Here is a 57,154-nt window from a genome sequence, read left to right as displayed (position 1 = left end):
TCGTGGGAGCGGGCTTGCCCGCGATCAGGCGTGGGTTGCGACGAGGCGCCGCATCGCGGGCAAGCCCGCTCCCACACAGCGGATGCAGTCCGCGCGTCATCTGGGACTTCTTGGCGATCACGTGTTTTCGAGATGCCCGGTCAGGCCCCGGACGACTGCCCTGCACCCGCGCGTGCCCGATCCTGCGCCAGGCGTTGCCGCGCACGCCAGCCGCGCCAGCCGGCAAAGCCCAGCGCCAGCACCACCAGTGCGCCCAGCACCCAGCCCTGCACCTCGTGCGCATCCTGCAGCAGGGCCTGCGCCGCGGCGCCGAACATCCAGCCCGCGCCGGCGGCCAGAAAGCCCCACAACGCGGCGCCGATCAGGTTGAACAGCAGAAAGCGCGGCCACGGCATGCTCGACATGCCCACCAGAATCGGCCCGGCCCAGCGCATGCCGTACATGAAGCGCATGCCGATCACCACCAGCATGCCCCAGCGCGCCAGCAGCCGGTTGAAGCGGCGCCGGTAGCGCAGCACCTTCGGCCAGCGCGCCAGCACCTGCTTGCCACGCCAGCGCCCCAGGCTGAACAGCAGGATGTCGCTGAACGCGCCCATGAAGGCTCCCACCGCCATCACGGCCGGCAAATCCAGATGGCCCAGGCGCGCCGCAAAGCCGGCCAGGATGAGCAGGGTTTCCCCCTCCACCAGGCCGCCGAGCACCACTGCCCAGTAGCCGTACTGCGTCACGAATTGCCAGAGACTGTCCATAAACCGCGCGAAATGCCTGCGGGCTGCATTCTGCCGGCTGTCGGCTACGATTCTCATCTCGAGGAGTTACAAACGATGACCGACCTGAGCAAGATCACCTGCATTGAAGACCTGCGCGTGCTGGCCAAGCGCCGCGTGCCGCGCATGTTCTACGACTACGCCGACAGCGGCAGCTGGACCGAGAGCACCTACCGCGCCAACCAGAGCGACTTCCAGAGCATCCTGTTCAAGCAGCGCGTCGCCATCAACATGGAAGGCCGCAGCACCGCCACCACCATGATCGGCGAGCCGGTGACGATGCCCGTGGCGCTGGCACCCACCGGCCTGACCGGCATGCAGCACGCCGACGGCGAGATTGCCGCCGCCCGCGCGGCCCGCCAGTTCGGCGTGCCCTTCACCCTCTCGACCATGAGCATCTGCTCCATCGAGGACGTGGCCGAGCACGCGGGCAAAGGCTTCTGGTTCCAGCTCTACGTGATGCGCGACCGCGACTTCATCGAGCGCCTGATCGACCGCGCCAAGGCCGCCGGCTGCGGCGCGCTGGTCATCACGCTGGATCTGCAGATCCTGGGACAGCGGCACAAGGACATCAAGAACGGCCTCTCCACCCCGCCCAAACCGACCATCGCCAACCTCATCAACCTGGCCACCAAGCCGCGTTGGGTAGCCGGCATGCTGGCCACGCCGCGCCGCAAGTTCGGCAACATCCACGGCCACGTGAAAGGCGTTACCGACATGAGCAACCTCGGCGCCTGGACGGCCGACCAGTTCGACCCGCGCCTGAACTGGGGCGACGTGGAATGGATCAAGCGGCGCTGGGGCGGCAAGATCATCATCAAGGGCATCATGGAGCCGGAGGACGCGCGCCTGGCCGTGGACAGCGGCGCCGATGCGCTCATCGTCAGCAACCACGGCGGCCGCCAGCTCGACGGCGCGCCGTCGGCCATCGCCGCCCTGCCGGCCATCGTCGATGCCGTGGGCAAGCAGATCGAAGTGCACATGGACAGCGGCATCCGCAGCGGCCAGGACGTGCTCAAGGCCTGGGCGCTGGGCGCACGCGGCACCTACATCGGCCGCGCCTTTCTGTGGGGTCTGGGCGCCGCGGGCGAAGCCGGCGTGACCAAGGCGCTGCAGATCATCCACAAGGAACTCGACACCACCATGGCCTTCTGCGGGCATACGCAGATCGGGAATGTGGACAAGGGGATTTTTCGGGCGGGGACGTATCCGGTGGGGTGACGCTGCCCAACCACTCATCACAGCCGATCGCCCTCAGCAACGACTGAGGCTATTTATCAACTTGGGAAGTTACATGAACCGGATTTTTTTTATCGCGCTCTCAGCGATCATCTTGACAGGCTGCTCCAGCTACCCATCGTTCCGGGATAAAAATCGATCGAATATTATTCAAATCGAAAGAGGCATGACTCGCCCACAAGTCATGCAGATTATGGGAACCAATTCTGTCAGCGGAATTGATGGCACCATTACCAACCCTTATAAAGAGAACTTATTCGTGATCACAATGGAATAGAGTACGAGGTTTTCTATTACTACACTGAAAAAGTTGGAAATAAGAGCCGGGAACAAGGAATGACCCCTGTCATCCTGAGAGACGGCAGAGTAGTCGGCATTGGCTGGCGATATCTTGGGTCGCCAGAATCTCATTCCAAAGAAGGTGAAACAACCATATCCATACCAAGAGTCAGCGGAAACCCGAGAAAACAACCAACCATCGTACCGAATGCCTACGGCCCTGGAGTCCACATGAATCAATATGGACAAGCAGTCACCTTAACGCCGGAAAGCGGTGGAGTTCAGGGAGAACATCTCGAAATTAACCCGAATGCCTACGGACCTGGTATTCACATGGACCAATATGGCCGCCCTGTAAGAGAGAAAAGATGGCCCTAATTCCAATATCCACTGGGAAATTGGGGTCAGATTAACATTTCCATGTCCATCGACCGGCATCCACTCGAGGGGAAATTGAGGTCGGATGCACGACTGTCCGGCAATATTCTCAAATAGAGGGAAAATCGGGGTCAGAGAATAATCTTTGAACGGCGGACAGGAGCGTCTTCATCCCCCAGCTTGCCCAAGGGTAAATCGGGGTCAGAGAACAATTTTTGAACGGCGGACAGGAGCATCTTCAACCCCCGGCTTGCCCAAGGGCCTACAAGCCCTGACTAGCCTAGCCATCGCGCCATCCCAGTCGTCTTTTTCTGGGTAGCACCTTGCCACCCTCCCCACCACGGACAAATCATTCATGCTTATTCGCCAACCCGCCCTTGCAGCACTGGCCCTTCTTGCCAGCCTGGCGGTACACGCCCATGTGCCCTTCCTCAAGCCCAGCCAGTTCAACATCGAGAACCCCCGGCTGCAGGTGGAATCGGCGTTCACGGAGTTTCCGTTCCAGGCCGATTTCGCGATGGATTCGCCCAACTTCTCGATCACCCAGCCCGATGGCACCGTCACGCCACTGAAGGCAAGCGCCCGCACCAAGGCCGCCGTGTACCTGGAGCCGGTAATCGGCGCGGCCGGCACCTACCGGGTGAGCACTGGCGTGCGCGTCGGCCCCAGGTACAAAGCGGTGGAGACGGCCGCCGGCAAGCTCTATTTCGCAGGCGACATGCAGCGCGTGAGCGGCGCGCCCACGTCCATGCAGTACTACAGCAGCGCCGATGTGTACCTGGCCAAGGGCGAACCCGCCTACGCGCCTCGCCCGAGCGAGCGCGGGGTCGAGATCATTCCCCTGTCGTCACCCAACCGCCTGGCCGTGGGCGCGCCCTTGCAACTGAAGGTGCTGCAAGACGGCAAGCCCGCCGCGCAGGCCCGCGTCGTGGTGGCGTATGACAACGAGCACTACAAGAAGCACCGCGTCGAGGACTTGTACGACGTGGAGAACGTGCGCACCAGCAGCCTGCGGACGAACGACGGCGGCCAGTTCTCCGTCACGCCGACGCAGGGCGGGCTGATGTACCTCTTCGTGACCCTGCACAGAAAGGTGCAGCCCGATCTGTGGGAGAGCCACAACGCCGGGCTGACGCTGGAGGTTGCGCCACCCGCGCCATGACGCGCTAGACCCAGCGCCGCACCCGCGCCGCGTAGCGGGCGTAGGCTTCGCCGAAGCGCTGGCGCAGCACGCGTTCCTCGGGCTTGATCTGCAGGGTGTCGAGCAGCACCACGAACAGCGGCAGGCCCAGCAGCGCGGCGGCGTTGCCCAGCCAGACGGCCCAGCCGACCAGCACCAGCCCCATGCCCAGGTACATGGGGTTGCGCGTGATGCGATAGATGCCGCCGGTGACCAGGGCGCTGGCCTTGTGGGGCGACAAAGGGTTGACGGTGGTGCGGGCGCGGTGGAACTGCCAGGCGCCGGCCAGCGCGATCAGGCCGCCGGCCAGCGCGATGCCGAGCGCGGCGCCCAGGCCGAAGGGCCAGGCGCCCTGCGGCCACAGCTGCGCGACGGGAAAGGCGCGGGCCAGCGCCCACATGAGCACGCCGATGGCCAGGTCGATGACCGGGGGCGGGATCTTGTGCTCGTACCAGCGGGACATGGCGGGGGATGGGTGCGGGTCAGCTCAGATGCTTCTGCATTGATAGCTGCTGGCGCTTGCTGGACAAGCGCTGGCGGTCTTTTTCATGCTGATTGGCGACCCGTTCCAGACTCCTTCCCCCGCTGGGGGAAGGCCGGGATGGGGGCCTGGCTCGTTCGCCCGACAGGCTGTGGGGTGTGCATACGGGGCTGGCCCCCGCCCCTGCCCTCCCCCAGAGGGGGAGGGAGCGAAATCAAAGTGCCACGCTCCCACAGGACACGGCACGCGCCTACTTGCGCATCAGCACCTTGAGCGCGTTCTGCAGGCGGCGCGCGGTGGCGTCGTCGTGGGCGGTGGCCAGCACCTTGCCGGCGTCCTGCGCCCAGGTTTCGGCGGGGGCGGGGTCGTTGCGGCGCGTGAGCAGTTGCAGTTGCAGCGCACGGCGGGCGTCGAGGTGCTCGGCGGGGGTGGGCACTTCGGCGGCCATTTCCAGGCGCAGCAGGGGCTCGGCGGCGCTGCCTTGCGGGGCGGACTGCAGGGCCTGAGCCCAGGCGCTGCGGGTGCCGCCAGTGACGCCGCGGCCCAGCTCCTGCGCGCTGGGCAACTGATCCGGCTGGCGCTGCTGCCAGGCACTGAGCAGTTGGGTGACGGTTTCGCCGTGCGCCTGCGCGGCCAGTTTCTTGAGCTGGGCCTGCGCGGCTTCGACGGCGTCGCGCTGGGCGCGGAAGGCGGCGTCGCCCAGGCGCGGGCCGCGGTCTTCGCGCGGCGGGCGGCCTTCGAAGCGGCCACCGCCGTCGCGGCGGTCACCGCGATCACCGAAGCGGCCGCCACGGTCGCCACCGGGGCCACCGCGGGCGTCGCGGCCACCGGGGCGGCCATCGCGGCGGTCGCCGAACTTGCCGCCACGGCCGGCGGGCGCGGCCTCGGCACGCCTGGCGCCAGGGCGGTCGTCGCCGCGCATGGCGATGAGGGGCTTGGCGGGCTTGGGCGCGGGGGCCGGTGCGGCGGCTTCGGGTGCGGCGCCCTCGCCTTCGGCCGGCGGCGCATCGGCAGCCGCTTCCGCAGGCGCAGGCGCTTCACTTTCAGAAGCTGCCGGCGCCCCATCGGCGGGCGCTGCAGCCACTTTTTCTTCAGAAGCGGCTGCAGGGGCTGCAGCCAGCTGGCCGCGCGTGGCGGCTTCGAGCTGGGCCATGGCGGCACGAATCTTCTGCGCATCGCCGCTGGCGTTGGCGGCTTCCAGCGCCTTGGCGGCCTCAAGCACGGCGCGGTCGTGCGCGCTCATGGCGGCCTGCTGGCGCTCGCGCTCGGCGCCCTTGCGGTTGAAGGCCTCGTCGATGGGCTTGCGGAAGGCGTCCCACAGGCGCTGCTCGTGCTTGCGGTCCAGCGGCACGGCCTGCGCCTCGGCCTGCCAGCGCTGCTGCAGGGCCTTGACGGCGTCGATGCGCAGTTGCGGCGCGGCGCCCAGCTGCTCGGCCTCGGCGATCAGGGCCTGGCGGCGCGCGGTGCTTTGCTTTTGCGCGGCTTCCAGCGGCTGCGCGGCGGCATGGATGGCGGCCTTCCACTGCGGCTGCAGTTCGGCGAACTGCTTTTCAGACAGGTGGCCGGCGTTGCGCCAGCGGTCGCTGAACTGGTGGATCTGGCGGTTGAAGGCTTTCCAGTCGGCGCCCTCGCCGGCGCTGGCATGGGCTTCGCCCCAGGCCTTGACCTCTTCGATCAGCGCGCTGCGCTGGGCCTTGTGCTCGGCGGCTTCGGCGCGCACCTTGGTGAGCCACTCGTCCACGAACTTGTGGGCGGCGTTGCAGGCGCGGTCGAAGCGCTTCCACAGCGCGTGGTTGGGCGCGCCGCCCTGGTCGGCGGTTTTCCACTCGTCGCGCAGCTTGCGGATGGCGTCCTGCAGCTTGCGGCCGCCCATGGCGGGCACCAGCTCGTAGCCTTCTTCCAGCGCGGCGGTTTCAGTGCCTTTTTGGCCTTCAGCGCCCGCCTGGTCTGCGCTGGCAGCTTCGGTTTCAGGAGCAGCCGGTGCTTCGGCGGCATCGACGGCCGCAGTCTCTGCGGGCTGGGACGGCTCGACCGCGGCCTCGGTACCGGCGGGCGCAGCGTCGGTCGATGGGGCATCGTTCTGGCCCTCAACGCCGGCCGGCTCTGCGCGGGCAGCTTCGGTTTCAGGAGCAACGGGCGCAACTTCAACCGCCTCGGCAGGTTCCGCCGCTTCGGCCTGGCGCGGCGCCGCGGCGCCCTTGATCTTGCGCTTGACCAGCAGCGCCTCGGCCTTGGCGACGAGTTGCTCGCGCAGCTTGTCGGCGCTCCAGCGCTGCCAGCCTTCCAGCTCGCCGGCGCTGACCAGCGCGGCGTGCACGCGCGCCTCCAGCGCGTCGTCGATCAGGCGGCCGTGGGTCTTGAGCGAGGCGCGCAGCGCGTTGGTGGCGCTGTGCATGTTCTTGGTGTGGCCGGCGGTGACGGCCTGCTCCAGCAGCATCACGCCGGCTTCGACGGCCTTCTGCGCGGCGGCGCGCTGCTCGGGGTCGACCTTGGGCTTGGCCGGCTTGTCGGCCGCCGGGGCGGCGGCGGGGGCTTCGCCACGGGCGGCGCGGATCTCGTCGGCCCACACGGGCACGGGCGGCAGCGGCGCGGCAGCGTCGGCGGCGGCGGCCACGGTTTGCGCCAGCGCGGCGCCGAAGGCGTCCCACACGGCCGTGAGCTGGCTTTGCGCGGCTTCGAGCTGCGGCGGGTAGCGCACGTCCACGCTCAGCCACTGCGGGTCGGCCAGCAGCAGGCGGGCCTGGGCGCGCCATTGCTCGACATCGGCCTGCAGGCCCGGCTGCTGCGCCTGCGCGTCCTGCCAGGGCTTGGTGGACAGCAGCTCGATGCGCTGCGCCAGCAGGGCGGCGGCCTCGCGCTGCACCATCACGCGCTGCTGCACGTCTTCCACCTTCTTGATGCGGTCGACCAGCTCGGCGCGCAGGCTGGACAGCGGCTCGCGCGACAGCGGCGCGCCGGCCTTGGCAGCGTCGCGCTGCCAAGCCAGGGCGTCGGCGATGTTCAGACGCGCGGCCTGCAGCAGCGCCAGCGCCTTGCTCTCCCATTCGGCGGCCACGGCCTCCTGGCCCTTGGCGCGGCGCAGTTCGTCGAGCTTTTCGCGCAGCGCCCTGGCGGCGCCCTTGTCCTTGGACGAGAGTTCCTTGAACACCTCCTGCATCTGCTCGGGCGCCGGCTCGGTGGCCAGCCACTCGCGCACGCGCTGGGCGCGCTCGCCCGAGGTGGCGGCCGAGAACACGCCGCCCGTGAGGGCATCGAGCGGGTGCGCCTCAGGCGCCTTGGGGGCGGCGGCCTCGGGCTCGGGCTGCTGGTCTTTGTTGTCGCGGGAGAAAGGGAACATGCTGTGGATTGGAAAACGTCGGTGCAGGCACCATGCCCGCGGGAACTGTGTATTTTCGCCTCTAAATGGGCGCGGGGCTGGCGGCGCGCGCCCTGAGCGGCTTTCGGGTGCGGCGCGCTCAGCGCGTGGCCAGGGTCAGCTCGGCCCGCGGCGACCAGGCCTTGGCCGCGCCCGCCGCATCGCTGGCGGCACTGGCCGGGGCGCTGGCCGCCGTGGCAGCGGTCGTGGCACCGGCGCGCGGCGCACCCAGAAACAGGCGCTCGGCCGGCAGTTGCTTGCTGGCCAGATAGTCCTTCACGGCCGCGCCGCGCTGCACCGCCAGCTGGCGCATGGCGTCTTCGCTGACCTCGATGTGCGACAGCAGCAGCGCCTCCATCTCGGGCACCGGCACGTCCTTGAGCAGGCCGATGGCATTGCGCGGCTTGCCGGGCAGATCGGCACGGCGGTAGAGCTGGCGCAGCAGCACGGGGTATTCGGCATCGGTCACCGCGGCTGCGGCGGATTGAGTGCCAAACTGGCCCGCAGCGCCCGCCCCATCTGCGCCAGAAGCTTCCTTATTGATAGCATTTTCAGCCGGCGACGCGGCGCTGGCCGGCGCGGCGGGCGTGGGTGCACCGGCCCGCTTTTCCGCCGCCACCATGGCCTTCAGGCGTTCGCGCCGGTAGCCTTCGCGCTCCTGCGCCAGGCTGGCGGTGCCCACCACCGTGAGCTTGAGCTGCGGCCGGTCGGTCAGCGCCTTGGCGATCTGGTCGAGTTGCTCGCGCGCCTTGGGCTGCAGTTGCGCGCTGCCGGGGGCGAAGGCCACGTTGGCCATGTCCTCGCCGCCCGCGCCGCCCAGCGCGCGCGCCAGCAGCGTGAACGGTGCGGTGATGGCGCGGCCGATCAGGTTGACCACGGCCTTGAAGATGATCGGGCCGATGGAGAACTGCGGATCGTTCAGCGAGCCGCTGATGGGCAGGTCGAGGTCGATCACGCCCTTGCTGTCGGCCAGCAGCGCGGTGGCCAGCTTCACGGGCAGGCTGGCGGGCGCGCCCTGCACCGGCTCGCCGAAGGTGAGCTGGTTGAGCACCAGCTTGTTGCTGGCCGTGAGGCGGCCATCCGGCTCGACCTTGTAAGCCACGTCCATGCTGAGCTTGCCGCGCTCGATGCCGTGGCCGGCGTACTTGACCGAATAGGGCGACAGCGGCGGCAGCTCCAGGTCGGTCACCTGGCCGTGGATGTCCAGCGCCAGCGGCTTGGCCAGGGGGTTGAGCTTGCCCGTCACCTGCAGTGCGGCGCTGCCCTCGGCGCGGCCGGTGAGGTTCAGGTCGGCCATCTGCGGCGCGCCCGCCGGGGCGACGGAGCTGAAGGCGCTCAAGGCCCCGTTCAGCTCGGTCAGGTCGGCCGAATAGTTGGGGCGGATGAAGCGGTCGGAGAACAGCACGCGGCCGCTGGCCATGCGGATGGGGCCGAAGCGAATGACCGGCGCCATCGGGTCGACCTGCTGCACCGATGGGGCTGCAGCGGCCGCCGGTGGCGCGCCGGCAGCTACTGAATCGGTAGCTTCGCCACTGTTCTCGCCGGCCGCGGGCATGCCGGATGGCGCGGGCCGCACAGCCACGGACGTGGCCGGTGCGGCGATGTCGGCAGCGCCGTCCTTCGACTTCACCACGTCCTGCAGATTGATGCGGCCGTTGGGGTGGATGATGAGGCGCGCGTAGAAATCCGACAGCAGCGTGTCCTTGACCTCCACCTGCGGCGGCTTGCCGGGCTCCAGCTGCACGTCCAGCCCGGCCAGCCTGAGCTGCTTCCAGCTCAGCAGCTCCTCGCCCAGGCCGCCGCCGCGCCCCACGGCGGTCGATGGCGCCAGCGCGGCCTGCGAGGTGCCGGCCTTCGCTGCCGGCGGCGCCTTGGCGGCATCGGCCGGCACCTGCGCATCCGGCGCGGCCGCCGTGCCCGGCCGGCTGTGGGTGCGCAGCTCTTCCACACTGGCATCGCCGCTCACACGCAGGCGCGGCCCCTGCGTGAGGTGCGCGAAGTTCACGTTGCCCTTGAAGCTGGTGTCGGCGCGCAGGATGTCGACGTTCAGCGCATCGCCGAAGTACGGCTCGAAGCTGTGCAGCGGCAGGCGCTGCGCATCGACCGCGCCCTGCGCCGTCAGCGGCGTCAGGCCCACTTGGCCGCGCCACGACAGGCGGCCCGGCTCGGCCCGGCCGCCGCCCGGCCCGCCGGCCAGGCGGGCGCTCAGGTTGACGGGGATGGGCGACTTGCCGTTCAGGTCGACTTGCTTGGCGTCGATCTGCAACTGCGTCAGCTCGGCCTCCACCGTGCCGGGCACGGCGGCATCGCGCCAGCCCACGGTGCCGCCGGCCAGCGCCAGTTCGTTCACCAGCACTTTCCACGGGAAGTCGGTGGCCGGGCCGCCGCGCGGTTTCGGCTTGGCCGGCTCAGCCGGCTGGGCGCCAGCGGGCTGGCGCAGCCAGGCTTGGTACATCAGGGCCTGGTCCGCGCCGCGCTCCACCGTCACGCGCGGCGCCTGCACGCCCAGCTTGCCCACGGTGACGGCGCGCGTGCGCAGATCGACCAGCACCTGGCTCAGGTCGACCTGGGCGATGCTGGCCAGCGGGCCGCTTCGGTCAACGCCCCGCGCGGCGCCGATCGCTTGGCTTGGGCGGGTGCCGCGCTGGCGGCGGGGGTCGGGGCTTCGGCCAGCATCAGCTGGCGCAGCGTCAGCTGCTCGGCGGCGATCTTCAGCTCGGGCGGCAGGTCGCGCGCCTGCGGCGGCGCCCATTGCAGGCCCACGTGGGCGTCCAGCTCGCCCGTCAGGCGCGGCACCAGGTGCGGCGCCAGGTAAGGCGCGGCCAGCCCCAGCGGCAGGTGGGCGATGCGGGCGTTGACCTCGGCACCGCGCTCGGCCGCCGTGCCCTGGAATTCGATGGAGGGCACGGAACCGCGCGCGGCCGAACCGCTGAAAGTGAGCGGCTGCGCGAACGGCAGGCCGATGGTGGTGGCCGCCAGCTCGAATTCGTTCAGGCGCACCGCGGCGGCCGGCACACCGTCGGCGGCCGTGGTGTCGTCGGTGAAGTCCAGCGTGCCGCCGTGTACGGCCAGCTTGTCGATGGCCACCTGCCACGCAGGCGCCGCGGCGGCGGCTGCACCGGCACCGGCACCGCTGGCGCGCGATGCGGGCGGCTGCGACGATTCAGAGTCAAATCGGGCTTCAGCGCTTGCTGCACCTGCGCCGACAGCTCCTGATTCAGGAGCATTGGCGCCGCCCGGCGTGACCAGCAGGTTGAACTGTCCGTCCGCCTGGCGCCGCAGCGCCAGGTGCGGGCCGTTCAGCTCGACCGCCGCCAGGTGCACCTTGCGTTCCAGCGGGCGCACTTCACCCAGCTGCACTTTCAGCGCATCGAAGGCCAGCGCATCGGCGCCCTGCCCGTCCACCGATTTCAGGCCGCTCACCGTCAGCGTGCCGCCCACGCGCAGCGACGGCTGGGGCGTCTGCTCGAAGCCCAGGCGCAGGTCCGCGTCCACCGTGGCGGCCTGCAGCTTGATGGGCAGGCCGGGCGGGATGTAGCCCAGGTAGGGCTGCAGATCGAGCCCGCTCAGGCGGAAGGCGGCGTCGGCGTGGCGCGAGGCGTCGAACGGCAGCGCCTCGGCGCGCGAGTCGAAGGCGCTGCCGTTGGCCACGAAGGCCAGTTGCGGCTGCACCTTGATCTGGCGCTGCGACGGCAGGTTGCTGATGAAAGGCAGCGCCAGGCGCAGGTCGCGCACCTCGTGCTGGGGCCCGACCGCGCGGTCGTCGAAATCGATGCGCCCGCCGCTCAGGTCGATGTTGTAGAGCGCGAAGCGCGCCGGCTCGCCCGGCTCGGCGGGCTGGGGGCGCGCGGCCAGCCGGGCCAGGATGTCGTCGATGTCGTAGCGGCCGTCGCCCAGGTGCGTCAGGCGCACGGCGGGCGCCTCGATCTGGAGGGCGTCGATCACCGGCGCCAGGCGGAAGATGGATTGCAGCTCGGCATCGGCATACACGCGCTTGACGCTGAACTGGTCGGGCGCGCCATCGGCACCGGCCACCGCCACGTCGTTCAGCGTCAGCTCCAGCGTCCAGGGCTTGAAATCGACGGCTCCGATGCGCACCGCGCGCCCAAGCTGCGCGCTGGCGATCTTCTCGCCCTGCCACTTCAGCAGCGGCGGCAGCCCCAGCCAGCCCAGCGCCCAGAGCCCGAGCAGGCCCGCGCCGGCGTACAGACCGCGCCGCACCCAGCGGTTGGCAGGCAGCCGGCGCCTGGGCCGAGGTGGCGGCACGGCGGGGTCGGATTCGGAAATGGCTGGACTGGAAGACTGCGGCTGGCCGGACATGACGGACGGGATTGTCGCTTCTGCCCATCAACGCGGCCGCCGCGGCGGCGACGACAAGGCAACGAATCGCAAGCGACACCCGCTGCTGCAGCCAGAAACGAGAAAGCCCGGCGTTTCGGCCTGCAGCCTGCCCGCCGGGCTTTCAGGCAGCGTGACAAAAGCGTCGTGGTCTGCCTGGGTCCGCATCGGAAAGCTTGCTGTTTCCGGCTGCGGCGAAGGCAAAGGATTGCCTTCAAGGTGGGGCTGATGGGTTTCCATGTCGCTGTATCGACTACAGCGGACCGGCTCCTGTCAGCCAATGCCCGAGTACCTCGGACGCCTTCACTGTAGGCCAGCATGGCACCGTGAACCAGTGATGAATTTCAATCCGCCGTCTCCCATCATTGCCGCGCTCAATCAGCGCGGCAGTGCGGGTCGGTGTCACTGTCAGCGCCCTGCGTCCGCGCTCCGAAGGCGGGAGCAGCAACGCTTTGCAAGCGGTTTCTTATACGGAAAATAGAATCTAACCTCCATTTTTTAGTATTGACCCGGCATTTAGGCAACTCCTAGAATCGCCTGTTCCCGACAAAATTAGTGGGAAACCCTGAGAGAGATTCGTTGCCGACCCCGGCAAACCGCACTGCCACGACAGACAACACAGGAGACAGGCGCCAGCTGTCACAGGCGCCCGCAGCGCGGCGATGAACCCAGGATGCAGGATCACGGTCGCCAGGCCGCAGGCATCGCCCCCCAAGGGCAGATGGACCTGAGATGGCCAGCACCGCCCTTGCGTCCCGACAAGGAGAGCTATGACATTGTCAGCATCTGTGGCCGCCGTGGGGCGCGGCTTCAAGACCTTCGCCGGTGACGTGGCCGAAGGATTTTTCGAGATCACGCACAACGGCCTGGCCCTGGTGGGCATCGTGGTGGTGGTGCTGGCGGCCCTGCTCGGCGCACGGCCTGATCTGCGCCATCAGGGCGAGCAGCAGCTGACCGAATGGCTGACGGCGCGCAAGATCGCCGCCATGGGCATCACCCCCGAACTGGGCGCCATCGAGCGCGCCACCGCCGCCAACCCCCGCGACCTGCCGCGCGAGCAGGCCAACGTGGCCCTGTGGATCAGCAAGAAGTACCGCGTGGCGCCCGAGCCCGTGGCCGCGCTGGTGGCCGAGGCCTACGAGGTCGGCCGCGACACCAAGCTCGACCCGACGCTGATCCTGGCCGTGATGGCCATCGAATCCAGCTTCAACCCGTTCGCGCAGAGCCCGGTGGGCGCGCAGGGGCTGATGCAGGTGATGACGCAGATCCACTCCGACAAGTACCAGCACTTCGGCGGCCTGTACGCGGCCTTCGACCCCAAGAGCAACCTGCGCGTGGGCGTGAAGATCCTGCAGGAATACATCGGCCGCACCGGTTCGGTCGAAGGCGGCCTGAAGTGGTACGTGGGCGCCGCCAACCTGCCGTCGGACGGCGGCTACGCCAGCAAGGTGCTGGCCGAACACGCGCGCCTGTCGCAGGTCGCCAAGGGCAAGGCGATTCCGCTGAACGACAACACCCCCGCCCTGCGCGCGGCCACCACGCCGGAACCCGCCGCGCCCGCCAGCCCGGCGCCGATCAAGGTCGCCGCTCTGTCCTGACGCGGCTTGGCGCGTCCTGCTCCAGGCGCGCCCGCTTTCCATCCCATCCCCCAGCGGCGCCGCATGGGCGTCGGCTAAACTCCCTGCCGTGCGCGACTGGCGATAGGTGCCGTGCTTTCAGAGGCGGTGCTGACGTGGACATGCGGCGGACTGCCGCCCACCACCACGGGGAAGCGCACCGCCCTTGCGCGTGTGGCGCTCGCGGCGTGTTCCGCCGTTCGCCTGGGCAGCCCTTGCACCGCCGAGGGAGGACCTTTTCGAAGGACTGCCGTGTTCAACCGTTCCACGCACACCATCGCCAACACCGACGCCGACGTCTGGGCCGCCATCCAGGCCGAGCACCAGCGCCAGGAAGACCACATCGAGCTGATCGCCAGCGAGAACTACGCCTCGCCCGCCGTGCTGGCCGCCGCCGGCACGCAGCTGACCAACAAGTACGCCGAGGGCTACCCCGCCCGCCGCTATTACGGCGGCTGCGAGCACGTCGACGTGGTCGAGCAGCTGGCCATCGACCGCGTGAAGGAGTTGTTCGGCGCCGAGGCCGCCAACGTGCAGCCGCACTGCGGCGCCAGCGCCAACATCGCGGCCTTCATGGCCTTCCTGAAGCCCGGCGACACCATCATGGGCATGAGCCTGGCCGAAGGCGGCCACCTGACGCACGGCATGCCGCTGAACATGTCGGGCAAGTGGTTCAACGTGGTCAGCTACGGGCTGAACGCGCAGGAAGCCATCGACTACGAGGCGATGGAGCAGAAAGCGCACGAAACCAGGCCCAAGCTCATCATCGCCGGCGCCTCGGCCTATTCACTCGAGATCGACTTCGCCCGCTTTGCCAAGGTGGCCAAGGACGTGGGCGCCATCTTCATGGTCGACATGGCGCACTACGCGGGCCTGATCGCCGGCGGCGTCTACCCCAACCCCGTGCCGCACGCCGACGTGGTGACCAGCACCACGCACAAGAGCCTGCGTGGCCCGCGCGCCGGCTTCATCCTGATGAAGGCCGAGCACGAGAAGGCCATCAACAGCGCTGTGTTCCCCGGCCTGCAGGGCGGCCCGCTGATGCACATCATCGCGGCCAAGGCCATCGCCTTCAAGGAGGCACTGCAGCCTGAGTTCAAGCAGTACGCGCAGCAGGTGAAGCAGAACGCCCAGGTGGTGGCCGAGACGCTGACCGAGCGCGGCCTGCGCATCGTCAGCGGCGGCACGCAAAGCCACGTGATGCTGGTCGACCTGCGGCCCAAGGGCATCACCGGCAAGGATGCCGAGGCTGTGCTGGGCAGCGCGCACATGACGATCAACAAGAACGCCATCCCCAACGACCCCGAGAAGCCCATGGTGACCAGCGGCGTGCGCATCGGCACCCCGGCCATGACCACGCGCGGCTTCAAGGAAGCCGAAGCCCGCGCCACCGCCCACCTGGTGGCCGACGTGCTGGACAACCCGCGTGACGAGGCCAACTTGGCCGCGGTGCGTGAGAAGGTGGCCAAGCTGACCAAGGCCTTCCCTGTCTACGGCTGAGTCGTCTGGCCGCTAGAGCGTGCCGGTGCGGCTGAGGCGCCCTTGGACGGGCGCCCGCCGTAGCAGACTGCCCCGCTCCTGTAATAAGAGCTGCTCGCGCTTATTTGACGGTGCCTGAGACCCGATAAGACCCTGAATCGATGCGCTGCCCTTTCTGCGCCCATACCGAGACCCAGGTGGTCGACACCCGCACGTCGGACGATGGCGACTTCGTGCGCCGGCGGCGCCAGTGCGGGCATTGCGCCAAGCGCTTCACCACCTACGAGCGGCCCGACGTCAGTTTTCCCAGCATCGTCAAGAAGGATGGCCGGCGCGTGCCTTATGCGCGGGCCAAGCTGCAAGGCTCGCTCGATCTGGCGCTGCGCAAGCGCCCCGTGAGCACCGAGCAGATCGACGCCGCCATCGAGCGCATCGAGGAAAAGCTGCTGGGCAGCGCCGCGCGAGAGGTCGCCTCCAGCCGCATCGGCGAACTGGTGATGCGCGAGCTGAAGAAGCTCGACAAGGTGGCCTACGTGCGCTTTGCCAGCGTCTACCGCAGCTTCGAGGACATCGACGAGTTCCGCGCGCTGGTGGATGAAGTGCGGCGCTGATCGCCGCTGGGCAAGACATGGCAGACGGCGGATGGCGTGGGTGGTGGCTGGCGCTGGCCGCGGCGCTGGCGCTGCACCTGGCGGCACTGTGGCTGGTGCAGCCAGCGCGCTACGGCGTGAGCGCCGCCGCACAGCCTATGACCTGGCGCGTGCAGGTGCACACGCGCACTCAGCCTGTCACGCCACCTCCAGCAATACCGGCAGCCCCGCCCGCGACGCCGCAGCCCGCCAAGCGCCCGGTGACGCCCAGACCGACCCGTGCAACCGCACGTGCGCCCGCGCCTGCGCCGGCCGTCGAAGAGATTATCCCCACCCCCCCGCCTCCGGTGGAACCGCCGCCCGTGGCGCACGCTGACCCGGCGCCGCGCGCCGACAGCGCGCGGCTGTGGCTGGACGCCAACCTGGCCGATCGGGCGCCGACGCCGATCGACAACGAATGGCGCCTGGCCGAGATGCCCTGGCCCGACGCGTATCCCACGATCGAGGTGCAGTTGTGGATCGATTCGGACGGCCGCATAGAGCGCTTCGAGCTGCAGGGCGAGGCGGCCAGCGACCCGGTGGTGCAGCAGCTGTTTGCGTCGTTCAGCGAGACGCCCATGCGCCCCGCCTACTTCCGCAGCGTGCCGGTGCCCAGCACCATGCGCATCCAGCTCTGGCAAGGCGACGGGCCGGAGCCCGACTTCGTAGCGCCGCTGGCGCCCGCCTCGCGCTGAGCGGGCGCCGAGAGCGCATCGAGAAGGCCGGCCTCAGCGCGGCAGGTTGGCCATGGCCCACTGCACGACGTGGGCCGGATTCGTCATGGCGCCGGGCTGGCGCGCCACCTCGCGCCCGCCGACGAACAGTGCCAGCGTGGGAATACTGCGGATGTTGTAGCGCGTGCCCAGCGCCTGGGCGGCCTCAGTGTTGACCTTGGCGACGCGCACACGCGGCTCCAGGTCGGCGGCGGCCTTCTCGTAGGCGGGCGCCATCATGCGGCAGGGCCCGCACCAGGGCGCCCAGAAGTCGACCAGCACCGGGATCTGGCTGCGCAGAACGTGCTTGTCGAACGCCGCCTCGTCGTCCAGCGCCACCGGGTGGCCAGTGAACAGCGGCTGCTTGCACTGGCCACAGTCGGGCGCGCTGCCCAGCTGGTCGGCCTTGACGCGGTTGGTGGTGTGGCAGTGCGGGCAGACGACGTGCAGGGGCTCGCTCATCACAAGGCTCCGGATTCAGGCGGCGGGTGCGGCGTCGGGCGCTGCGGTGTCGGGCGCGGGCTTGGCGCGTGCGGCGGCAATGGCGTCGCAGGCGGCCATTTCGGCGCGCATGGCGGCATCCAGCGGCGAGCGGCACAGGCCGGCATCACCGTAGTGCAGGTTCTCGTAAAGCGCGGTGGCGGCCGGGCTTTGCTCCAGCAGGGGCTGCCAGTCGATGTCGGTATTGGCCAGCATGGCCGACAGGCGCGCGGCCACGGTGCGGTACTGGTGGGCGTCGACGGCCTGGCGGCTGGCATCCAGCCGCTCCAGCAACTGCGCCAGGATGGCAGCGGTTCGGGTGGGGGCTTGCAATGTCTTCATGCCTTACCAATTGGGGTCCTGCTGAGTAAATGCAAGACCAGCGGCCAGCATCCGGACGTGCTTCGATTACTACATAATCGATAGCTTATTGCGCTTGATAGGCGGGCGCTAGCGGCAAAAATGGCTTGAAATTTCAGCGCGACCTCAGCGGATCGAGCAGACGCCGCAGACCGGCCTGGTCGATCTCGTGCATCAGCGCCAGCAGGCGCCCCACCTCGCCCTTGGGGAAACCCTTCTGAGCAAACCAGTTCAGATAAGCGCCCGGCAGATCGGCGATCAACTGGCCCTTGTACTTGCCGAAGGGCATGGCCAGCGTGACCAGCCGCTGTAGCTGCTCGGCGTCGTGCGGCGTCGGCGCGCCCACGTCCACCGCTTCAGCCCAGCGCCTTGCCCAGCCGCGCGATGCCTTCGCGGATCCTCGCCTCGTCCGCCGTGGCGAACGACAGGCGCAACGTGCTCACGTCCGGGTTGGCGCAATAGAACGGTGCGCCGGGCACGAAGGCCACGCCCTGCTCGATGGCCTTCTTGGCAAACGCGTTGCCGTCACTGACCTTGCCGCCCGCGCCGGTGAGCCGCGCCCACACGAACAGGCCGCCCTGCGGTTGCACGAACTCGATGGCGTCGCCCAGGTCGCTGCGCAGCGCATCGCCCATGGTCTGGGCGCGCGCGCCATACACCTGCCGCACGCGCGCCAGCGTGGCCGGCATGCGCCCGGCGGCCAGGTACTGCGCGGCCGTGGCCTGCGCGAAGGTGCTGGTGTGCGCGTCGCTGAACTGCTTGCACATCACCGCCGTGGCCAGCAGTTCGGGCGGCGCCACCATCCAGCCCACGCGCAGGCCGGGCGACAGCACCTTGCTCAAGCTGCCGCAGTGCACCAGCCAGTCGCGGCTGCCGGGCACTTCGCTCGACAGCGCCAGCAGGCTGGGCGGCGGCGGCTGGTCGAAATACAGGTCGCCATACGGATCGTCCTCGACGATCAGCGTCTGGTACTTCACCGCCAGCTCCAGCACGCGCTTGCGGCGCTCCAGGCTCAGCATCGCGCCGCTGGGGTTGCCGAAGGTGGGGATCAGATAGACGAACTTCGGCTTGTGCTGCGCGATCAGGCGCTCCAGCTCATCCACTTGCACGCCGTTGCCGTCGATCGGCGCGCTGACCAGATCAGCACCGTACAGGCGGAAGCACTGGATGGTGGCCAGGAAGGTCGGCCCTTCCACGATGGCCTTGCTGCCCGGATCGACCAGGCACTTGCCCAGCAGATCGAGTGCCTGCTGGCTGCCGGTGGTCACGATGAGTTGATCGGCCGCCACGTCCTTCGCACCCTTGGCCTGCGTGAACGCCGCCAGTTGTTCGCGCAGCGGCTGGTAGCCCTCGGTCGCACCGTACTGCAGCGCGGCGCCGGGCTCGTTGGCCAGCGCCTGGTTGGCGGCCTCGCGGATGCCGTCCACGTCGAACATCGCGCTGTCCGGAAAGCCCCCGGCAAAACTGATGATGCCGGGCTTGCCCAGCAGCTTGAACAGCTCGCGGATGGCGGAGGTTTCGACGTTTTGCAGGCGTTGGGCGAGATGGAGAGGCATGGGTGAAGAAGCGATAGCGGTTCGATCTGCAACATTGTGGCGCACATCGCCTGCTCCCCAAGGGGCCGTGCGACCGAACTTGGCCAAGAGGACCGGCCACATATTGACACAAATTTTCGACATCCGTAACATGCGCACGGTCGATGTCGGCAGGGAGGGAATAAATGAAAGACATGCACCTGCGGCGCCGTCTTGCGCCGCGCTGGCTGACGGCCACTGCGAGCCTGCTGGCCTTATGGAGTCCGGCGGCTTTCGCCGACTTGGTCGTCCCGGCGGGCGCCAACGTCACACTTGGCGGCTCCATGGATATGGGCTGCACCGACGTCGTGGCCGACGGCACGCTCGACCTCGCGGGCGGCACGCTGAGCAACGTGCGCAACGTCCTCATAGGCGACGGCGGCCAGGTCAACCTGGGCAACGGCACGATTTCACTGGCCGGCAACTGGACCAACGGCGGCGGCACGCTGGGATTGCCCGGCACCGTAGCCATCGTCGACGAAGTGGCCTGCACGACCAGTTCGATCATCAGCGGCAACACCACCTTCGGCACGCTCAGCATCACCAGCAGCAGCGGCAAGCTGGTGCAGTTCGCGGTCGGCAGTACGCAGACGGTGCAGCAGTCGTTGGTGCTCACCGGCACCGGCACGCCCTTGCGCATCGAATCGACGACACCGGCCACGCCATCGGCCGACCTCCATCTGGCCGCTGGCGCCACGCAGAGCGTCTCGAACGTGGCCGTGCAGGGCATGAGCGCGAGCGGCCAGATGGTCGCGCCCGGGCAGACCAATCAGGCGCCGCCGGGCGCCGCCGTCAGCAACTGGTTCGCGGCACCTGTACCGCCCACGCCGGCCAACATCGCCCCGGTGCCGACCAACTCGCCTATCACCCTGCTGGGCATGGCCCTGGCAGTCGCCGCACTCGCCGCGCGCCAGCGTTTCGGCCGCAAGAACAAGCCATCAGGAAGGAGCCCCCAATGAACCCGCGTTTCAACCTCTCGCGCGTGGCCGCAGCCACCGCCACCATCACCCTCGTCGCAGCACCTGCGTGGGCGGCCGACCTCACCATGACAGCGCCGCCGGGCGGCAGCGTGGTCATCAACAGCCCCGTAGGTGGTGCCGGCGGCACGCTGCTCGGCGTGCGGCCGGATGGCGGCGTCGCCGTGCCCAAGCTGCCTGCCACCACCGGCTCGCAGGTCGGCGTGGTGTGCTACGACGCGACTGGCCTGCTGGTCACTTGCCCGGCGACCTATGGCGCACAAGGTCCGGCGGGACCAAAAGGTGACACGGGAGCGGAGGGTCCGGCGGGTCCCGCTGGGCCGAAGGGTGACATCGGCGCTGCTGGCCCCGCTGGGCCCACGGGCCCCAAGGGTGATGCGGGTGCTGCTGGCCCCGCCGGACCCGCGGGCCCCAAGGGCGATGCGGGTGCTGCTGGCCCCGCCGGACCCGCGGGCCCCAAGGGTGATGTGGGCGCTGCTGGCCCCGCGGGCCCCAAGGGTGACGCGGGTGCCACTGGCCCGGCCGGACCCGCGGGCCCCATCGGCCTCACCGGCCTCACCGGCGCCACCGGCCCGCAAGGGCCTCAGGGGTTGCAAGGCCCACAGGGATTACAAGGCGTCCCGGGCGCTGCGGGGCCCACCATGTTCTCGTCGCGATTGAACGTGACGAATAACGGCGCCGCCTTCGGACCAATTATCGGGGTTTCGGCACAAGCCAGTTCAGCCGCTAATGTGGGACTTGCATGGCGCCAAGCTTGCCAGGCCGGTGGGCTGGTCGTGGTGGGCTCTGGATTTGGTAACGGCAGCCCCAAAACTGTGCGCATCCTCAGTGGAGCCAGCCTCACAAACATGACGTCGAAGATGTCTTGCGCTGTGAGCAGCGCAACACCTGTTTGTTCTTCAGGAGAATCCGCCTCCATCGCTGTGGGTGACTTCTTGGCGGTGCAGGTTGGTGACAGCGGCAACAATACGGGCAGCTATAACGTCAACTTCAGTTGCACGCCGAACTGAGCTCGTTCATCGGGCGCGATCACATAGGACGCTAGCAGCCGCAAAGAATTCGCTCGAAAGGTCTGACTTGAGGCTGCGCGTGCAGCCCATTGAGCGCTTTGACGTCGGCCGGGAGCCGATTCGGGCCGATCCGCTCGGTGTCGCGCGGCTACGGTCAGAATCGGGCACATGACTCCCGCCCAGATCGAAACCTTCTTCGCCACCCTGCAGGCCGCCAACCCGCTGCCTGCCAGCGAATTGGAATACACCAGCGTGTTCGAGTTGCTCACCGCCGTGCTGCTGTCGGCGCAGGCCACGGACGTGGGGGTGAACAAGGCCACGCGCCGGCTGTTTCCGGTGGCGAACACGCCGCAGGCGATCCTCGACCTCGGTATCGAACGGCTCGAGGGTTACATCAAGACCATCGGCCTGTACCGCAGCAAGGCGAAGCACCTGATGCAGACCTGCCGCATCCTGGTGGAGCGCCACGGCGGCGAGGTGCCGCGCACGCGGGCCGAGCTGGAGGCCCTGCCCGGCGTGGGCCGCAAGACGGCCAACGTGGTGCTGAACGTGGCCTATGGGGAGCCGACGATGGCGGTGGACACGCACATCTTCCGCGTCAGCAACCGCACCGGCCTGGCGCCGGGCAAGACGCCGCTGGCGGTGGAGATGAAGCTGCTGCAACGCGTGCCGGCGAAGTACATGAACCACGCGCACCACTGGCTGATCCTGCACGGGCGCTACGTGTGCCTGGCGCGCACGCCGCGCTGCTGGGAATGCGCGGTGGCGCATTGCTGCGATTACCAGCCCAAGACGAAGGCGCCTTGAAAGCCGCCATGCCGGCCTGGAAGTCGGCATGAATACTACTTTATTCATAGCTGCCAGCGGCCGCCCATCAAGCGCTGAAGGCCGATTTGGCTCTCAATCGGCGTAGATCCCCGCCTTCTTGATCACCGGCCCCCACTTGGCGATCTCGGCCTGCAGGTGGCTGCGCAAACCTTCGGGCGTCATTTTGTCGGCGCTGGGGATGTCGGAGCTGAGCTCGGCCAGGCGCCTGGTCACCATCGGGTCGGCCATGGCGGTCTTCAGCGCGGCGTTCAGCTTGTCGATCACCTCCCTGGGCGTGCCCTTGGGTGCGTACATGCCGTGCCACACCTTCACCTCGAAGCCCTTCAGGCCCTGCTCGTCCAGCGTCGGCACGTCGGGCAGCGATGCCAGGCGGTTGTGCGTGGTCACGCCGTAGACCTTGATGCGGCCGTCCTTGATGAAGGGCACGGTCTGCGTGGTCTGGTCGCACAGCAGGTCCACCTGGCCGCCCAGCAGATCGTTCATGGCCGGGCCGGTGCCCTTGTACGGCACCGTGGTCAGTTCCACGCCGATCTGGCTCATGAAGAGCAGGCCGCACAGGTGCGACACCGCGCCCAGGCCGGCGTTGGCCAGCGTCACCTTGTTGCCGTTGGCCTTCAGGTAGGCCTGCAGCTCCTTGAAGTTGCTGGCCGGGAAGTCCTTGCGCGCCAGCAGCGTCATCGGCACGTCGACCACCTGGCCGATGTACTCGAAGTCCTTCAGCGGATCGAAGGCCAGCTTGCGGTACAGCGCCGGCGCAGTGGACATGCCCATGTGGTGCAGGAAGATCGTGTGGCCGTCGTGCGGCGCACGCGCCGTCTTGGCGGCGGCGATGGTGCCGCCGGCGCCCACGGCGTTGTCGACGATCACCGTCTGCCCCAGCGCCTTGCCCATGGGCACGGCGATCAGGCGCGCCACCACGTCGGTCGGCCCGCCAGCGGCGAAGGGCACGATGATGCTGACGGGCTTGCTCGGAAAGCCCTGCGCCGTGGCGGCGCTGGCCGCAGCCAGTGCGGTGGCGGCCAGCGCCAGCTGGATCGTGCGTTTGATTCGAAAGGCCATTTGCTGTCTCCTGATGATGTGAAGCCAAGGCGCCTGTCTGATCGGTTTGGCGGGGCGCGCCTGCAACCATGAAACCCCGAAAACCGTGGAAAGCTGGTGCGGCCTATCCGAGGCCGCTCGCACCCTGTGGCACGCGGATGCGCGCGGCACGCGCCAGCACCTGCCGCGCCAGCGCCACCACCGGCGCATCGACCATGCGGCCATCGATGCTGAACACGCCGCCCTGCGCCGCCGCGAAGCCATCGACCACGCGGCGCGCCCAGTCGGCCTGCTCCGGCGCGGGCGCAAAGGCCGCGTGCACCGCCGCCAGCTGCGCCGGGTGAATGCACAGCTTGCCGCCGAAGCCGCCGCGCAGCGCACGCGCCGCGTGCGACTGCACCAACGCCGTGTCCTGCGTGTCGGTCGTCACGCCGTCCACCGGCGGCACCACCCCCGCCAGGCGCGAGGCCAGCACGATCTGCAGGCGCACCGGCACCAGTTCGGCCTCGTCCGGCCCGCAGGCCAGGCCAAGATCGGCCTGGAAGTCGAGGTGACCGAACAGCAGGCGCGCCACCTGCGGCGCAGCGGCGATGGCACGCACGGCCTCCAGCCCGGCGGCGGATTCGATCAGCGGCAGCAGTGCGCCCTGCCCGCCCAGCGCGGCGGCCACGGGCTGCAGCGCGGCGGCACTCTCGGCCTTGGGCACCACCACCGCGCCCAGACCCTGCGTCGCGAGCGTGGGCAGAGCGGCCACGTCGTCGGCGTGCCACGGCGTGCCGGCGGCATTGATGCGCAGCGCCAGGCGCGCGCGATCAGCGGCGGGCAGCGTGGGCAGCAGCTGGGTCAGACCAAGGCGCGCACCGGCCTTGGCGGCGGGCGCCACGGCGTCTTCCCAATCGACGATCACGGCGTGCGCGCCGCTGGCCAGCGCCTTGGGCACGCGCTCGGGCCGGTCACCGGGCACGAAGAGGAAGCTGCAGGCCGAGGCCATGGGCGATGGCCCACTCATCCGGCGACCCCTGCCTCTGCGCCCTCCCCCGCTGGCGGAGGGTTGGGGTGGGGGCCGCACCGCCCCTTTGGGCACGGGCACGCCCCCATCCCTGCCTTCCCCCAGCGGGGGAAGGAGAAAAACCGAACCACATGCACCGGCGTCATGCCGCCTGCCCCAGCAAACGCCCCACGCGCGGCCAGCTCGCCACGTTCCACAGCGCATCGATGGCGGCCTGCATCTCGGCCGGCTGCGCGCCGCCGCTCCAGGCCGCCAGGCGCAGCGCCTTGGCGGTGAGCTCGTCGCGCGTCAGCGTGTTGCCAGGGTCGCCCTTGGGTTCGTCCACACGGCCGTGCAGCGTGCGGCCGTCGGTGGTGGTCACCGTGACCTTGCCGATCCAGCGGCGCGGGTAGACGGCGTCGACTTCCTCGTCCAGCACCATGCTCACCTTGTCGCGCAGCGCCTGCGTGGCCGCGCTCAGGTAGTCGCGGTCGAACTCGGTCAGGCCCGCATGGCCGTGCTGCGCGGCCAGCGCCAGCACGGTGCCCATGCTGAACTTGGCTTGATGCACGGTGGCCGGCTGCACCACCGGGCCGAGCACGTCGATGGCGCCCTGGTGCACGTGGGTGACGACTTGGGCGATGTCGCCGGCCTTCACGCCGTGCGCGGCCATCACCGTCAGCAGCGCGTCGGCCGCCGGGTGCGTGTGGCGGCAGCTGGCGTGCCATTTGAACGAGGTCTCGGCCGTGGCCCAGCGTGTGCCCAGGCCGTCGGTCAGGCGCGCTGGGTCGCTGTCGCTGCTCATGCCCGCTGCCAGGCCCTGCGGGCCGGTGAAGATGTCGGCCGCGCCGGTGAAGCCGTCGCGCGCCAGATACGCCGCCATCAAGCCCGCGCCGGCCGCGTGCGCGGTGTGCAGCTGCTTGCTGTCGGCCGCGGTGCGCAGAAATTCCCACAGCCCGGCCGACTGCGTGCCGGCGGAGCCGAAGGCATGCAGCATCTGCGCCGCATCGAGCTTGAGCAGGTGCCCCACCGCCGCGGCCGCCGCCAGCGTGCCGGCGGTGCCGGTAGTGTGGAACACCTTGTAGTGCGAGCGCCCCAGGAACTCGCCCACGCGGATGCCGACCTCGTAGCCGGCCACGCTGGCCGTGATCAGATCGCGCCCGCTCGCTTGAAGAGCCTGCGCCACCGCCACGGCGGGCGGAAACACCACCGTCGCCGGGTGGAACACCGAGCCGTTGTGCACGTCGTCCTGCTCGGCCACGTGCGATGCCGCCCCGTTGGCCAGCGCCGCCAGGTAAGGCGTGGTGCCGGCGCGGCTGACGAGGACCTCGCTCGGCCCCTCGGCCGGGCCCATGCTCTGCGCGAAGTGCGCAATGGTCTCGACCGGGCGCGAGCCATGGCCGGCCACCGCCGAGCCGAACCAGTCGACCAGCAGGTTCTCGGCGAAGCGCACCACCGGCTCGGGGATCGCGTCGAAGCGCAGGCCGGCGGCGAACGTCGCCAGTTGGGCAGCAGAAGAGGTTTTCATGGTCATTTCAGGCTCCAGCGCTTATCTGGCAAGCGCAAGCAGCTATGGTTACAGGAGCAACCTCGACCCCGATGCAAGGGCTCGTGATGGCTCGCGCTTGATCGGGGGCACGCCCGCTCCCACAGGTTCTTTCGCATTTCAGCCGTCGTCATTCGGCGCGAACCGCTGTGCATTTCAAAGTAGCGATCAGATCGCCTTGGCCTCGCGCAGCCGCGCCACGCTGGCGTCGTCGCGCCCCAGTTCGCGCAGGATCGCCTCGGTGTGTTCGCCCACGCGCGGCACGGCGTCCATGCGGTAGTCGAACGCGCTGTTGCGGCCGGGCGGCAGCAGCGCGGGCACTGCGCCGGCGGGCGAGCCGACATCGCGCCAGCGCTCGCGCGCCTTCAACTGCGGGTGTGCCCACAGGCCGGCCATGTCGTTCATGCGCGCGTTGGCGATCTGCGCGGCGTCCAGCCGCGCCTCGACCTCCGCGGTGCTCAGCTTGGCGAAGGCTTCGACGATCAGCGCACGCAGCGCCTCGCGGTTGGCGTTGCGCTGGGCGTTGGCGTTGAAACGCTCGTCGGTGGCCAGCGCCGGGTTCTGCAGTACCACGTCGCAGAAGCTCTTCCACTCGCGCTCGTTCTGCAGGCCCAGCATCACCGTGCCGCCATCGCCGGCTGGGAACGGCCCATAGGGGTAGATGCTGGCGTGCGACGCGCCCGTGCGCGGCGGCGGCGTGGCGCCTTCGAAGGCGTAGTACATCGGGTAGCCCATCCACTCGCCCAGCGCCTCCAGCATCGACACGTCGATGTGGCTGCCCTCGCTCGTCTTCTGACGCAGCAGCAGTGCCGACAGGATGCTGGTGAAGGCGTACATGCCGGCGGCGATGTCAGCCATCGAGTTGCCCGCTTTCGACGGCGTATCGGGCGTGCCGGTGATGGACAGGAAGCCCGCCTCGCTCTGGATCAGTAGGTCGTAGGCCTTCTTGTCGCGGTACGGACCGTTGTCGCCATAGCCGGAGATGTCGCAGACGATGAGCCTGGGGTGCTTTTCGCGCAGTGCCTCCCATGAGAGGCCCATGCGCGCGGCAGCGCCCGGGGCCAGGTTCTGCAGCAGCACATCGGCGTTCTTCAACAGATCCCTCAGCACGGCGAGCGCGTCGGGGTGCTTCAGGTCGAGCGTCAGGCTTTCCTTGCTGCGGTTGGTCCAGACGAAGTGCGAGGCCTCGCCCTTCACGCGGGTGTCGTAGGCACGGGCGAAGTCGCCTACGCCGGGGCGCTCGACCTTGATGACCCGGGCGCCCAGGTCGGCCAGCTGGCGGCTGGCAAAGGGCGCGGCGATGGCGTGTTCGAGCGAGATGACGGTGATGCCGTCGAGGGGTCTGGGGTTTGTCATGTCTCAAGCACTGGATGAATACCGAATACCGGACGCAGAGGACGCAAAGATTTCGCAGAGGACGCAAAAGAACAGCCAAAAGAAGTTGGGTATTTCCTTTTGCGTCCTCTGCGAATCCTTTGCGTCCTCTGCGTTCGGCTGTTGGTTCTTTTCAAAATGATCGCGGCAGGCCCAGCACGTGCTCCGCCACATAGCTGAAGATCATGTTGGTCGAGATCGGCGCCACCTGGTACAGGCGCGTCTCGCGAAACTTGCGCTCCACGTCGTACTCGCATGCAAAGCCGAAGCCGCCGTGCGTCTGCAGGCACACGTTGGCCGCTTTCCACGACGCCATCGCCGCCAGGTGCTTGGCCATGTTGGCCTCGGCGCCCGCGTTCTGGTGCGCGTCGATCTTCTCGCACGCCTTCCAGCGCATCAGGTTGGCCGCCTCCACTTCGATGAAGGCCTCGGCGATCGGGAACTGCACGCCCTGGTTCTGCCCGATGGGGCGGCCGAACACCACGCGCTCACTGGCGTATTGGCGGGCGCGGTCGATGAACCAGTAGCCGTCGCCGATGCACTCGGCCGCGATCAGCGTGCGCTCGGCGTTCAGGCCATCGAGCAAGGTCTTGAAGCCACGCCCCTCAGGGCCCAGCAGGTTCTCCTCGGGAATCTCCAGGTTGTCGAAGAACAGCTCGTTGGTCTCGTGGTTGACCATGTTCAGGATCGGCTGCACCGTCAGGCCGTTGCCGATGGCGCTCTTCAGGTCGATCAGGAAGCAGGACAGCCCTTCCGAGCGCTTCTGCACCTCGGCCAGCGGCGTGGTGCGCGCCAGCAGGATCATCATGTCGCTGTGCTGGATGCGGCTGATCCACACCTTCTGGCCGTTGATGACCCAGCGGCCGTCCTTCTTCACGGCGCTGGTCTTGAGCCTGGTGGTGTCGCTGCCGGTGGTCGGCTCGGTCACGCCCATCGACTGGATGCGCATCTCGCCGCTGGCGATCTTCGGCAGGTACTTCTGCTTCTGCGCCTCGCTGCCTGAGCGCACGATGGCGTTCATCACGTACATCTGGCCGTGGCAGGCGCCGCTGTTGCCGCCGCTGCGGTTGATCTCTTCCATGATCACCGAGGCCTCGGCCATCGACAGGCCGGCACCACCGTACTCCTCGGGAATCAGCGCCGCCATCCAGCCGGCCTTGGTCAGCGCGTCGACGAATTCCTTGGGGTAGCCGCGCACTTCGTCGACCTTGCGGAAGTACTCGTCGGGAAACTGCGCACACAGGTCGCGCACGGCGTCGCGGATGTCGGGGAACTGGTCGTCGCTGATGGCTTTCATGATGCAATTTTGCTATTGAATAGTGAGCTGTCACCGCCCAATCCGCAGCGACTCGGGGCTGATTCGGCTTACAACACGAAGGCCAGATCCACCTCGCCCTGCATGGTCAGCCAGCCTTCGTGGTCGTGCGCCCACAGCTTGACGTGGCGGCCATCGGCTGAAGGCTCGCCGCTGACGAAGAAGGGATGCCCATCGAACGTCGGCCGCACGGCGCGGAAGCTGAAGCGCTCGATCACCGCACGCGACTCGTGCCGCCGCACCAGGTCGGTCAGCAGCGTGGCGATCAGCGGGCCGTGCACGATCAGGCCGGGATAGCCCTCCTCCTGCGTCACGTACTGGCGGTCATAGTGGATGCGGTGGCCGTTGAAGGTGAGCGCGCTGTAGCGGAACAGCAGCACGTCGTCGGGCACGATCCGGCGCTGCCAGGTTGCCGCGGTCTGGGCGGCGATGGGCGACGCCGGCTTGGCGCCAGGCTGCGCCGCGGCGACATAGACGATGTCGTGCTCCTCGGTCAGGCACAGGCCCTGCGCGTTGTGCACCTCGTGCTTCACCAGCACGAACACCATCTCGCCCGTCCGCCCGCTCTTGTGCGTCACCGATTCGATGCGCGAGACCTTGCGCGCCGCATCGCCCACGCGCAGCGGGTTGCCCGGCACCCACGTCAGGCGCCCGCCGGCCCACATGCGGCGTGGCAGCGGCACGGGGGGCAGAAAGCCGCCACGCCTGGGGTGCCCATCCGGCCCCAGCTGGCTCTGCGGCGCCTGCGGCAGAAAGTACAGCCAGTGGCCCAGCGGCGGCACGGGCGTGCCCTTGGCCGGCTGCGCGTCGTCACGGTCCAGCGTGGCGGAGAGGCCGCGCAGCGGCGCGGCGGTGATGTCGTCGTGCAGTTCCTCGCTCTTGCCCACCCACTGCTGCAAGTGGGCGATGGCGGCGGCGTCCAGGGTGTTGGCGGTGTCTTGACTCATGCCCGCATGGTGCACCCATGCAGGCTGCGCCACAATCGGCGAATTCGGAACCAAGCCTTCGGTTTTCACGAAACCTCATGCGGGTTTACCCAAGGAGCGCCGCTTGCAATTCGACCTGACCGACCTGCGCCTGTTCGTGCGCACCGCCGAGGAAGGCGCCCTGACCCGCGCCGCCGCACGCCAGCACCTGTCGCTGGCGTCGGCCAGCGCGCGCATCAAGGCGCTGGAGGAGCAGGCCGGCCTGCCGCTGCTGTACCGCGAGGCACGCGGCGTGCGCCTGACGCCGGCGGGCGACGCCTTCTTGCACCACGCGCGCGGCGTGCTGCGCCAGACCGAGCAGCTGCGCGCCGAGCTGCAGGAATACGGCGGCGGCCTGCGTGGCCACCTGCGCGTGTTCGCCAACACCACAGCGGTGATGGATTTTCTGCCCGAGCTGCTGCCGGCGTTCCTGCGCGAGCACCCGCGCGTCAACATCGACCTTCAGGAAAAACCGAACGCTGACATCGCCCGCGGCGTGCGCGACGGCCGCGCCGACTTGGGGATAATTGCCGGCGACGTCGACACAGCCGGCCTGCACGCCACGCACTTTTCCACCGACCGGCTGGTGCTGGTGGTGGCGCGCGGCCACCCGCTGGCGCGCCGCCGGCGCATCGCCTTCGCCGAGACACTGGAACACGACTACATCGGCATGCACACCGGCAGCACGCTGCAGGCCTACCTGAACCGCATCACCGAGCAGATGGGCCGCACGCTCAAGCTGCGCATCCAGCTCACGAGCTTCGACGCCATGTGCCGCATGGTCAGCGGCGGCGTGGGCATCGGCGTGGTGCCCGAGAGCGCGGCCCGGCGCAACCTGCAGGCCATGAAGCTGGCGCAGATCGAGCTGACCGACGAATGGAAGTGGCGCGAGCGCCGCGTGCTGGTGCGTGAGGGCGATACGCTGCCGGGCTATGCCCAGGACCTGATCGAGATGCTGTGCCGGCACTTCGACCACCCACCGGGTTTGCGTGAAAAACCGCACACCGACCAGCGAAAACCCTGAGCGGCACAGGCGTCGGCTCCCGCTCCAATGCGCCTCGATTTCCAGAGGTTCCTTTCATCATGACCCGACCGCACGCCACCGCCCTGCTCGCCGCCGCACTCGCATCATTCGTGCTGGCCCCAACCGCCGCGGCCCAGGCCGACAGCCAGATCAAGATCGGCCTCATCGGCCCGTTCACCGGTGGCTCGGCCGACTTCGGCAATTCGATGCGCAACGGCGTCGAGCTGGCGGTCAGCGAGATCAACGCCCTGGGTGGCTACGTCGGTCGCAAGTTCGAGCTGGTGGTGCGCGACGACAAGGCCAACCCCGAACTCGCGCGCCAGATGTCGGAAGAACTGGTCAAGGAAGGCGTGCTGGCCACCATCGGCTTCTGCAACTCGGGCAACGCCGTCAAGTCGCTCGACATCTACCAGAAGGCCCGCGTGCCGCTGATCGTGCCCTGCGCCACCAGCACGCCCATCACCAGCACCATCCCGGCGGCCGAGAGCTATATCTTCCGCACCTCCGCACGCGACAGCCTTCAGGTGCCCTTCGTGGTCAACGAGGTAGTGCGCCGCGGCTGGACCCGGGTGGCCGTGCTGGCAGACAGCACCGGCTATGGCAATGCGGGCCTGGAGGATTTCACCAAGGCCCTGGCCGCGCACAAGCTCAAGCCCGCGCATGTCGGTCGCTTTGATATCGGCGTCAAGGACATGACCGACGCCGTGAAGGCGGCGCGCGATTCGAACGCGCAGGTGCTGTTCACCATCACCGTCGGCCCCGAGAACGCGGTGATCGCACGCGCCCGCGAGGCCCTCGGCTGGAAGGTGGCCCAGGTCGGCCCGTGGGGCCTCACCTTCCCGACCTACATCGACGCCGCCAAGAGCGCTGCTGAAGGCACGCTGATGGCCATGACCTTCGTGGCCGAACCCAGCAACGAACGCCGCGCCACCTTCCTGTCGAACTACCGGCGCCACCACAAGACCGACCGCATCGCGGTGCCGATTGCCGCAGCCCAGGCCTACGACAGCACCTACCTGCTGGCCCACGCCCTGATGTCCATCAAGGACCGCAGCAAGCTCGACGGCCCGGCCATCAAGCATGCGCTGGAGAACAACGACCGCCCCTACTACGGCGTGGTGGCCACCTACAAGAACGCCTTCTCCTCGACCGACCATGACGCGATGACCGAGAACATGCTGTACCTCGGCACCGTGCGCAACGGCGTCGTCACCTTCGCCAACCCCGACGACGCCAAGCGCAACCTGATCGTGCAGCGCAAGGTCAGCGCGGCGCCGCCGGCGACAACGGTGCGATAGGCCTCTCGACCACCCACGGCACCTGCCAGCCGCCGCCCAGCGCCTGGATCAAGCCCACCGCCGCCTGCTGGCGCTGCAATTGCAGCTGCAGCAGGCTGCGCCGCGCGCTTAAAGCGCTGGCCTGGGCCTGCACCACTTCGGTGTACGAGGTCAGGCCCGCCTGGTAGCGGTTCATCTGCTGCTGCTCGATGCGCTCGGCCGCATCGGCCGCAGCGCGCACGTGCTCCGTCTGCGCGGCCAGCGTGGCCAGGGCGCTGAGCTGGTCTTCCACCTCCTTCATGCTGGTCAGCGCCGCCTGGCGGTAGCGCGCCACGGCGGCGTCGCGCGCGGCCAGCGTCTGCTCCACCCGCGCCTCGCGCGCGCCGCCGTCGAAGATGTTCTGCGCCAGCGCCAGCCCAATCGACCACAGCAGGCTGGGGGCCGACACCAGATCGGCCAGGTGCACGCCGCCCGCGCCGAGGCTGGCACTCAGGTTGAGGTTGGGGAAGTACGCACTACGCGCCACGCCGATCTGCGCGTTGGCGGCGGTCACGGCGCGCTCGGCGCTGGCCACATCGGGGCGGCGCAGCAGCAACAGCGACGGCAATTCAGCCGGCACGCGCGGCACGGTGTGGACCCACGGCGCCGGCGCCACGGCAAAGCCGGCCGGCGCCTCGCCCACCAGCAGCGCAACGGCGTGTTCGTAGGCAGTGCGGCTGCGCTGCAGCGCCACGCGCGTGGCCTGGGCGTTGCGCAGCGTGCTCTGTGCCTGGAAGGTGTCGGTGCGCGGCACCACGCCGACGTCGTAGCGGTTCTGCGTGATGCGGGCGTTGCGCTGGTAGCCGGCGATGATGTCATCCATCAGCGCGATCTCGGCATCGGTGGCGCGCAGGGCCAGATAGGCCTCGGCCAGGCTGGCCTGCGCATTCAGGCGCGCGCCCGCCAGGTCGGCCTCGCTGGCCTGCACGCTGGCCGACTGCGCGTTCACCGCCTCGCGGATGCGGCCCCACAAGTCGGGCGCCCAGCTCGCGTTCAGGTTGATGCTGGCAGCGCCGCTGGTGGCGCGGTCGTCGCCGCCGCTGCGCTGCTGGCTGGCCTGCGCGCCCAGTTGCGGCATGAACTCGGCCTGCTGCTGGCGCAGCAGCGCCTGCGCCTGCGCCACGTTGGCGGCGGCGACTTTCAGGTTCTGGTTGTTCAGATCGACCCGCGCGATCAGCCCCTGCAGCACCGGGTCGTCGAACAGCAGCCACCACTGGCCCTGTGACCAGGCACGCGCCTCGTCGGTGCTGACCCAGCCTTCGGCCGGCGCGGCGTTCTTCCAGTGCAGGGGCACCGGCATCGGCTCCATGGCCGTCTTGGGTGCCAGCGAGCAGGCGCTGAGCAGGCAGGCCACAACCACAGCGCCTACCAACGTTTTGGGGCGTTGGCGCCCAACTGAAAAGCGCGAGCAGCTATCTTTTTGGTAGTTATTCATGACAATTCAGCGCCCCTCATCAGGCCGAGCGCAGCGATGGCCTGTGTGGTTTTCCCATTCCCCTCTGGATGCGCCGAGGAGCGCAGCGGGCGGGGTGAGCGGGTGCACCGAAGGATGCACACGCTTCGTGATCTGACTCGCTGGCGATGTTTGAGCGGCGTGAACGCAGTGAACAAAGCGAGTTCGACAGCGCACCCCGCCCGCGAGCACCGCAGGTTGCCCGCAGCGAAGCGGAGGGACGCAGCCAGTGGGGTCGCCTTTTTCTTTGGTTACTTTCTTTTTGGCGAGACAAAAAGAAAGTGACTGCGCCGCCGGGCGCACATCCCGGCCAGCAACGCATCCAACGCCCCAGCCCCTCACCTCAACCCTCTCCCCAAAAGGGCGAGGGAGTATCCGGGCCGCTCGACAGGTGCATGGAAAGAACAGACCGCGCTCATATCAACATCCTCAAGCCACCCCTCTTGCCAACATCGCCTCATTCGCCGGCCGTCGCCGCAGCTTGTCGAGCAGCACATAGACCACCGGCGTGGTCAGCAGCGTCAGCAACTGGCTGGCCAGCAGGCCGCCGATGATGGTCACGCCCAGCGGCTGGCGCAGCTCGGCCCCCACGCCGAAGCCGATGGCCAGCGGCAGCGCGCCCAGCGCGGCGGCCAGCGTGGTCATCATGATGGGCCGAAAGCGCATCAGCGCCGCCTCGCGCGCGGCCTGCGCGGCCGTCAACCCACGCGAGCGCTGCGCATCGAGCGCAAAGTCGATGATCAGGATGCCGTTCTTCTTCACGATGCCGATCAGCAGAAACACGCCGATCAGCGCCATGATGGAAAACTCCATCTTCATCGCCATCAGCGAGAACACCGCGCCAAAACCCGCCGAGGGCAGCGTGGTCAGCACCGTCACCGGGTGGATCAGGCTTTCGTACAGGATGCCGAGCACGATGTAGATCACCACGATGGCGGCGGCGATCAGGATCACCTGTTCGGACTGCTGCTTCTGCGCCTCGCCCGCCGCGCCGCTGAACTGCCCGCGCACATTGTTGGGCATGCCGATGGCGCTTTCTGCCTCGCGCACGGCCTGGCGCGCCTGGTCCAGCGACACCCCATCGGCCAGGTTGAACGACAGCGTGGACGACAGCTCGCCGCCGTCGTGCATCACCGAGGTGGGCACCGCCCGCTCGCGCACCGTGGCAAAGGCCGACAGCGGCACCATGCGGCTTTCCTGCGCCGACAGCGGCTGCCCGGTGGAGGCACTGCGCAGCGCGGGGTTGGCCGAGGCAGCGGCGGTGGCGCTTGAGGTGGCGGCCGCATCGCCGCTGGCCGCCGCGCTCACCCGCCCCGCCGGCACGAACACGTCGCGCAGCACCACGGGCGACTGCGCGAACTCGGGCGCCCACTCCATCACCACCGAATACTGGTTCATGTCGGCATACATCGTCGCCACGCTGCGCTGGCCGAAGGCGTTGTACAGCGCGCTGTTGATGGCGCTGGTGGTCACGCCCAGTTGCGCGGCGCGGTCGCGGTCGATATCGATGAAGGTCTCCACGCCGTTCTCGGTCTGGTCGTCGTCCACGTCGGTCAGGCGCGCGTCCAGCTTCATCTGGTCCGACAGGCGCTGCACCCAGGTCTTCAGGTCGGCCTGGTTGTCGGCCTTCAGCGTGAACTGGTAGGTGCTGTTGCTGCTGCGCCCGCCCATGCGCAGCTCCTGCACCGGGTTGAGGAACACGCGCAGGCCGGTGATCTGGTTCAGTGGCGCGCGCAGGCGGTTGATGACCTCGCGCGTGCTTTCGGTGCGCTCGCTAGGGGGCTTGAGCGCGGCCGACAGAAAGCCGCCGCCCGCGCCGCCACCGCCTGAAAAGCCCACCACCGTGGCCACGGCCGGATCGCGCCGCACGATGTCCACGGCCTGCTGCAGCTTCTCAGCCAGGGCGCTGGACGAGATGCTCTGGTCGGCGCGCAGGCCGCCCTGCAGCTGCCCGTTGTCCTGCTCGGGGAAGAAGCCCTTGGGGATGGCCATGAACAGGTAGACGTTGAGCGCCACCACCACGGCCAGCACCGTCACCACCGTCCACGGCGCGGCCAGCGACCAGTCGAGCGCGTGGCCGTAGGCGCGCTCCAGCGCACCCTGCGCCCGCGCCAGGCCGCGCGCCACGGCACCGCGGCTGCGCTGCGCCACGCTTTGCCGCTCGCCCGCATCGCGCTGCGGTTTCAGGAGCATGGCGCACATCATCGGCGTGGTGGTGAGCGAGATGACGAGCGAGATCATCACCGCGATCGACAGCGTCATGGCGAACTCGCGGAACATGCGCCCCACCGCGCCGCCCATGAACAGCAGCGGAATGAACACCGCCACCAGCGACAGGCTGATGGTGAGCACCGTGAACCCCACCTCGCGCGCGCCGCGCAGCGCCGCCTCCAGCCGCGGCGCGCCTTTCTCGAGGTGGCGCGAGATGTTCTCGAGCACCACGATGGCGTCGTCCACCACGAAGCCGGTGGCCACCGTCAGCGCCATCAGCGTCAGGTTGTTGAGCGAATAGCCCAGCGCGTACGTCACCGCGAAGGTGCCCAGCAGCGACACCACCGTGGCCACGCCCGGAATCAGCGCCGAGCGCAGGTTGCGCAGGAACAGGCCGACCACGACGACGACCAGAACGATCGAGATCAGCAGCGTGAGCTGCACCTCGTGCACCGACGCGCGGATCATGCCAGTGCGGTCGATGGCGACGTCGAGCGTGATGTCCTGCGGCAGCTGCGCGCGCAGCGCCGGCAGCATGGCGTTGATGGCGTCGGCGGTTTCGATCAGGTTGGCGCCGGGCTGCTGCGTGACGTTGACCACGATGGCCGGCTTGCCGTTGAACATGCCGCGGCGGCGGGTGTCTTCCACGCTGTCGATCACGCGCGCCACGTCGCCCAGCCGCACCTGCGCGCTGCCGCGCGAGGCGATGATGAGGTCGCGGTAATACGCCGCGCGCAGCCCCGGCGGCGGCGTGTTGACCTGCAGCGCGCGGCCGGATTCGGTGCCGCCCACTTCGACGATGCCCTTGGGCCGGTTGGCGTTGTTGGCCTGGATGGCGGCGCGAACGTCCTCGCTGGAAAGGCCCAGGTCGTTGAGCGCGAACGGGTTCAGCTCCACCCGCACGGCGGGCAACGAGCCGCCGCCCAGTTCCACATCGCCCACGCCCGGCACCTGCGCCAGCCGCTGGCTGACGATGTTGCTCACGGCGTCGTACACCTGCCCCGGCGTGCGCGTGTCGGAGGTGAGCGCGAGGATCAGGAAGGGTTGCGCAGCGGGGTTGCGCTTGCGGTAGGTGGGGTTGCTGCGCAGCGTGGCGGGCAGATCGACGCGGGCGGCGTTGATGGCGGCCTGCACCTCGCGCGCGGCGTCATCAATGTTGCGGTTCAGGTCGAACTGCAGCATCACGCGGGTCTGGCCGGTGCTGCTCCACGACGTCATCTCGTTGACGCCCGGGATGGTGCCCAGGTAGCGCTCCAGCGGCGTGGCGACGCTGCGCGCCATGTCGGACGGGCTGGCGCCGCTGAGGCTGGCGTTGACGCTGATGAAGGGGAAGTCGACGGCGGGCAGGCGGGCGACGGGGAGCAGGAAGAAGGCGACGATGCCCGCGAGCGCGATTCCGAGCGTGAGGAGGACGGTGGCGACGGGGCGGTGGATGAAGGGGCGGGAGAGGTTCACTTGGCCTCCCCTGGGGTGTTACTCCCTCGCCCCGCTGGGGAGAGAGCCTGCCCCGGACTTGATCCGGGGGTGGGGGTGAGGGGCTGCTCGGCTTCTTTGCTGGCTGTCGTTGTTTGGATGCGCTGCTGGCCGGGATGTGCGCCCGGCGGCGCAGTCACTTTCTTTTGTTTCGCCAAAAGAAAGTAACCAAAGAAAAAGCGACCCCGCTGGCCGTGTCCCCTGCGCTTCGCTTCGGGGCAACCTGCGATGCTCGGGCATGAGGCGGCGCTGCGGAACTCGCTTTGTTCGCTGCGCTCACGCCGCTCGAACATCCGCAGCAAGTCAGAGCACGAAGCGCGGCATGCTGCGCTGCCGCGCCCGCCCCACGCCCTGCGCTTCTCGGCACGGCCATAGGGGCTTTCAACAAGCCCCTTCGGGCCATCGCTGCGCTCAGCCTGGGTGACTGGGTGTGGGAGCGGGCTTGCCCGCGATGAACGCATCGGAAGAACATAGGCCCCATCGCGGGCAAGCCCGCTCCCACAAAGAGAGAAAACCCAGGGCCGAGCGCAGCGATGGCCCGTGTGGTTGTCCCCTTCCCCTCTGGATGCGCCGAGGAGCGCAGCGGGCGGGGTGAGCGCGTGCAGCGCAGCATGCACGCGCATCGTGATCTGACTCGCTGCGGCTGTCTGAGCGAAGCGCGTAAGCGCGAAGCGAGTTCCGCAGCGCACCCCGCCCGCGAGCACCGCAGGTTGCCCGCAGCGAAGCGGAGGGACGCAGCCAGTGGGGCCGCCTTTTCTTTGCCTACTTTCTTTTGGCGGAGCAAAAGAAAGTAGGTTCGCCGCCGGGCGCACATCCCGGCCAACAGCGCTCCCAACGCCCAGGCCCCTCACCCCAGCCCTCTCCCCAAAGGGGCGAGGGAGCAATACCCCCACACCGCCAGAATTCAAGTCAAAACAACCCCCAGCGCCCACCCCACCTGCGCAAGCAGCTATCTTTTCAAAAGCACCCAGACATGCCTTCTCACGCATGCCCCACCCCCTCAACCACACCCCCGCGCCCCCGAACCCGCGCCGCCACCCGGTCAAACCACAAATAAATCACCGGCGTCGTGAACAGCGTCAACAACTGCGACAACACCAAGCCACCGAAGATCGCCAACCCCAGCGGCCGCCGCAACTCCGCCCCATCCCCAAACGCCAGCATCATCGGCAGCGCCGCAGCCAGCGCCGCCAGCGTCGTCATCAGAATGGGCCGAAAGCGCAGCAGCGCCGCCTGATGAATCGCCTCCTGCGGCGCCATCCCCTGGTGCCGCTCGGCATCCAGCGCAAAGTCGATCATCATGATCGCGTTCTTCTTCACGATGCCGATCAGCAGGATCAGGCCGATGATCCCCACGATGTCCAGCGGGTGCCCCGTCACCCACAGCGCCAGCAGCGCGCCCACGCCCGCCGATGGCAGCGTGGACAGGATCGTCAGCGGGTGGATGTAGCTCTCGTACAGCACGCCCAGCACGATGTACACGCACACCAGCGCCGCCAGAATCAGCCACAGCTGGTTCGACAGCGAACCCTCGTAGGCGCCGGCAGAGCCGGTCATGCGCAGCGTGATGCCCTGCGGCAGCCCCTCGGCCTGCGCCGCCGCCTTGATGGCCCGCACCGCCGCGCCCAGCGACACACCGGGCGCCAGGTCGAACCCCACGGTGGCGGCAGGGTACTGCGCCACGCGCGTCACTTGCAGCGGCGCGGGTTGCTCCACGATGGCGGCGATGCTCGACAGCGGCGCGGTCGCGCCGCCCGCCGTGCGCAGCGGCAGGTTCATCAGCGCATGCAGGCTGGCCGCATCGTCGCGCTGTGCTTCCAGTATCACGCGGTAGTGGTTGGTCTCGGTGAAGATGGTCGAGACGATGCGCTGGCCGAAGGCGTTGTACAGCGCGTCGTCGATGCTGCTGGCCGTGATGCCGAGGCGCGAGGCGCTGTCGCGGTCCACCTGCACGAAGGCTGCCTTGCCCTGCGCGCCGGCGTCGGTGGCGGTGCCGCGCAGCTCGGGCAGGTCGCGCAGGCGCACGGCCAGCCGCTGCGCCCAGGCATCCACCTCGGCGGTGTTCACGCCCTCCAGCGCAAAGCGGTATTCGGTGGCGCCGCTTTCGCTGTCCACCGTCAGGTCCTGCGTGGGCTGCACCAGCACCGTCGTGCCCGGCGCGGCGCGCTCGGCGCTGGTGCGCAGGCGCTCCATGATGGCGGGCTGCGATTCGCCGAACAGGCCGCGCGGCCGCAGGTTGACCACCAGCCGCCCGTTGCTCAGCATGGTGTTGTTGGCCGCGTCCACGCCGACCACCGAGCTGACCGACTGCACCGCCCCATCGCCCAGCACCGCCTCGGCCGCGGCGCCCTGCAGCGCCGCCATGCGGTCGAACGACACATCGGCCGGCGCCTGCACGCGCAGCTGCAGCTGGCCGGTGCTCTGCGTCGGGAACAGGCCCTTGGGAATCGCCCAGTACATCAGCACCGTCAGCAGCAGCGTGCCCAGCGCGATCAGCAGCGTCAGCGGCTGGTGCGCCAGCACCCAGTGCAGGCCGCGGTCGTACTGCGCGATCACGCGGTCCATGCCGCGCTGCATGGCACCGCCGATGCGGCCCTGGGCGTGATCCAGCGGCTCCAACCAGCGCGCAGACATCATGGGCACCAGCGTCAGCGACACCACGGCGGAGATCAGGATCGTCAGCGCGAGCGTCACCGCGAACTCGCGGAAAAGGCGGCCGATCACCTCCTGCATGAACAGCAGCGGAATCAGCACCGCCACCAGCGACACCGTGAGCGAGATGATGGTGAAGCCGATCTCGCCCGCGCCGTCGATGGCGGCCTGCCAGGGCGACTTGCCCATCTCGCGGTGTCTGGAGATGTTTTCTATGACCACGATCGCGTCATCGACGACAAACCCCGTCGCAATCGTCAGCGCCATCAGGCTCAGGTTATTGAGCGAGAAGCCCAGCAGGTACATCACCCCCGCCGAGCCGACCAGCGAGATCGGCACCGCAATGCTGGCGATCAGCGTGGCGCGCAGGCTGTGCAGGAAGAAGAAGATCACCAGCACCACCATCACCACCGCCAGCAGCAGCTCGATCTGCACGTGCTGCACCGAGGCGCGGATGCCCTGCGTGCGGTCGGTCAGCACCGCCACGCGCACGCTCTCGGGCAGCCCTTGAGTCAGCTCGGGCAATTGCTGCTTGATGGCGTCCACCGTGGCGATCACGTTGGCGCCGGGCTGGCGCTGCACGTTCAGGATGATGGCGTGCACCAGCTCGCCGCTGGTCTGCCCCGCCGTCGGCGCATCGGCGGCACCCGTGGCGCGCACGGTGGCGCCCTCTTTGATGCCAGCCCAGGCGCCCAGGCGGCTGTTCTCCGAGCCCCGAATCACCTCGGCCACGTCCTTCAGCCGCACCGGCGCGCCGCCGCGGTAGCTCACGATCAGCTCGCGGTATTGCTCGGCCGTCAGCAGCTGGTCGTTGCTGTTGATGGTGTAGGCGCGGCGCGGGCCGTCGAAGCTGCCCTTGGCGCTGCTCACGTTGGCGCCGTTGATGGCCGTGCGCAGGCTGTCCAGCCCCAGGCCCATGCTGGCCAGCGCCTCCAGGTTGCCCTGCACGCGCACGGCGGGCCGCTGCCCGCCCGCCAGCGTGACCAGGCCCACGCCGCTGATTTGGCTGATCTTCTGCGCCAGCCGCGTGTTGACCATGTTCTGCACCTCGGTCAGCGGCAGGCTGTCGGAGGTGATCGCCAGCGTCAGGATCGGCGCGTCCGCCGGGTTCACCTTGGCGTACACTGGCGGCGCCGGAAGGTCGGCCGGCAGCAGCGAGCCACCCGCATTGATGGCCGCCTGCACCTGCTGCTCGGCCGCCGCCATCGACTCCTTCAGGCCGAACTGCAGCGTGACGATCGAGACGCCTGCCGCGCTGGTGCTGCTCATGCGCGCCAGCCCCGCCATTTGGCCGAACTGGCGCTCCAGCGGCGCGGTGACGGTACGGCTCATCACGTCCGGGCTGGCGCCCGGGTACAGCGTCTGCACCTGGATCGTCGGGTAATCCACCTGCGGCAGCGCCGCCAGCGGCAAAAAGCGCAGCCCCAGCAACCCCGACAGCACGATGGCCAGCATGAACAGGCCGGTGGCGACGGGGCGGTGGATGAAGAGGCGGGAGGGGTTCATGGATGTGCCACCCACCTACCATCTTGAAAAGACCAGTTTAAAGACCTATATTCAGGTCTCGAAAGGAGTCCTGCCATGCCCCACCCTGTTCTTGCCGATACGGCGGCCAGCATTTCCGAGCTCAAAGCCAACCCCATGAAAGTGGTTGCCAGCGGCAACGGCATGCCAATTGCGGTGCTGAACCGCAACGCACCGGCGTTCTATTGCGTGCCGGCCGCGGCGTACGAGGCGATGATGGAACTGATCGACGACGCCCAGTTGCTGCAACTGGTCGAGCAGCGCCAGCACGAAGCCTCGGTCGCCGTGACGCTCGATGAGCTATAGCCTGCGCTTCAAGGAATCGGCGCTGAAGGAATGGCGCCAGCTCAGCCCCCCTGTGCGCGAGCAGTTCAGGAAGAAGCTGGCCGAGCGGCTGGAACAACCCCGCGTGCCCAGCGCCGCGCTGCATGGTGCGCGCGACCTGTACAAGATCAAGCTGCGTGCAGCGGGCTTCCGACTCGTGTACCAGGTCGATGACGGCATCGTCACCGTGACCGTGGTCGCCGTCGGCAAGCGAGAGCGCAACGCGGTCTATGCGGCAGCACTGACGCGCTTGAAGAAGAACTGAGAAGGCTGAGGACGTCATGCGTGCGAACTCGTCAACCGGCCATCACTGCGTCGGGCCCTGACCACCACGCTGCTCGCGCAACTTCTGCAGATACGCTCGCCTTTCCTCCGGCGGCATCGCCATCACCTTCTCGCGCACGTCGGGCGGCAGGCGGTCCATCCAGGCACCGCTGGCGGGTCTGGCCGGCGCGGATGCTCCTGAATCAGGAGCTTCTTGCACTGATCCTACCTGCGCTGAAGGCCGATTTGAATCAGAAGTTGCAGCCGCCGGCGCACTGCCCGCACGCGCCGCGCCGCTGGCGCCACCGCGCGGCTCCCGTGCACCCGAGGCACCGCCCCTCGGCCCGCGCGCCTCGCCCGCCAGCGCGACCCTGCCGCCATCCTTCACCCGGTCGCCGCCTTCGGTGACGACCAGTTCGCCCGCCTGCACGCCCGCCGTGATGAGCACGTCGTCCACCGTGGCGCCACCGCGCTTCACGGGCCGCATGTGCGCCACGCGCTCGGCATCGACCACGTAGACGTAGTCACCCTCCGGCCCGGTGCGCACGGCCGTTACCGGCACCAGCACGCCGGGCGTGGCGCCCAGTTGCAGGCGCACGTTGACGAACTGGTTGGGGAAGAGCTGGCCCTGCGCGTTGTCGAAGCGCGCCTTGGCCTGCAGCGTGCCGGTGGCGGTGTCGATGACGTTGTCGAGCGTCAGAAAGCGCCCCTGCGCCAGCGAATCGTTGCGCGTGCGGTCGAGCGCACCCACCGGCAGGCTGCCGCCGCGCTGCGCCGCCAGCACGTCCTGCACGCGGTCCTGCGGCACGGCGAACTTCACGTCGATAGGTGCCATCTGCGTGATGGTGGCGATGCCTGTGGCGGCGCCCGCCTGCACCATGTTGCCCGGGTCCACCGCGCGCAGGCCGATGCGGCCGCTGATGGGCGCGGTGATGCGCGCATAGCCCAGGTTGATGCGCGCGTTGCCCTCGCTGGCGGTGCTGCTCTGCACCTGGCCTTCGAGCTGCTTGACCAGCGCGGCCTGCGTGTCCACGTCCTGCCGGGCGATGGAATCCTGCTTCCACAGCGTTTCGTAGCGGCCCAGCGTGACGCGCGCGGCCGACAGCTGCGCCTGGATGCGCGCGCGCTCGCCCTGCGCCTGCGCCAGCGCCTGCTCGAACGGGCGCGGGTCGATGCGCGCCAGCAACTGGCCCTTCTGCACCGCCTGGCCTTCGGTGAAAAGCACCTCGGTCAGCACGCCCGACACCTGCGGGCGCAGCACCACCTGGGTGACGGGCGTGACGGTGCCGAGCGCATCGATCACGATGGGCAGATTGCCCTGCCGCGCACGCGCCACGCCCACGGTGGCCGATGCGCCACCACCACCGCCCATCATGCCGGGGCCACCACCGCCGCCCGGCCCGCCACCACCGCGTGCCGCTGGCGCCGCCGGCGCATTGGCGCGCTGCACCAGCCACCACGCGGCGCCGGCCAGCCCCAGCACGAACAGCAGCGCCAGCACACGGCCAAGCCAGCGGTGGCGCGGGCGGGCTGCCGGCGGGGGTGGCGGGAGATGCGGATTCGGTTCTTCGTTCTGGGGCATGGCTGACATCGGACGGCATGCGCTGGCGGGCGCGGTGCGGCGTGATGGGGGACTTGGGCGCCATCGTAGCGGGCGCCTTCGGGCGGCCCGGTGACCCGGACTTGAAGAAATGTAAAGTTGCCGCCCGCCGGGCCACGCCCGGGGTCCGGGTTACGGGAAGTTCGGCACCACCGTCAGCCCGGGCAGCGGCGGCACCAGCTCGCGCGGGTCGCGGCCGAACGGCGCGATGACGATGGGCGCATAACCCAGCACGTCGTCCGACAGCTTGCCCACCGTCTGGTAGGTGCCCAGGCTGCCCAGGCCCGCCACCAACACGGCGGAATAGCGCGGATTCAGTGGGTTGTCGCCCGCGGCCAGCACCGCGCTTTCGGGGTGCGTGTAGGTCTGGCCGCGCACGGTGAACGAGCGCGGGCCGAAATCCACCGGCCACTGCGCCGCCAGGCGCTGGCTGACGGCGTTGGTGGTCGGGCGGCCGACCAGCAGCAGGTGGTGGCCGCGCAGCTCGTCCTCGGTCACCTCGCGGTCGGCCCTGATGGGCGGCTGCACGTTGTGCTCGCGCCGGCGCAGCGCGGTCTGCAGCAGCTTGGCGGCCTCGTGGTTGCCCACCGCCTCGTCCTGCGTGCCGTACACGATCAGCGCGTGCTCCAGCTCGTCGTCCATGGTCAGGATGGTGAAGGGCGAACCGTTGCCGCGCGCGGTGGTGCCGTGCTTGTCGACCACCACGCGCAGCGGCTTCGCGCGTGTGGCGATGCGGATCTGCGCGTGCTCGGCGTCGAACACCTGCGCCTGCGTGACGTCGCCCTCGGCCGTTTCCACCGTCACCGGCACCGCCAGCGCGGGGCCGATGCGCGACACGTCCAGCGTCACCACCGCCTCCCAGCTTTTGCCCACGGGGCGTGATTCGGCGCCCGCCACGCCCAGCAGCGGCAGGCCGGGCTGCCGCGTCCACCAGTCGAACAGGGGCCCGAGCGGGCGCTGCGTGTGCCGCTGCAGGAACGTCTGAAAGTCGTGCGTGCCGACGCGCTGGCCGTTGCGCTCGCGTCCCAACCGGCGCATGGCGGCGTCGAACGTGTCGTGCCCCACGATGTCGCGCAGCGTGTGCAGGAACAGCACGCCCTTGCCGGCCACCAGCTGGTAGCCCAGCACGTCGCCCATGTCGGGGCGCGTTTCGGCCAGCGGTTTGTCCAGCCCCGCGCGCGCCGCGCGGCCGAACAGGCTGCGGTGATAGCCCAGTTCCACGCCCAGGTCGTCATCAGGGTCGGTGGGCGTGGCGCCGGGCGCGGCGGGTGCGTTCAGTTCGGCCAGCATGCGCTCCAGGCGCGCGAAGCCGGTGGACAGCCAGATGTCGGCATCGCTGGCCGGCAGCAGCGTGCCCTGCCAGTACGGCGGTGGCGGCGCGTAGGCCGCTGGCCTGGGCGATGGCCAGGCCAGGCGCGGGTGCGGCCTGTCGGCCGGCTGCGCGGTGGATACCCGCGGCGGCGCCTGCACATCCAGCAGGGTCCACGGGTTGGGGATCAGCGGACGGATCGCCGCGTGGTCGCGCGCCTCCTGCGCCGTGGGCGGCCACAGCGTGCCGGTGGGCGGGCCGAACGTGCCCCAGCTTTTTAGTTGCGACGCCAGCCGCGCATCGGTGTACTTGGCATCGACCCCGAAGGCCGACACGATCTCGGGCATGGACAGCAGCTTGCGCGCGAAGTCCTGGTCGATGCGGCCCTTGTGCGCGCGGTATTCGCGCAGCCACACCGCATCGCGCTTCGAGGGCTCGTAGGCCGCGCTGCCCGAAGGCCGGCCGTCGCGCCGCGCGGTGGCCGCCAGGCGAGCGCCCTCTTCCTTGATGTTGTTGTCGCTCCAGTAGAAGCCCTCGGCGCCCTCGAACCACTCGGCCCTGCTGCTGCGACGCAGCCGGCTCTGGCCGCCGGCCAGCGTCAGCAGCGCGATCTCGTTGCGCTTCAGGTCGCCCATCACCCATTCGGTGGAGCACAGGCCGTTGTCGTTTCGGGTGAGCAGCGCGGTGGCTTCGTCGATGCTGCCGGCGTACTGCTGCGCCTGGCGGATGCGCGCGGCCAGCGGCGTGCCGCCGGGCACCATGGGGCCCTGGTCGAGCGTGGTCTCGGCCAGCAGCATCCCGGCTTCGTTGATCGCATAGTCCATGCCGCTGTGCATGCCGCCGGGCGTGGTCTGCATGACGAAGCGGTGGCCCTGCGTGGGTTTGACTTCCATCCACACGTTGTAGAAGTTGGCCGGGTACAGGTCGTACATCGTGATGTGGCCGAACACGATCTGCCCGTCCGCCGTGGCCGGGCCGTTGGCGATGAAGGCGTTGCAGCGCTGCGGCGGCTTGCGGGCCTGGCGCGCCACGCGCAGCGTCGGGTCCAGCGGCTGCTGCGTGGCAATGCGCAGGTGGGGCACATTGGGCGTGACCACCAGCGCGTCGTGCAGCGTGTCGAGCTCGTTCGAGGTGTTGAGGGTGATGATGTCCAGCACGTCCAGCCTGCGACCATGCGCGCGCGCGCCGGCGGCGTTGGCGCCATCGACGATGCCCTGCATCTCCTGCATCTGTTCGGGCGGAAAACCCTGGCCGAAGAGGGTTTGCGCCACCCGACGGTTCTGCGCCCAGGCGGCCGCGGGCGCCTTGGGGCCCCAGAACTCCGACAGCGCGCGAATATAGGCCGCGATCTCGGTCGCCAGCAGGTGACCATGCTGCAGGCCGCGTTCGCGCGGCGCGCCCTCGATGTGCACCACCGTCCAGCCGGCCTGGGCGTAACGCCAGCCGGCGCCCCAGCGCTGCACGGTGTGCGGGTCGATGGGCGCGTCGGCCGCCGGCTGCGCCTGCGCGGTGCCCAGCCCCAGCAGCCACAGCGCCAGGCACAGCAGTGCCACCCGAACCGCTAACGCCTTGGCCATGGTCGATGCCCGCTGGTGAGGGATGGAGAGAAGTTCAGGCCGGCAGCGGCACCAGCCGCCAGCCCTGCGGCGCCGCCCGCTGGGCCAGCAGCAACTCGATATTGGGGTGCGAACCCGGGTGCGCCCGCGCCTCGGCCACGTGCTCGGCAAACCACTCCAGGCCCTGGGCGATGGCCGCCGCGCTCAGTTGCCCGTCGAACGCCTGCGCCAGCGCGTGGTAGATGCGCAGCGAGCCCATCTTGCCCGGCGCGGCGGGGATGTGGTGCACCACGGCACCATCGGCATCCAGCACGTCCAGTCCGCGCAGGTGGTCCGCCGTGGGCAGCGTGGCCAGCGTTTCAGCGAAGTTCATGGCTTCAATCCTGCCAGACCACCCACCCGGTCCACCACGTCAGCAGCACGATCAGCCCGAAGGCGATGCGGTACCACGCGAACGGCACGAAGCTGTGGCTGGAGATGTAGCGCAGCAGCCAGCGTACGCAGATCCAGGCGCTGATGAACGAGAACAGCAGGCCGACGCCGAACATGGGCGCGTCGGCCCACGACAGCAGCGCGCGCTCCTTGTAGAGCGAGTACACGCCCGCGCCGATCAGCGTGGGGATGGCGAGGAAGAACGAGAAATCCGTCGCCGCCTTGCGCGACAGCCCCAGCAGCATGCCGCCGATGATGGTGGCGCCCGAGCGGCTGGTGCCGGGGATCATGGCGAAGCACTGCACCAGGCCGACCTTCAGCGCGTCCAGCGGCGTCATGTCGTCCACGCTGTGCACGCGCGCCAGGTTTTGCGGCCGGCGCTCGGCCCACAGGATGACGAAGGCGCCCAGGATGAAGGTGGTGGCCACCACCTGCGGCGTGAACAGATGCGCCTTGATGGCCTTGCCGAACAGCAGACCCAGCACCACCGCGGGCAGAAAGGCGATCAGCACATTCAGCGTGAAGCGCTGCGCCTGCCGGCTGCTGGGCAGCGCCACCACGGTATCGCGGATCTTCTGCCAGTACACGATGATCACCGCCAGGATGGCGCCGGTCTGGATGGCGATGTCGAACACCTTGGCCTTGGTGCCGGTGAAGCCCAGCAGGCTGCCCGCCAGGATCAGGTGGCCGGTGGAGGAGATGGGGAGGAACTCGGTCAAACCCTCCACGATGCCCATGATCGCGGCCTTGACCAGCAGGACGGTATCCAAGAAAAACCTTTCTGAAACGCTACATCATTTGTAGCTTGCGGCGCCGATTCTACGGCGACTGACTGTCGATTTCCTTCATCATCCTGAAACGGACGGCACACCACCAGTTCACACCGCGCTGGCGCATCTCGCGCCGCGTGCATGCATTCCGTCGCATCGCGCTCGCACGGCGCCGGCCTGCGTCGCACAGTGCGGGCCATCGACATCGCCACCCAGGAGACCCGCCATGCTGCTGACCACCCTGCTCGCCGAGCATCCCGAAGCCATCGGCTGATGGGCGTTCGCCCCAAGGCCTTGGCTGCCGCCTGACCGCACCCGACCCATCCACGGAGTACTGCCATGCAGATGAGTCCCGTCATCGCCGTGCACCTGACAGCGGTCCTGGCCGCTCTCGTGCTCGGCCCGATAGCCCTCTGGGCGCGGCGCGGCCATGGCCAACCCGGCCGGAGCGTCACATCGCGACCGCGCCTGCACCGCGCCGCCGGCTACGCGTGGGTCAGCATGATGCTGCTGGCCGCGCTCTCGGCCCTGTTCATCCGCGATTTCACGCTGCCCAACATCGCCGGCTACACACCCCTGCACCTGCTGGTGCCCACGACGCTGGTCATGCTGGTGATGGCCTTCCGCGCCCTGGCACGCGGCGACATCCGGGCGCACCGCCAGGCGATGGCGCGCACGTATGTCGGCGCCTGCGTCGTGGCGGGGCTGTTCACGCTGTTGCCTTCGCGCTATCTGGGCCAGCTGGTATGGGGGCAATGGCTGGGCTGGCTGTGACGGCCCGTCGGCCGCCGCCGCATTTCGCGCCGCTCTGGCGCCTTCCGTCGCAAGCCGCTCGCGCCGCGCGCCACACCGTCGCACACTCGTCTCAACCCACACGTTCCACAGGAGCTCTGCCATGACCGACTTGCGGTCCCCCGCCGTCGACAGCGCGCTCGACCGCCTGGCCCGCCGTCGCGCCAGCGCCAAGATGGGCTGGTTCATACACGCGGCCGTGTACGCCATCGTCAACCTCGGGTTGGCGGCGCTGTCGCTCTCGGCTGGGCGAGACTGGCACGCCTACCCGCTGCTCGGCTGGGGGCTGGGCCTGGCCATCCACGGCGCGGCGGTGTGGCTGATCGGGCCCGGTGCCGCGCTGCGCGAGCGCCTGGTAGAACGCGAGCGCGCCGCGCTGGCCCGCCGCGGCCATTGATGGGGCACCACCGACCCCGATCCTGATGCACGAAACCCCCATGACCACCGCCCTCGCCCTGCTGTCCGCCCTGCTCTACGCCGCCGCCCCGCCGTTGCTGGCCGTGGTGCAGGCACGCGATCCCCATCACGACACCGTGCGCGATCCCGTGAGCGACTACGCCCTGGGCACGGCGCGCGGCCTGTTCCAGTGGCACGGCCACCTGGGCACGCTGGCCGCCGCGCTGATGGCGGGCGTGATGCACCTGGCCGGCCTGCCGGGCTGGCTGGTGGCCTGCATGGCGGCGGTGGTGCTGGCGCGCATCGGCGTGCTGCTGTTCCCCACCGACCTGGAGGGCGCACCCAAGACCGCCAGCGGCCGCCTGCACATGGGGTTCGCCGTGGCCTCGTTCGCGCTGTACTACACCGTGGCCGACAACGCCACGCCGCTGCTCGCCCCCGCCGCGCCGCCCGCGTTGGCCGGCGTGCTGATCGCCCTGCGCTGGCTGTGCGCCTGGGCGCTGGCGGCCCTGGTCGCCTGCCTGCTGCTGCCGCCGCTGCGGCGCTGGTTCGGCTTGGCCGAGCGCGTGTTCCTGATCGCCGTGCCGGCGTGGTTCGCCGCCGCCAGCCTGGCCATCGCGGTGCGCTGACATGACCCCGCCCACAATCACCGTCCACCACCTCCACAATTCGCGCGCGCAGCGCATCCTGTGGCTGCTGGAAGAACTGGGCCAGCCTTACGACGTCGTGCATTACCAGCGCGATCCGCAGACCCTGCTGGCCCCGCCCGCGCTGAAGGCCGTCCACCCGCTGGGCAAGTCGCCGGTCGTGCAGGTCGATGGCGAGGTGCTGGCCGAAAGCGGCGCCATCATCGAGACGCTGGCCGAGCGCCTGGGCAACGGCCGCCTGCTGCCCGCGCCCGGCACGCCCGCGGCCACGCGCTGCCGCTACTGGCTGCATTACGCCGAAGGCTCGGCCATGCCGCCGCTGCTGCTGAAGCTGGTGTTCGACCGCATCGCGCAGGCCAGGATGCCGTTCTTCGTGCGGCCCGTCGCCCAGGGCATCGTCGACAAGGCCATGGCCGGCTTCGTCGGCCCGCAACTGAAACTGCACCTGAATTACATGGAGGGCGAACTGCAGCAGCGCGACTGGTTCGCCGGCGATGCCTTCAGCGCCGCCGACGTGCAGATGAGCTACCCGGTCGAAGCCGCGCAAGCCCGCGCCGGCCTGAACGCCGCCGAGCACCCGCGCCTGACCGACTGGCTGGCGCGCATTCACGCGCGGCCGGCGTACCAGCGTGCGGCGCAGCGCGGCGGCCAGGGCGCGCAGCCGAGTGATTGATGGGACAGGCAGGCACTGGCCATGTAGGCGCGCACAGCCCCCTCTCCCGCACGCGGGAGAGGGTGGGGGTGAGGGCAACCACGCATCGCCACGAAGCACGCGCCGGCACGCTGCCCGCGGCATCGCCCCCTCACCTTGGCCCTCTCCCCCCTTCGGGTGGAGAGGGGATGGCAGGGGCTCGCTTTCAAGCGCTTTGCCCTCACCAACAAGCACAAAATACGGCCCTGGCGCCCATCCCACGGGCGCGCACAGCTACTTTACTCATAGCAACCCACATGCACCCCTTCTGGCGCGACACCCTTCGGCACGGCCTTCAGGTGCTGGCCTTCTGCTGCGTCATCGCGGTGTTCACCACCATGATGTGGCCGGGCAGCGGCTACGCGCGGCAGCTGGTGCATTCGATCAGCATCGGCATGATCACATGGGCGGTGATCGAGTTCGGCCGCCTGCTGGTGCCGGCGCAGCACTGCCACCGCAACCCCGACACCGGCGGCCACGGCTGGCCCAGGGGCTGGCGCGGCGTCGCCCTCACCGCCGCCGGCATTGCGGCAGGCTTTTTCGGCGGCACGCGGCTGGCGCGGCTGCTGCTGGGCGACGTGACCGAGTACCCGCAGCGCGACCTGGTGCTGGGCCTGCTGGTCACCGTAGCGGCGGGCACGGTGGCCAGCTTCTACTTTCACGCCCGCGGCCAGGCCGCCGCGCTGCAGGCCAGCCGTGCCGCCGCCGAGCGCGACGCCACCGAGGCCCGGCTGCGCCTGCTGCAAAGCCAGCTCGAACCGCACATGCTGTTCAACACCCTGGCCAACCTGCGCGCGCTGATCGGCGTCGACCCGCCTGCCGCGCAGCGCATGGTGGACCGGCTGAACGACTACCTGCGCGCCACGCTCGATGCATCGCGCGCCACCACGCACCCGCTCTCGGCCGAGTTCGAGCGCCTGCGCGATTACCTCGACCTGATGGCGATCCGCATGGGCCCGCGCCTGGCCGCGTCCTTCGACCTGCCCGAGGCGCTGCGCGACCTGCCCGTGCCACCGCTGATCCTGCAGCCGCTGGTCGAGAACGCCATCCGCCACGGGCTGGAGCCGCAGGTGGCGGGCGGCCGCATCGACGTGCGCGCCGAGCGCGTGGGCGACACGCTGCGCCTCACGGTGGCCGACACCGGCGCCGGGTTCGATGCGACCCACGTTCGCGAAGGCCGCTTCGGCATGGCGCAGGTGATCGAGCGCGTGGCCTCGTCCACCGGCGGGCGCGGCGTGGTCCACGTGCAATCGGCGCCCGGCGCGGGCACCACCGTCGCCCTCGAACTTCCCATCGACCAGGCATCGGCATGAACTGGGACACCCTCGTCATCGGCTCCGGCATCGGCGGCCTCACCGCCGCCGCCGCGCTGGCGCGCGAAGGCCAGCGCGTGCTGGTGCTGGAGCAGCACGACATCCTGGGCGGCATGACGCAGACTTTCGCGCGCCAGGGCTTCAGCTTCGGCACCGGCCTGCATTACCTGACGGGCGTGACGGCGCCTGGCGACGACGAAGCGCGCTTCGCCCGGCTGCTGAACACGCTGGGCGACGGCACGCTGCGCTTTCAGCCGCTGCCCGATCGCTTCGACCTGGTGCGGCTGATCCACCCCGATGGCACCGAAACGCGCTTCGCCTACGGCGCGCCCGAGGCGGACAACTGGGCGCGGCTGAAGGCGCAGTTCCCGGCCGAGGGGGCTGCCATCGACGCGTATGCCGACCAGTACGAGCAGGCGCGCCGCAGCATCAACACCATGATGGCTCTGCACGGCGTGCCGCGCCCGGCGGCCACGCTGATGCGCTGGGTGCTGGGCCGGCGCTTGCAGCGCCGGGCCGACGTGACGCTGGCCGAGGCGCTGGCGCACGTGCGCGACCCGCAGCTGCGCGCCATCCTGGCCGCGCGCGGCGGCGACTACGGCCTGCCGCCCTCGCACGCGCCGCTGGTGCTGCACGCGCTGGTGATGGGCAGCTATGCCGAGGGCGGCGCGGGCTACCCCATCGGCGGCCCGGCGCGGCTGGCCGAGAGCCTGGCGGCCGGCGTGTGGAACGCGGGTGGCGAGCTGCGCACTGGCGCGCGCGTGGCGCAGCTGCTGGTCGAGGACGGCCGCGCCGTTGGCGTGCGGCTGGCCGATGGCCGCGAAGAACGCGCGCCCCACATCGTCTCCGCCATGGGCGCGCTCAACACCATCGCCGCGCTGCCCGATGGCGTGGCGGCCGATTGGCGCGCCAGCATCCGCAGGCACGAACCCAGCTGCGCCTACATGATGCTGTACCTGGGCTTCAGCGGCACCGCCGACGAGCTGCGCGCCCTCGGTTTCGACGGCGCCAACCACTGGATCTACGACGGCCACGCCACCGGCGCCGCGCCCGACCCCGAGGCGCTGATCTGGCGCAACCCCACCGACGAGGACGCCGGCGCGCTCTACGTCTCCTTCAGCGGCCTGAACGACCCCGAGCACGCCCAAGCGCCCACCGCCGAGGTGTTGGCGCTGTGCGACTGGGAGGTGTTCGCCGCCTGGCAGGATTCGCGCCTCGGCCACCGGCCCGAGGACTACGAGGCCACCAAGGGCTGGATTGAGGACCAGCTGCTCACCCAGTTCAAGCGCCTGTTCCCGACGCTGGCGCAGCGCGTGGCCTACCACGAGCTGTCCACCCCGCTGTCGCAGGCCGCCTATGCGCTGGCGCCCGAGGGCGCCATGTACGGCCTGGCCACCACGCCCGAGCGCCTGCTCGACCCCGCGCTGCATGTGCGCACCCCCGTGCCCGGCCTGCTGCTGGCGGGGCAGGACGTGGCCTCGCTCGGCGTCGAAGGCGCCGCCATGGGCGGGCTGATGGCCGCCGCCACGCTGAAGCCGGCGCTGTGGAAGTTGATGAAGGGTTGAGCCGCCGGCCCTCCGCGGCAGGAGCGGCGGCAGCCGCGAACAAAGCGTATCCGCGGTGGACGACAGACCTTTTCGCGGCTGCCGCCGCTCCTACGACGCCCCGCCCCTGTGGGAGCGGCCTTGGCCGCGATACAGCGCATCGCCCCCAGCCACCGCCCCATCGCGGGCAAGCCCGCTCCCACACCTGGTCTTGTTTGATTTCCACGAAACAACATCCATTTCGTCATTCCGGCGAAAGCCGGAATCCACACGACGCGCGCGGCGGAGCTGGATCCCGGCTTTCGCCGGGATGACGATGGTTGACGTTTTGGCCGCAGACGCCGCACGACACCCAGTCCATCCGCCCGCCGCTGCACCACAGGCCGCGCCCCGGCATACTCGCCCGCATGGCCCCGCCCGATTCACCCACCCCCGCGCAGACCCTGCGCCGCAGCACCGCCGCCCTGCTCGCCTTCTGGCTGCTGCTGGCGGGCGCGCTGTGGTGGGGCTTTGCGTGGTGGGAGGGCCGCCAGCGAGCAGGGCTGGAGCCGTACCAGATGGCGGGCGGCGAGTTGGTCATCCCGCGCAGCCGCGACGGCCACTTCTACGTGCGCGGCGAGGTGAACCACGAGCCCGTCACCTTCCTCGTCGACACCGGCGCCAGCAGCGTGGCCATCAGCAGCCGCTTGGCGCGCGCCGCGCGCCTGCCAGAAGGGCGCCCCATCACCCTCAGCACCGCGGGCGGCACGCGCGAAGGGCGGCTGGTGCACGGCGTGCCGGTCAAGGCCGGGCCGCTGGCGCACAACGACGTCAGCGTGACCACCGGGCTGGACATGGGCGACGGCAGCGGCGCGCTGCTGGGCCAGTCGTTCCTGCGCCATTTCGACGTGCGCATCGAAAGCGATCGCATGGTGCTGCACCCGCGATGAGCCATGCCGCCTACCCGTCGTTGATCTGCATTCCCGTAGGAGCGGCGGAAGCCGCGAATGGCCGCATCGCCACGTGCAGGCGCCTATTCGCGGCTTCCGCCGCTCCTACAGTTCCGACTCATCCTCGCTGAACCGCCAAAAGATGCCCACCGCCCTGATTGCCGAAGACGAACCCCTGCTGGCCGCCGCCCTGCAGGCCGAGCTGGCGCGCGCCTGGCCCGATCTGCGCATCGTCGCCACCGTGGGCGACGGCGCCAGTGCGGTGCGCGAGGCACTGGCGCTGCGGCCCGACGTGCTGTTTTTCGACATCCGCATGCCCGGCCTGAGCGGCCTGGACGCCGCCGCCGAGCTGGCCGACGCGTGGGACAGCAGCGCCCAACCCTTCCCCGCCCTGGCCTTCGTCACCGCCTACGACCAGTACGCCGTGCAGGCTTTCGAGACGCAGGCCATCGACTACGTGCTGAAGCCCGTGCAGCCCGAGCGGCTGCACAAATCAGCGCAAAACTGCGCGCAGCGCTTGCTGCACAAGCGCCGGCAGCTATCAACCCAATAGCTAACCAGGCCAGCCTGCAGGCCACCGCCGACCAGCTGCGCCACCTGCTGGCCGCGCTGCAGCCGGGCGCCGATGCCGCCGCGCCGGCGCCGCTGCGCCAGTTGCCCGTCAGCACCGCCGGCTCGGGCGGCTCGACCATCCGCATGGTGCCACTGGCCGAGGTGCTGTACCTGCAGGCGGCCGACAAATACGTGCGCGTGGTCACGCCAGGCGGCGAACACCTGCTGCGCACGCCGCTGAAAGACCTGCTGCCGCGCCTGAGTGCCGACGAGTTCTGGCAGATCCACCGCAGCACCCTGGTGCGCGCCGACGCCATCGACACCGTGCGGCGCGACGAGGCCGGCAAGCTGCACCTGACGCTGCGCGGCTGCCCCGACCAGCTGGCCGTCAGCCGCCTCTACGCCCACCTGTTCAAGGCGCTGTAGGCGCGCGCGGCGGGGTTCGGCCCCGCCACTTGCAGGCGATGACATCGGCCTTGTGCGATCTGCCGCAATAGCGGAGTATCGGCTCCCAGCGCTTGATGGACGGGCGCTGACGGATAGATATAAGGGGAGTATCTGCTCACGCATCGGCGCAAACAATTGCCAACGCAGGCAAGCCCGCTCCCCGTCCCACGGGTACGGAGTCTGCCTGAAAACAGGGAGTATCGATCTCCAGCGCCCATCTGACGGGCGCTACTGAACAGGTATGCAGGGAGTATTAGAGGCAACACTGCACCCGCACCCTGCCCCGCCACACCGGCACGGGCGTACACCCGGCCCTCGCCGTCAGGCCGCCAGCAAAAGAAAAGCCCGCTCAGATGAGCGGGCTGCAAGGGTGGTCACCTTGGAGAAGCCGGCCTGGGCACTGGGGGCCTGTTTCCCGGCGGGAGAACCCGGAGGTTAACGCACGTCAATCGTCCCAGCCACGGTGCCGGCGGTGCTTGCGCGGCTTCTTGTGCCAGTGGCCGGGCGGGCCGTAATACACCGGCGCCGGGCGGTACACCACGCGCGGCGGCGCGTAATAGGCCGGCGGCTGCACATACACGGGGCGCGGGCGCACGTACACGGGGCGCGGCGCCACGTACACGGGCGCGGGCTGCACATACACCGGCGCCGGGCCGTAATAGGCGGGCGGCACGTTGCCCACCCCCACCGACACCCCCGGCGAGCCCACGCCCACCGACCAATACACATCCCGTGCCTGGGCCACACCCACGGCGCCCAGCGCGCCCGCGGCGAGCAGCCCGGTGGCCAACATGCGCTGCATCGTCTTCATGGTCAAACTCCTGGTACGCGGCCCGTTGCGGGATATGCCGAACGCGGCCGATACCCTGATTAAACGAAGCAAAGCGCGATACAGACCACATCGCCCAGGTGAAAGCCGTATCCAACGGTAACCCACACCTTGAAAAATCAAGGGTTTACGCCAGCCCGGCGGCACAAAGTCACACCCGCGGCGACCCACCGCGCCCACCGGCGCCGCGTGCCGCACCAACGGGGTGCCGACCTAGAATCTGCGCCATGTCATCCCCCGCCAAACCCACCCCGGCCGACGCCGCCAAGCCCAGCAACTTCATCCGCCAGGCCATCGAGGCCGACCTTGAAAAAGGCACCCACGCCCAGCGCATGTGGGGCGGCCAGCCGGGCGACGGCCCCAGCCACGCCGCCGGCGCGCTGGACCCGGCGCGCATCCGCACGCGCTTTCCGCCCGAGCCCAACGGCTACCTGCACATCGGCCACGCCAAGAGCATCTGGCTCAACTTCAGCCTGGCGCAAGAGTACGGCGGCGTGTGCCACCTGCGCTTTGACGACACCAACCCCGAGAAGGAAGAGCAGGAGTACGTCGACAGCATCCGCGACATGGTGCGCTGGCTCGGCTGGGACCACCACTTTGCCGACGACCCCGCCCGCCCCGGCGTGAAGCAGCCGCACGAATACTTCGCCAGCGACTACTTCGACTTCATGTACCGCGCGGCCGAATACCTCATCGAAGCCGGCCACGCCTACGTGGACGAGCAGACCCCCGAGCAAATGCGCGCCACGCGCGGCGACTTCGGCACGCCCGGCACCAACAGCCCCTTCCGCGACCGTTCGCCCGCCGACAACCTGGCGCGCTTCCGCGAAATGCGCGATGGCCAGCACGCCGACGGCGCCATGGTGCTGCGCGCCAAGATCGACATGGCATCGCCCAACATCAACCTGCGCGACCCGACGATTTACCGCATCCGCCGCGCCACGCACCACAACACCGGCGACAAGTGGTGCATCTACCCCATGTACACCTACGCGCACCCCATTGAGGACGCGCTGGAGCAGATCACCCACTCCATCTGCACGCTGGAATTTGAAGACCAGCGCCCCTTCTACGACTGGCTGCTGGAGCGCCTCATCGAAGGCGGCCTGCTCAAGGCCCCGCCGCCGCGGCAGTACGAATTTGCGCGCCTGAACCTCACCTACGTCATCACCAGCAAGCGCAAGCTGGCGCAGCTGGTGAACGAGAAAAAAGTCAGCGGCTGGGACGACCCGCGCATGCCCACCATCGTCGGCCTGCGCCGCCGCGGCTACACGCCCGAGGCCATCCAGCTGTTTGCCGAACGCATCGGCGTGACCAAGAGCGATTCCTGGATCGACTACAGCACGCTCGACGGCTGCCTGCGCGAAGACCTGGAAAACAAAGCCCACCGCGGCATGGCCGTGCTCGACCCCGTCAAGCTGGTGCTCACCAACTGGGCCGAGGTGTTCGGGTCGGACGCCTACACCGAAGACTGCACCCAGCCCGCCCTGCCCCACAGCGCCATTGCCGAAGGCCAGACCCCGCCGCCCGACCGCGTGTTCAAGATCGGCAAAGACGTGTGGATCGAACGCGAAGACTTTGAAGAAGTGCCGCCCAAGGGCTACAAGCGGCTGTTCCCCGGCAACGTCGTGCGCCTGAAAGGTGGCTACGTCATCGAATGCACGGGTTGCGCCAAAGACGCGGACGGCAAAGTGACCGAAGTGCACGCCAAAGTGATCGCCGGCACCAAGAGCGGCACCCCCGGCGCCGACAGCGTCAAGGCCAAGGCCGCCATCACCTGGGTGGGCGCCGCCGACGGCGTGAGCGCCGAAGTGCGCCTGTACGACCACCTGTTCACCGACCCGCAACCCGACGCGGGCGGCAAGAACTTCCTGGATGCGTTGAACCCCGACAGCCTGAAGGTGGTGACGGCGGTCGTGGAACCGTCACTGGCCGCGGCCAAGCCGGACCAGAAATTCCAGTTTGAGCGGCACGGCTACTTTGTGGCCGACCGGGCGGACCATGGCGTGGGCGGGAAAGTGGTTTTCAACCGGGTGACGGGGTTGAAGGATGGCTGGGGAAAGTAAGCTCATTCAAAACAGGGCGGTACAAAGTGAACTATTTGCGCAATTCTTCTATTGCAGAGGAGCGGGAGCAGGTTGACTACGAGGTCATCTTTGGCAACGACAATGGCGAAGATGAGGATCCCGAAGTATTG

General features: G+C 69.1%; 47 protein-coding genes and 1 pseudogene (1 of these 48 running past the window's edge). 25 read left to right on the top strand and 23 right to left on the bottom strand.

From position 1 onward, the window contains the following. Positions 1 to 140: 140 nt before the first annotated feature. Positions 141 to 749, bottom strand: a complete 609-nt coding sequence (locus ACFSCU_RS15065; RefSeq protein WP_333707875.1) for a DedA family protein — start codon at positions 747 to 749, stop codon at positions 141 to 143. Between the two features lie 75 nt (positions 750 to 824). On the opposite strand from ACFSCU_RS15065, the gene ACFSCU_RS15060 reads away from it, so the two are divergent. From ACFSCU_RS15060 to ACFSCU_RS15050, 3 genes are all read left to right on the top strand, one after another. Continuing rightward, on the top strand, positions 825 to 1,988 hold the full coding sequence (locus ACFSCU_RS15060; protein WP_180549446.1) for an alpha-hydroxy acid oxidase: 1,164 nt from the start codon (positions 825 to 827) through the stop codon (positions 1,986 to 1,988). After that, on the top strand, positions 1,942 to 2,283 hold the full coding sequence (locus ACFSCU_RS15055) for a lipoprotein (RefSeq protein WP_377561062.1): 342 nt from the start codon (positions 1,942 to 1,944) through the stop codon (positions 2,281 to 2,283). The genes ACFSCU_RS15060 and ACFSCU_RS15055 overlap by 47 nt, the downstream gene beginning before the upstream one ends. Positions 2,284 to 3,018: 735 nt before the next feature. Further along, positions 3,019 to 3,825, top strand: a complete 807-nt coding sequence (locus ACFSCU_RS15050; RefSeq protein WP_257645576.1) for a DUF4198 domain-containing protein — start codon at positions 3,019 to 3,021, stop codon at positions 3,823 to 3,825. A gap of 4 nt (positions 3,826 to 3,829) precedes the next feature. On the opposite strand, the gene ACFSCU_RS15045 is transcribed toward ACFSCU_RS15050, so the two are convergent. From ACFSCU_RS15045 to ACFSCU_RS15030, 4 genes are all read right to left on the bottom strand, one after another. Continuing rightward, a complete protein-coding gene (locus ACFSCU_RS15045) occupies positions 3,830 to 4,306 on the bottom strand; it encodes a methyltransferase family protein (RefSeq protein WP_377561061.1) in 477 nt (158 codons plus the stop codon). A 268-nt stretch (positions 4,307 to 4,574) separates the two neighbouring features. Continuing rightward, complete coding sequence (locus ACFSCU_RS15040; RefSeq protein WP_377561060.1) at positions 4,575 to 7,661, bottom strand: DUF349 domain-containing protein; 3,087 nt, start codon at positions 7,659 to 7,661, stop codon at positions 4,575 to 4,577. A 118-nt stretch (positions 7,662 to 7,779) separates the two neighbouring features. After that, positions 7,780 to 10,230, bottom strand: coding sequence for a DUF748 domain-containing protein (locus tag ACFSCU_RS15035; RefSeq protein WP_377561059.1), 2,451 nt, complete (start codon positions 10,228 to 10,230; stop codon positions 7,780 to 7,782). Between the two features lie 5 nt (positions 10,231 to 10,235). Next, positions 10,236 to 11,945 (bottom strand): DUF748 domain-containing protein, encoded by a 1,710-nt coding sequence (locus tag ACFSCU_RS15030; RefSeq protein ID WP_377561058.1) that lies wholly within the window; start codon positions 11,943 to 11,945, stop codon positions 10,236 to 10,238. A 19-nt stretch (positions 11,946 to 11,964) separates the two neighbouring features. On the opposite strand from ACFSCU_RS15030, the gene ACFSCU_RS15025 reads away from it, so the two are divergent. From ACFSCU_RS15025 to ACFSCU_RS15005, 5 genes are all read left to right on the top strand, one after another. Next, positions 11,965 to 12,246 carry a hypothetical protein gene (locus ACFSCU_RS15025; protein ID WP_333706957.1) on the top strand — a complete coding sequence of 94 codons (282 nt, stop codon included), beginning with the start codon at positions 11,965 to 11,967 and terminating at the stop codon, positions 12,244 to 12,246. Between the two features lie 541 nt (positions 12,247 to 12,787). Further along, on the top strand, positions 12,788 to 13,615 hold the full coding sequence (locus ACFSCU_RS15020; RefSeq protein WP_377561057.1) for a transglycosylase SLT domain-containing protein: 828 nt from the start codon (positions 12,788 to 12,790) through the stop codon (positions 13,613 to 13,615). Positions 13,616 to 13,885: 270 nt separating this feature from the next. Further along, positions 13,886 to 15,133, top strand: coding sequence for a serine hydroxymethyltransferase (gene glyA / locus ACFSCU_RS15015; protein ID WP_377561056.1), 1,248 nt, complete (start codon positions 13,886 to 13,888; stop codon positions 15,131 to 15,133). A gap of 140 nt (positions 15,134 to 15,273) precedes the next feature. Continuing rightward, entirely contained in the window at positions 15,274 to 15,723 is a 450-nt protein-coding gene (gene nrdR, locus ACFSCU_RS15010; RefSeq protein WP_180549449.1) for a transcriptional regulator NrdR, read from the top strand. 17 nt (positions 15,724 to 15,740) lie between these two features. Then, the gene (locus ACFSCU_RS15005) at positions 15,741 to 16,436 is read left to right on the top strand and encodes a hypothetical protein (RefSeq protein ID WP_377561055.1); all 696 of its coding nucleotides are present in this window, start codon (positions 15,741 to 15,743) and stop codon (positions 16,434 to 16,436) included. 33 nt (positions 16,437 to 16,469) lie between these two features. Here the strand turns inward: ACFSCU_RS15005 and trxC are convergent, their stop codons facing one another. From trxC to ACFSCU_RS14985, 4 genes are all read right to left on the bottom strand, one after another. Then, complete coding sequence (trxC, locus tag ACFSCU_RS15000) at positions 16,470 to 16,916, bottom strand: thioredoxin TrxC (protein ID WP_180549451.1); 447 nt, start codon at positions 16,914 to 16,916, stop codon at positions 16,470 to 16,472. A 15-nt stretch (positions 16,917 to 16,931) separates the two neighbouring features. Then, positions 16,932 to 17,276, bottom strand: coding sequence for a hypothetical protein (locus ACFSCU_RS14995; RefSeq protein WP_180549452.1), 345 nt, complete (start codon positions 17,274 to 17,276; stop codon positions 16,932 to 16,934). 133 nt (positions 17,277 to 17,409) lie between these two features. After that, positions 17,410 to 17,640 (bottom strand): DUF3820 family protein, encoded by a 231-nt coding sequence (locus ACFSCU_RS14990; protein ID WP_308645744.1) that lies wholly within the window; start codon positions 17,638 to 17,640, stop codon positions 17,410 to 17,412. A 10-nt stretch (positions 17,641 to 17,650) separates the two neighbouring features. Continuing rightward, positions 17,651 to 18,850, bottom strand: a complete 1,200-nt coding sequence (locus tag ACFSCU_RS14985; RefSeq protein ID WP_377561054.1) for an aminotransferase-like domain-containing protein — start codon at positions 18,848 to 18,850, stop codon at positions 17,651 to 17,653. Between the two features lie 164 nt (positions 18,851 to 19,014). Between ACFSCU_RS14985 and ACFSCU_RS14980 the strand changes: the two genes are divergently transcribed. The 3 genes from ACFSCU_RS14980 (at position 19,015) to nth (ending at position 21,662) form a co-directional block, all read left to right on the top strand. Next, complete coding sequence (locus ACFSCU_RS14980; RefSeq protein ID WP_180549453.1) at positions 19,015 to 19,827, top strand: hypothetical protein; 813 nt, start codon at positions 19,015 to 19,017, stop codon at positions 19,825 to 19,827. Positions 19,828 to 20,486: 659 nt separating this feature from the next. Further along, positions 20,487 to 20,855, top strand: a complete 369-nt coding sequence (locus ACFSCU_RS14975) for a hypothetical protein (RefSeq protein WP_180549126.1) — start codon at positions 20,487 to 20,489, stop codon at positions 20,853 to 20,855. 168 nt (positions 20,856 to 21,023) lie between these two features. After that, the gene (nth, locus tag ACFSCU_RS14970) at positions 21,024 to 21,662 is read left to right on the top strand and encodes an endonuclease III (protein ID WP_377561053.1); all 639 of its coding nucleotides are present in this window, start codon (positions 21,024 to 21,026) and stop codon (positions 21,660 to 21,662) included. A 93-nt stretch (positions 21,663 to 21,755) separates the two neighbouring features. Here the strand turns inward: nth and ACFSCU_RS14965 are convergent, their stop codons facing one another. The 6 genes from ACFSCU_RS14965 to ACFSCU_RS14940 form a co-directional block, all read right to left on the bottom strand. Then, positions 21,756 to 22,742, bottom strand: coding sequence for a tripartite tricarboxylate transporter substrate binding protein BugD (locus ACFSCU_RS14965; protein ID WP_180549454.1), 987 nt, complete (start codon positions 22,740 to 22,742; stop codon positions 21,756 to 21,758). 103 nt (positions 22,743 to 22,845) lie between these two features. Continuing rightward, entirely contained in the window at positions 22,846 to 23,730 is an 885-nt protein-coding gene (locus ACFSCU_RS14960; RefSeq protein WP_377561052.1) for an HpcH/HpaI aldolase/citrate lyase family protein, read from the bottom strand. A 142-nt stretch (positions 23,731 to 23,872) separates the two neighbouring features. After that, positions 23,873 to 25,243 carry an MmgE/PrpD family protein gene (locus tag ACFSCU_RS14955; protein WP_180549455.1) on the bottom strand — a complete coding sequence of 457 codons (1,371 nt, stop codon included), beginning with the start codon at positions 25,241 to 25,243 and terminating at the stop codon, positions 23,873 to 23,875. A gap of 180 nt (positions 25,244 to 25,423) precedes the next feature. Next, positions 25,424 to 26,611, bottom strand: a complete 1,188-nt coding sequence (locus ACFSCU_RS14950; RefSeq protein WP_377561051.1) for a CaiB/BaiF CoA transferase family protein — start codon at positions 26,609 to 26,611, stop codon at positions 25,424 to 25,426. Positions 26,612 to 26,762: 151 nt separating this feature from the next. Then, positions 26,763 to 27,926 (bottom strand): acyl-CoA dehydrogenase family protein, encoded by a 1,164-nt coding sequence (locus tag ACFSCU_RS14945; RefSeq protein ID WP_377561050.1) that lies wholly within the window; start codon positions 27,924 to 27,926, stop codon positions 26,763 to 26,765. A gap of 68 nt (positions 27,927 to 27,994) precedes the next feature. Further along, positions 27,995 to 28,891, bottom strand: a complete 897-nt coding sequence (locus tag ACFSCU_RS14940) for an HTD2 family dehydratase (protein WP_333706941.1) — start codon at positions 28,889 to 28,891, stop codon at positions 27,995 to 27,997. 103 nt (positions 28,892 to 28,994) lie between these two features. On the opposite strand from ACFSCU_RS14940, the gene ACFSCU_RS14935 reads away from it, so the two are divergent. Both ACFSCU_RS14935 and ACFSCU_RS14930 read left to right on the top strand, forming a co-directional pair. After that, entirely contained in the window at positions 28,995 to 29,933 is a 939-nt protein-coding gene (locus tag ACFSCU_RS14935) for a LysR substrate-binding domain-containing protein (RefSeq protein ID WP_257645578.1), read from the top strand. Between the two features lie 59 nt (positions 29,934 to 29,992). Then, positions 29,993 to 31,231: an ABC transporter substrate-binding protein gene (locus ACFSCU_RS14930; protein WP_180549457.1), complete on the top strand. Its 1,239-nt coding sequence runs from the start codon at positions 29,993 to 29,995 to the stop codon at positions 31,229 to 31,231. Here the strand turns inward: ACFSCU_RS14930 and ACFSCU_RS14925 are convergent. From ACFSCU_RS14925 to ACFSCU_RS14915, 3 genes are all read right to left on the bottom strand, one after another. Next, positions 31,197 to 32,603: an efflux transporter outer membrane subunit gene (locus tag ACFSCU_RS14925; RefSeq protein WP_308645745.1), complete on the bottom strand. Its 1,407-nt coding sequence runs from the start codon at positions 32,601 to 32,603 to the stop codon at positions 31,197 to 31,199. The two genes, ACFSCU_RS14930 and ACFSCU_RS14925, sit on opposite strands and share 35 nt — an antisense overlap. A 528-nt stretch (positions 32,604 to 33,131) precedes the next feature. Continuing rightward, entirely contained in the window at positions 33,132 to 36,368 is a 3,237-nt protein-coding gene (locus tag ACFSCU_RS14920; RefSeq protein ID WP_377561049.1) for an efflux RND transporter permease subunit, read from the bottom strand. Positions 36,369 to 37,367: 999 nt separating this feature from the next. Continuing rightward, positions 37,368 to 40,544 (bottom strand): efflux RND transporter permease subunit, encoded by a 3,177-nt coding sequence (locus ACFSCU_RS14915; RefSeq protein WP_377561048.1) that lies wholly within the window; start codon positions 40,542 to 40,544, stop codon positions 37,368 to 37,370. 75 nt (positions 40,545 to 40,619) lie between these two features. Between ACFSCU_RS14915 and ACFSCU_RS14910 the strand changes: the two genes are divergently transcribed. Together ACFSCU_RS14910 and ACFSCU_RS14905 are read left to right on the top strand one after the other, a co-directional pair. Further along, positions 40,620 to 40,868 (top strand): type II toxin-antitoxin system Phd/YefM family antitoxin, encoded by a 249-nt coding sequence (locus tag ACFSCU_RS14910; protein WP_180549459.1) that lies wholly within the window; start codon positions 40,620 to 40,622, stop codon positions 40,866 to 40,868. Beyond that, positions 40,858 to 41,151: a type II toxin-antitoxin system RelE family toxin gene (locus tag ACFSCU_RS14905; RefSeq protein ID WP_377561047.1), complete on the top strand. Its 294-nt coding sequence runs from the start codon at positions 40,858 to 40,860 to the stop codon at positions 41,149 to 41,151. The genes ACFSCU_RS14910 and ACFSCU_RS14905 overlap by 11 nt, the downstream gene beginning before the upstream one ends. 42 nt (positions 41,152 to 41,193) lie before the next feature. Here the strand turns inward: ACFSCU_RS14905 and ACFSCU_RS14900 are convergent, their stop codons facing one another. From ACFSCU_RS14900 to ACFSCU_RS14885, 4 genes are all read right to left on the bottom strand, one after another. Next, positions 41,194 to 42,732, bottom strand: a complete 1,539-nt coding sequence (locus tag ACFSCU_RS14900) for an efflux RND transporter periplasmic adaptor subunit (RefSeq protein ID WP_180549460.1) — start codon at positions 42,730 to 42,732, stop codon at positions 41,194 to 41,196. Between the two features lie 150 nt (positions 42,733 to 42,882). Further along, positions 42,883 to 45,636, bottom strand: a complete 2,754-nt coding sequence (locus ACFSCU_RS14895) for a C45 family autoproteolytic acyltransferase/hydolase (RefSeq protein ID WP_377561046.1) — start codon at positions 45,634 to 45,636, stop codon at positions 42,883 to 42,885. A 34-nt stretch (positions 45,637 to 45,670) separates the two neighbouring features. Further along, positions 45,671 to 45,988 carry a DUF2322 family protein gene (locus ACFSCU_RS14890; protein WP_180549463.1) on the bottom strand — a complete coding sequence of 106 codons (318 nt, stop codon included), beginning with the start codon at positions 45,986 to 45,988 and terminating at the stop codon, positions 45,671 to 45,673. 4 nt (positions 45,989 to 45,992) lie between these two features. Next, positions 45,993 to 46,817: an undecaprenyl-diphosphate phosphatase gene (locus tag ACFSCU_RS14885; RefSeq protein ID WP_180549464.1), complete on the bottom strand. Its 825-nt coding sequence runs from the start codon at positions 46,815 to 46,817 to the stop codon at positions 45,993 to 45,995. A gap of 339 nt (positions 46,818 to 47,156) precedes the next feature. Between ACFSCU_RS14885 and ACFSCU_RS14880 the strand changes: the two genes are divergently transcribed. The 8 genes and pseudogenes from ACFSCU_RS14880 to ACFSCU_RS14845 all read left to right on the top strand — a co-directional run bounded on the left by ACFSCU_RS14880 (position 47,157) and on the right by ACFSCU_RS14845 (position 54,107). Next, the gene (locus ACFSCU_RS14880; protein ID WP_377561045.1) at positions 47,157 to 47,591 is read left to right on the top strand and encodes a DUF2306 domain-containing protein; all 435 of its coding nucleotides are present in this window, start codon (positions 47,157 to 47,159) and stop codon (positions 47,589 to 47,591) included. Between the two features lie 121 nt (positions 47,592 to 47,712). Further along, entirely contained in the window at positions 47,713 to 48,006 is a 294-nt protein-coding gene (locus tag ACFSCU_RS14875; protein ID WP_180549465.1) for a 2TM domain-containing protein, read from the top strand. Positions 48,007 to 48,046: 40 nt separating this feature from the next. Next, entirely contained in the window at positions 48,047 to 48,634 is a 588-nt protein-coding gene (locus ACFSCU_RS14870) for a DUF998 domain-containing protein (protein WP_180549466.1), read from the top strand. Position 48,635: 1 nt separating this feature from the next. Next, positions 48,636 to 49,325 (top strand): glutathione S-transferase family protein, encoded by a 690-nt coding sequence (locus ACFSCU_RS14865; RefSeq protein WP_377561044.1) that lies wholly within the window; start codon positions 48,636 to 48,638, stop codon positions 49,323 to 49,325. Between the two features lie 275 nt (positions 49,326 to 49,600). Next, entirely contained in the window at positions 49,601 to 50,656 is a 1,056-nt protein-coding gene (locus ACFSCU_RS14860) for a sensor histidine kinase (protein ID WP_180549467.1), read from the top strand. Beyond that, positions 50,653 to 52,221: a phytoene desaturase family protein gene (locus ACFSCU_RS14855; RefSeq protein ID WP_377561043.1), complete on the top strand. Its 1,569-nt coding sequence runs from the start codon at positions 50,653 to 50,655 to the stop codon at positions 52,219 to 52,221. Before ACFSCU_RS14860 ends, ACFSCU_RS14855 begins: the two co-directional genes overlap by 4 nt. Positions 52,222 to 52,607: 386 nt before the next feature. After that, the gene (locus ACFSCU_RS14850) at positions 52,608 to 53,129 is read left to right on the top strand and encodes a retropepsin-like aspartic protease family protein (RefSeq protein WP_180549469.1); all 522 of its coding nucleotides are present in this window, start codon (positions 52,608 to 52,610) and stop codon (positions 53,127 to 53,129) included. 142 nt (positions 53,130 to 53,271) lie between these two features. Beyond that, positions 53,272 to 54,107, top strand: a pseudogene (locus ACFSCU_RS14845) (LytR/AlgR family response regulator transcription factor). A gap of 466 nt (positions 54,108 to 54,573) precedes the next feature. On the opposite strand, the gene ACFSCU_RS14840 reads toward ACFSCU_RS14845, so the two are convergent. Further along, a complete protein-coding gene (locus ACFSCU_RS14840) occupies positions 54,574 to 54,939 on the bottom strand; it encodes a hypothetical protein (RefSeq protein ID WP_180549470.1) in 366 nt (121 codons plus the stop codon). 245 nt (positions 54,940 to 55,184) lie between these two features. Between ACFSCU_RS14840 and ACFSCU_RS14835 the strand changes: the two genes are divergently transcribed. Further along, the gene (locus tag ACFSCU_RS14835) at positions 55,185 to 57,023 is read left to right on the top strand and encodes a glutamine--tRNA ligase/YqeY domain fusion protein (protein WP_377561042.1); all 1,839 of its coding nucleotides are present in this window, start codon (positions 55,185 to 55,187) and stop codon (positions 57,021 to 57,023) included. A 26-nt stretch (positions 57,024 to 57,049) separates the two neighbouring features. Beyond that, positions 57,050 to 57,154, top strand: partial view of a P-loop ATPase, Sll1717 family gene (locus ACFSCU_RS14830; RefSeq protein WP_377561041.1) — the 5' portion only. The gene runs 1,404 nt beyond the window's last position; only the first 105 of its 1,509 coding nucleotides appear in the window; the start codon lies at positions 57,050 to 57,052; the stop codon falls past the right edge of the window.

The organism is Ottowia beijingensis, assembly GCF_042680925.1.
Lineage (GTDB): Bacteria > Pseudomonadota > Gammaproteobacteria > Burkholderiales > Burkholderiaceae_C > Ottowia > Ottowia beijingensis.
This window is presented reverse-complemented; position numbering and strand designations above follow the sequence as displayed.

Coding starts and splice junctions, on each gene's coding strand:
- ACFSCU_RS15065 (WP_333707875.1), bottom strand. CDS start 749: ATGGACAGTCTCTGGCAATTCGTGACGCAGTACGGCTACTGGGCAGTG.
- ACFSCU_RS15060 (WP_180549446.1), top strand. CDS start 825: ATGACCGACCTGAGCAAGATCACCTGCATTGAAGACCTGCGCGTGCTG.
- ACFSCU_RS15055 (WP_377561062.1), top strand. CDS start 1,942: ATGTGGACAAGGGGATTTTTCGGGCGGGGACGTATCCGGTGGGGTGAC.
- ACFSCU_RS15050 (WP_257645576.1), top strand. CDS start 3,019: ATGCTTATTCGCCAACCCGCCCTTGCAGCACTGGCCCTTCTTGCCAGC.
- ACFSCU_RS15045 (WP_377561061.1), bottom strand. CDS start 4,306: ATGTCCCGCTGGTACGAGCACAAGATCCCGCCCCCGGTCATCGACCTG.
- ACFSCU_RS15040 (WP_377561060.1), bottom strand. CDS start 7,661: ATGTTCCCTTTCTCCCGCGACAACAAAGACCAGCAGCCCGAGCCCGAG.
- ACFSCU_RS15025 (WP_333706957.1), top strand. CDS start 11,965: ATGGCTGGACTGGAAGACTGCGGCTGGCCGGACATGACGGACGGGATT.
- ACFSCU_RS15020 (WP_377561057.1), top strand. CDS start 12,788: ATGACATTGTCAGCATCTGTGGCCGCCGTGGGGCGCGGCTTCAAGACC.
- nrdR (WP_180549449.1), top strand. CDS start 15,274: ATGCGCTGCCCTTTCTGCGCCCATACCGAGACCCAGGTGGTCGACACC.
- ACFSCU_RS15005 (WP_377561055.1), top strand. CDS start 15,741: ATGGCAGACGGCGGATGGCGTGGGTGGTGGCTGGCGCTGGCCGCGGCG.
- trxC (WP_180549451.1), bottom strand. CDS start 16,916: ATGAGCGAGCCCCTGCACGTCGTCTGCCCGCACTGCCACACCACCAAC.
- ACFSCU_RS14995 (WP_180549452.1), bottom strand. CDS start 17,276: ATGAAGACATTGCAAGCCCCCACCCGAACCGCTGCCATCCTGGCGCAG.
- ACFSCU_RS14985 (WP_377561054.1), bottom strand. CDS start 18,850: ATGCCTCTCCATCTCGCCCAACGCCTGCAAAACGTCGAAACCTCCGCC.
- ACFSCU_RS14980 (WP_180549453.1), top strand. CDS start 19,015: ATGAAAGACATGCACCTGCGGCGCCGTCTTGCGCCGCGCTGGCTGACG.
- ACFSCU_RS14975 (WP_180549126.1), top strand. CDS start 20,487: ATGTTCTCGTCGCGATTGAACGTGACGAATAACGGCGCCGCCTTCGGA.
- nth (WP_377561053.1), top strand. CDS start 21,024: ATGACTCCCGCCCAGATCGAAACCTTCTTCGCCACCCTGCAGGCCGCC.
- ACFSCU_RS14965 (WP_180549454.1), bottom strand. CDS start 22,742: ATGGCCTTTCGAATCAAACGCACGATCCAGCTGGCGCTGGCCGCCACC.
- ACFSCU_RS14960 (WP_377561052.1), bottom strand. CDS start 23,730: ATGAGTGGGCCATCGCCCATGGCCTCGGCCTGCAGCTTCCTCTTCGTG.
- ACFSCU_RS14955 (WP_180549455.1), bottom strand. CDS start 25,243: ATGACCATGAAAACCTCTTCTGCTGCCCAACTGGCGACGTTCGCCGCC.
- ACFSCU_RS14950 (WP_377561051.1), bottom strand. CDS start 26,611: ATGACAAACCCCAGACCCCTCGACGGCATCACCGTCATCTCGCTCGAA.
- ACFSCU_RS14945 (WP_377561050.1), bottom strand. CDS start 27,926: ATGAAAGCCATCAGCGACGACCAGTTCCCCGACATCCGCGACGCCGTG.
- ACFSCU_RS14940 (WP_333706941.1), bottom strand. CDS start 28,891: ATGAGTCAAGACACCGCCAACACCCTGGACGCCGCCGCCATCGCCCAC.
- ACFSCU_RS14930 (WP_180549457.1), top strand. CDS start 29,993: ATGACCCGACCGCACGCCACCGCCCTGCTCGCCGCCGCACTCGCATCA.
- ACFSCU_RS14915 (WP_377561048.1), bottom strand. CDS start 40,544: ATGAACCCCTCCCGCCTCTTCATCCACCGCCCCGTCGCCACCGGCCTG.
- ACFSCU_RS14910 (WP_180549459.1), top strand. CDS start 40,620: ATGCCCCACCCTGTTCTTGCCGATACGGCGGCCAGCATTTCCGAGCTC.
- ACFSCU_RS14905 (WP_377561047.1), top strand. CDS start 40,858: ATGAGCTATAGCCTGCGCTTCAAGGAATCGGCGCTGAAGGAATGGCGC.
- ACFSCU_RS14900 (WP_180549460.1), bottom strand. CDS start 42,732: ATGCCCCAGAACGAAGAACCGAATCCGCATCTCCCGCCACCCCCGCCG.
- ACFSCU_RS14895 (WP_377561046.1), bottom strand. CDS start 45,636: ATGGCCAAGGCGTTAGCGGTTCGGGTGGCACTGCTGTGCCTGGCGCTG.
- ACFSCU_RS14890 (WP_180549463.1), bottom strand. CDS start 45,988: ATGAACTTCGCTGAAACGCTGGCCACGCTGCCCACGGCGGACCACCTG.
- ACFSCU_RS14880 (WP_377561045.1), top strand. CDS start 47,157: ATGCAGATGAGTCCCGTCATCGCCGTGCACCTGACAGCGGTCCTGGCC.
- ACFSCU_RS14875 (WP_180549465.1), top strand. CDS start 47,713: ATGACCGACTTGCGGTCCCCCGCCGTCGACAGCGCGCTCGACCGCCTG.
- ACFSCU_RS14870 (WP_180549466.1), top strand. CDS start 48,047: ATGACCACCGCCCTCGCCCTGCTGTCCGCCCTGCTCTACGCCGCCGCC.
- ACFSCU_RS14865 (WP_377561044.1), top strand. CDS start 48,636: ATGACCCCGCCCACAATCACCGTCCACCACCTCCACAATTCGCGCGCG.
- ACFSCU_RS14860 (WP_180549467.1), top strand. CDS start 49,601: ATGCACCCCTTCTGGCGCGACACCCTTCGGCACGGCCTTCAGGTGCTG.
- ACFSCU_RS14855 (WP_377561043.1), top strand. CDS start 50,653: ATGAACTGGGACACCCTCGTCATCGGCTCCGGCATCGGCGGCCTCACC.
- ACFSCU_RS14850 (WP_180549469.1), top strand. CDS start 52,608: ATGGCCCCGCCCGATTCACCCACCCCCGCGCAGACCCTGCGCCGCAGC.
- ACFSCU_RS14840 (WP_180549470.1), bottom strand. CDS start 54,939: ATGAAGACGATGCAGCGCATGTTGGCCACCGGGCTGCTCGCCGCGGGC.
- ACFSCU_RS14835 (WP_377561042.1), top strand. CDS start 55,185: ATGTCATCCCCCGCCAAACCCACCCCGGCCGACGCCGCCAAGCCCAGC.